This window comes from Pseudomonas sp. GW823-FHT02C05, assembly GCF_058797595.1.
In genome coordinates, this window is sequence record NZ_JBXAJU010000001.1 from 327,895 (window position 1) to 383,857 (window position 55,963).

The following is a 55,963-nucleotide window of genomic DNA, read 5'->3' on the forward strand; positions in this document are numbered from 1 at the left end:
GTCCGAACCCCGGGCCAGGGCCAGGGCGGCGGAAAAACCGCTGACCAGGGTGACGATCTGTCGTTCCAGGCCCAGGGCTTTCAGTGCCTCGTCCATGCGCCCATGAGCATGGCCCTGGTGGGCGGCGAGGATATGTTCGCCAGCCACGTAGGCATCCAGGCTTACCGGCCCCCGGCTCAAGGGGTGGCCGGCGCGCACCACGCCGATAAAGCGATCGCGAAACAGCGCCCGGGTGCGCAACTCGGGGCTGGTGTCGGCGTCGATCACCGCGGTTTCCAGGTCGACGCTGGCATCGCGCAGGGGCTGGCTGTTGCGGTCCAGCTTGGGTACGAAATGCACCCGCACCCCGGGCGCTTCAGCCCGCAGGCGGCTGACCAGCGCCGGGCCGAAATTCTCGACGAAGCCATCACGGCTGCGCAGGGTGAAGGTGTACTGCAGGCGGCCAAGGTCAATCTGCTCGGCCGGGCGCAGGGCGGCCTGGGCGTCTGCCACCAGTTGGCCGATGCGCTGGCGCAGCTCCAGGGCCCGAGGGGTGGGCACCAGGCCGCGCCCGGCGCGCACCAGCAGCGGGTCGCCGGTGGCCTGGCGCAGGCGGGCCAGCGCCCGGCTCATGGCCGAGGGGCTCAGATGCAGGCGCTGGGCAGCCCGCGCCACGCTGCCTTCGGCCAGCAGTACGTCCAGGGTCAGCAGCAGGTTCAGATCGGGAGTCGACATCGGCGCAATGTAGCACGCAGGCAGCTGGCATGGCGTTGAATGCATCAATTAACTGCAAAGGCTGCGCCTTCCGCCTGGTCACGGCTGGCCCTAGGCTGGCGGGCATCACCTTGCCGGAGCCTGTGCGATGCCCATTCCCGAGTCCCAAGCCACCCCCCAGGAAGCCCTGGCGCCCCGTGCGCGCTGGGCCCTGGCCAGCCTGTCGCTGGCGATGCTGATGCCGTCCCTGGACACCAGCATCGCCAATGCCGCGCTGCCGAGCCTGGCCCAGACCCTTGAGGCGTCGTTCCAGCAGGTGCAATGGATTGTCCTGGCCTACCTGCTGGCCATTACCACCCTGATCGCCAGCGCCGGGCGCCTGGGGGACCAGTGGGGCCGGCGCCGGGCGCTGCTGGCGGGGATCGGCCTGTTCACCCTGGCCTCGCTGTGCTGCGGCCTGGCCCCGGGCCTGGGCTGGCTGCTGGCGGCCCGCACGCTGCAAGGCCTGGGGGCGGCGGTAATGCTGGCCCTGAGCATGGCCCTGGTGGGTGACGCGCTGCCCAAGGCCCGCACCGGGGCCGCGATGGGCTGGCTGGGCAGTATGTCGGCCCTGGGCACCACCCTGGGCCCGGCCCTCGGTGGCCTGATACTGGCCAGCGTCGGCTGGCGCTGGATGTTCCTGGTCAATGTGCCCCTGGGGTTGGTGGCGCTGTTACTGGCCTGGCGTTGCCTGCCGCCGGACCGGCCTGTGGCGTCGGCCAGTGCCTTCGATGTGCCGGGCAGCCTGCTGCTGGCCTTGAGCCTGGGCGCCTATGCCCTGGCCCTGACCCTGGGGCACAACTTGCTGGCGCCGTTGAACCTGGGCCTGCTGGTGGCCAGCGTGGTCGGGGTCGCGCTCTTGGTGCGTGTCGAGCGCCGGGCCGCCGCGCCGCTGTTCCAGCCGGCCCTGCTGCGCCGTCCACAACTGCGCAGCAGCCTGTGGCTGAGCCTGCTGGTGTCGACGGTGATCATGACCACCCTGGTGGTGGGGCCGTTCTACCTGGCCCGGGGGCTGGGGCTCGGGAGCCTGGCAGTGGGCCTGAGCCTGTCCCTGGGGCCGCTGGTGGCGACCCTGTGCGGCGCCCCCGCCGGGCGTCTGGTGGACCGTTACGGTGCCCGGCCGCTGTCCCGGCTCGGCCTGCTGGGGTTGTGTGGCGGCCTGGGCCTGCTGGCGCTGCTGCCCCGGAGCCTGGGGCTGGCAGGCTACCTGCTGCCGCTGGCCCTGGCCACCGCCAGCTACGCGCTGTTCCAGGCGGCCAACAACAGCCTGGTGATGCGTGATGTGGCGCCGCAGCAGCGTGGGCTGACGGCGGGGTTGCTGAGCCTGTCGCGCAACCTCGGGCTGATCAGTGGCGCGGCGGCCATGGGCGCACTGTTCGCCTGGGGCTCGGGGCCGCAGGCCAGCGTCGAGGCCGTGTCCCGTGGCATGCACTGGACCTTTGGCGTGGCGGCGCTGCTGATGCTGCTGGCCTTGCTCAGCGCCGGGCGCAACCGGCTGTCCGAGGAGGCCGGCTCGCCCTTCATCAGTCGTCTGCTGGCGCACAAACCCACCTACATGATCCTCGACGACCACGAGATCGAGGACAACTGAACGCAGGACCGCATCGACAAGAACGGTAGCAAGCGCACCCTGTTCAACTGGGCGATGGGCGCCTACATGAGCTACCAGTGGAGCCATGGGCCGCGCTTCGAGGACAGCCATGTGCAGAACCGTGCGATGTCCGGCAACGATCAGTACCTCAAGCACCGTTCGGTCAAGCAGCTGTTCTACGACTTTTCCTGTTCCAACTATCCGTTCTTCGTGCTGGATACCCGTACCCAGCGCTTTGTCGATGATGTGCCCGGCGCCTTGCAGGACAACCACCTGCTGGGCCGACCTTCACTGCACCCGGCCGAACCCGGCCAGTTGGATCGCTTGTGCGCCTGGTGACAGCAAGCAGGACGATAGCGTCAACGACCAGCCGGAGCGGCTGCAACTGATGTCCTGGTAGCGGGGCTGGCCCTGGGCGCACCTGCTCTAGTGGCCTGTCACATGGAGTTGGTGCAGATGGCTCACCCGCCCGAGAAACATCATCTGGCGCATGTACATCGCCACGAGCAGGGCCAGGGCGCTAAAGCCGTTGAACCAGGGATGCTGGACCATGGACAGCGCCCCACAGGCGCTGAAGCCGATTTCGATCAGGGCCAGGGCGATACAGCCGGTCAACAGGTTCTGGCAGAGGCTGACCTCCGCCATCGCCTTGACCAGGGTCCTGCCGGCGCCGTCATCTGCCTGGATGACTTCATCCAGTTGCCTGGTCACCGCCTTCCACCTGGCGAAGCTGGAGGATGCCGGGGCATCTGCCAGGCCTATCAGCGCCGCCAGGAACCTGAAGCGGTTCAGCGTAGCGATGGATAGCCAGTCCCAGAGCGGGGCGAAGCCGGTGAAGACGATACCGGACACGTAGCTGAGGATGATCAACACGAACAACAGGGCGCCGCCGAGAATATCGGGGGTTTGCAGCTGTTCGTGGGGGTACTTGAAGGCCAGGACGATCCAGAACGCCATGCCCGGGCAGATCCGCGCAATCAGATCGTAATAGACGCTGGGAATGAGGTTGAGGATCGAGGTGAGCCCGCTGCCGCCCTCGCTCTTGCCAGGCTCTTTCTTGCCCTTGTCTGCTTCGCACATGGCGCTCTCCCTTGCCCAGGAACTCCTGGCTCCTAACTCTTAGTCCAAGGGGGGAGCGTTGTCCACGGAACGGGCTGGACAAGCACTTTCAGTGCTGCCAGGGCAGGGGGGCGCCTCGAACACGCGGTTGGGCGAACACAGGGCCTGGGTGCCCTGTGTCCCTTTGCCAGTCAGTACCCAGGGGCGGCTTACAGCCCCAGTTCCAGCGCCAGCAGGTCCGCCAGTGGCTGGCGGCGGCGGATCAGTTTCGGCTGGCCGTTCTCGAACAGCACCTCCGGCAGCAGCGGGCGGCTGTTGTAGTTGGAGGACATGCTGGCGCCATAGGCGCCGGTGTCGTGCAGTACCAGCAGGTCGCCGACCCGGGCCTGGGGCAGGGGGCGCGGGGTCAGGCATTCGTCGTCCTGGGTGAAGATGTCGCCGGACTCGCACAGCGGGCCGCCGACCACGGTCAGCTGTTGCGGGCGCTCCACCGGGTGGCCGGCGGCGTCCAGCAGGCTCATGCCGTGGTAGGCGCCGTACATGGCCGGGCGCATCAGGTCGTTGAACCCGGTGTCCACCAGCACGAAATGATGCTGGCCGGCGGTCTTCACCACCCGCACTTCGCTGACCAGGCAGCCGGCCTCGGCCACCAGGAAGCGCCCCGGTTCGATCTCCATGCGCACGCCGTGGCCCAGGTAGGCCTCGATCTCCTGGCGCGCCACTTTCCAGGCATTGGCGTAACGCTGCACGTCCACCGGGGTGTCGCCCTCGCGGTAGGGGGTGGACAGGCCGCCGCCGATGGAGAAGGCCTCGAGGTCGTGGTCCAGGGATTTCACCGCCGCCACCATGGCTGCGCCCACCTGTTCCAGGTGGTCGTAGTCGACCCCGGAGCCGATGTGCATGTGCAGGCCCACCAGGTGCAGGCCATGCTGGCGGATCACCGCCAGGGCTTCGCTCATCTGGTCGTGCCAGATGCCGTGCTTGCTGTTTTCGCCACCGGTGTTGGTCTTGCGGCTGTGGCCGTGGCCGAAGCCCGGGTTGATCCGCAGCCAGACCCGGTGCCCCGGGGATTTCTCCCCCAGTTGGCGGAGCATGTCGATGGAGCCGGCGTTGACTTCCACCTGCAGTTCCACCACCCGGGCCAGGGTGGCCTCGTCGAACAGGTCGCAGGTGAAGACGATGCCGGCATCCACCGGGCTGAAGCCGGCCAGCAGGGCGCGTTCGATTTCCCCCAGGGACACCGCATCGACCCGTACCCCGGCCTCGCGGATCAGGCGCAGCAGGTGCAGGTTGGACGAGGCCTTCTGGGCGTAGCGCACCACGTCGAACGCCTGCAACTGGGCGATGCGCGCCTGGATGGTGGCAGCGTCATAGCACCACAGTGGAGTGCCGTACTGGCGGGCGGCGGCGACAAGTTGAGCGGGGGAAAATGGAATGGCCATGGCGAATGCAATCTGTGATCAGTGGGAATGGAGGCAGCATGCCCGTTGGTGGCTATTCAAGAAAATATCTATTCTTTGCCAAGATATTCATATTTGATATGGGCTGGTTGATTAAGCGAGTTTCCCGCCATGGACATCTCCCTGCGGCACATCGAAGTGTTCCGCGCCATCATGCAGGCCGGCAGCGTCACCGGCGCCGCGCGCCTGCTGTTTACTTCGCAGCCCACCGTGAGTCGCGAGCTGGCCCGGCTGGAAACGCTTTCCGGCTTGCGCCTGTTCGATCGTGAAGGCGGGCGCCTGCTGCCCACGGCCCAGGCCCTGCTGTTGCTGGAGGAAGTCGAGCGGGCCTATGTGGGGCTGGAGCGGATCAACAGCGTGGCCCAGTCGATCCGCCGCTTCGAGCACGGCCAGTTGAGCCTGAGCTGCCTGCCGCTGTTCTCCCAGACCCTGCTGCCGCCGGTGTGCAAGCAGTTCCAGGCGCAGCACCCGGGCATCGGCCTGAGCATCACCGCCCAGGAATCGCCGCTGTTGGAAGAGGCCCTCAGTGCCCAGCGCCATGACCTGGGCCTGACCGAAAGCGAGCACCTGCCCCGGGGCACCCAGGGCGAACTGCTGTTCTGCGCCGACATGGTCTGCATCCTCGCGGACGACCATCCGCTGCTGGCCAGGCCACGGCTGGCGCTTGCGGATTTTCGCGGCCAGGACTTCATCAACCTCTCGGGCCTGGATATCTACCGCCAGACCCTGGATGAGCATTTTCGCCAGGCCGGGGTGGATCGCCGGATAGTGGTGGAAACCACCAACGCAGCTTCGGTGTGCGCCATGGTGCGCCAGCGGCTCGGGGTGGCGATCATCAACCCCTTGAGTGCCATGGAAGAGGCCGGGCGCAGCCTGGCGATCCGACCGTTGCAGCTGTCGGTGCCCTATCGGGTGATGCTGATCCGCCCGGATTACCGGCCCTCGTCGAGTTTTGTCGAGGGTTTCAGTGAAGCCCTGCGCACCCAGGCCAAGGCACTGCAAGAGCAGGTCGGGCGGATAGTGCAGGGAGGGCAAGGGGTGAATCGCTCAGGCTGATGGGGGCGTGGCCCAATGTTCAGCTTGTTGGTGAAGAGGGTGCGTTGGCGCTTCAGGGAAACATGTCCCTCTCGTATGGCGGCAGACAGTTACCGAGGATAGCCCTGCGGTCGGCTGATCTTGTGGCAAGCCTCAGGTGCAGGCCCGGACCGTAGCGACTCAATCCCCTGACCAGTTCTGGAGTCAAATAAAATGCCTATTGCCATTCACGCACGCAACAACACCGCCGCTGCGCAGCAAGTCGCCATCAGGAATACCGCCCAGGGCAACAACCTGGCCAACGTCAACATACCTGCCCAAGTCAACGTGGTTCTTTATGTCCTGCAAGCGGATGCCAGTGCCGACCTGTATCTGATCTGCAATGCCAATGCTGCCCAGGCTGCCCAGTTGAGCGTCGTCTACCGGGGCCATAGCAGTGTGGTTCAAGACAGCGACTGGGCCCGCCAATGGACAGTCGATGGTGCCGTGGATGGCGTACAGCTGGACCTGGCATAGCGGGAAAAACTCGCTGGCAAAGACCATCCTGCGCACGCCTTCCCCGTAGGAGCCAGCTTGCTGGCGAAAGCGCTCTCACGGGCGCCTTCGCTGGCAAGCCAGCTCCTACAAGGAGGGCGGTTTGCGCGGAGGTTAGCGCTCGATCGCCAGGGCCACGCCCTGGCCGCCGCCGATGCACAGGGTGGCCAGGCCCTTTTTGGCATCACGCTTGATCATTTCATGCAGCAGGGTCACCAGCACCCGGCAGCCCGATGCACCAATCGGGTGGCCGATGGCGATCGCACCGCCGTTGACGTTGACCTTGCTGGCGTCCCATTCCAGTTCCTTGGCCACCGACAGCGACTGTGCGGCGAAGGCTTCATTGGCTTCGATCAGGTCCAGTTGGTCCAGGGTCCAGCCGGCCTTGTCCAGGCAGCGGCGGGTGGCCGAGACCGGGCCGATGCCCATGATCGCCGGGTCGACGCCGGCGTTGGCGTAGGCGGCAATTTTTGCCAGCACCGGCAGGCCCAGGGCCCGGGCCTTGCTGGCGCTCATCAGCATCACCGCGGCAGCGCCGTCGTTCAGCGCCGAGGCGTTGCCGGCGGTGACGCTGCCGTCTTTCTTGAACGCCGGCTTGAGCTTGGCCAGGGCCTCGGCGGTGGTGCCGGGGCGCGGCTGTTCGTCGGTGGCGAAGGTCAGCGGCTCGCCCTTGCGTTGGGGAATCTGGATCGGGGTGATCTCGTCGACAAAGCGCCCGGCCTCGATGGCTGCTGCGGCTTTCTGTTGGGAAGCGGCGGCGAAGGCGTCCTGGGCTTCACGGCTGATGCCGTATTTCTCCACCAGGTTCTCGGCGGTGATGCCCATGTGGTAGTCGTTGAAGGCGTCCCACAGGCCGTCGCTGATCATGGAGTCGACCATCTGGCTGTGGCCCATGCGCAGGCCGGTGCGGGCGCCGGGCAGCACGTAGTTGGACAGGCTCATGTTTTCCTGGCCGCCGGCGATGATCACCTCGGCATCGCCGCAGCGGATGGCCTGGGCGCCCAGGTGCAGGGCCTTGAGGCCGGAGCCGCAGACCTTGTTCAGGGTCATGGCGGGCACGGCGTGGGGCAGGCCGGCTTTGATCGCGGCCTGGCGTGCGGGGTTCTGCCCGGCGCCGGCGGTGAGCACCTGGCCCATGAGTACTTCGTCGACCTGGGCCGGGTCGATGCCGGTCTGGGCCAGCAATTGGCGGATGACCGCGGCGCCCAGGTCAACGGCGGGAATGTTCGCCAGGGAGCCCTGGAAACTGCCCACGGCGGTGCGGGTGGCGGCAACGATTACGACGTCTTGCATGATGGGGCTCCTCAGGCGAACTGCATTTCAGGCACGTGGTCCGGCACGATCAGCTTGCCGGCGGTCTTGCTGACGATTTCCTCGACGCTGACCCCGGGGGCGCGCTCCTTGAGGATGAAGGCGCCGTTCTCGATCTCCAGGTACGCAAGGTCGGTGAGCACGCGCTTGATGCACTGGGCGCCGGTCAGCGGCAGGCTGCAACGGCTGAGCAATTTGGATTCGCCGTCTTTCGAGGCGTGGGTCATGGTGACGATGATGTTCTCGGCACCGGCCACCAGGTCCATGGCGCCGCCCATGCCCTTGACCAGCTTGCCGGGGATCATCCAGGAGGCGATGTTGCCCTGCACGTCCACTTCGAAGGCGCCGAGCACGGTCAGGTCGATATGGCCGCCGCGGATCATCGCGAAGGATTCGGCGGACGAGAAGATCGAGGCGCCGATGCGCGCGGTCACCGTCTGTTTGCCGGCGTTGATCATGTCGGCGTCGACTTCGTCCTCGGTGGGGAAGGCGCCCATGCCCAGGAGGCCGTTTTCCGACTGCAGCATGACTTCCATGCCGTCGGGGATGTAGTTGGCCACCAGGGTCGGGATGCCGATGCCAAGGTTGACGTAGAAGCCGTCCTGCAGTTCGCGGGCGACGCGCTGAGCCATTTGTTCGCGGGTAAGAGCCATGTTTGTTGTCCTTTTAGTCGGGCTGGGGAAGGGCGATCACTTGCGCACGGTGCGCTGTTCGATGCGCTTCTCGAAGGTGCCGCAGATGACCCGGTCGACGTAGATGCCGGGGGTGTGGATCTGCGTCGGGTCCAGCTCGCCCGGTTCGACGATTTCTTCCACTTCGACCACGGTGATCTTGCCGGCGGTGGCCGCCAGGGGGTTGAAGTTCTGCGCGGTGTGGCGGTAGACCACGTTGCCGAAGTGGTCGGCCTTCCAGCCCTTGACGATGGCGAAGTCACCGGTGATGGACTCTTCCATCAGGTAGGTGCGGCCCTTGAATTCGCGGGTTTCCTTGCCGTCGGCCACCGGGGTGCCGACGCCGGTGGCGGTGAAGAAGGCCGGGATCCCGGCGCCGCCGGCGCGCATTTTTTCCGCCAGGGTGCCCTGGGGGGTCAGTACCACTTCGATCTCGCCGCTGAGCAACTGCTTCTCGAACAGGGCGTTTTCACCCACGTAGGAAGCGATCACCTTGCTGATCTGGCGGTCTTCCAGGAGCACGCCCAGGCCGAAACCGTCGACCCCGCAGTTGTTGGACACCACGGTCAGGTCGCGGGTACCGCGGCGCTTGATCTCGGCGATCAGGTTTTCGGGGATACCGCACAGGCCGAAGCCGCCGGCGATCACGGTCATGCCGTCTTGCAGACCTTCCAGGGCTTCCTCGTAGGACGCCACGCGCTTGTCGAAACCTGCCATTTGCACCTTCCTCTTTCTTGTTCGTTGGCGGCTGGCCAGCCGTTTGCGGGCCAGTGTTGCGCTGCGGGATTGATTTGTTAAGTTGATTTTTAAGGTTGATTGATTGGAAAAGCAGCATAATCCAGGGCGGCATACACCCAAGAGAATGGCAGATGACGGTTAAACAGATACGGGCATTTCTGGCTGTGGCCCACAGTTTGAGCTTTGCCCTGGCCTGCGAACGGCTGCACCTGTCGCAGTCGGCCCTGAGCCTGACGATCAAGGCGCTGGAGGAAGGTCTGGGTGGGCGCCTGTTCACGCGCAATACGCGCAATGTGGCCCTGACCCCGGAAGGCGAGGCCCTGCTGCCCCTGGCGCGGCGTCTGATCGCCGACTGGGACAACGCCGAGGACGAACTGCGCCAGCGTTTCACCCTGCAGCGAGGCCGGGTGACCCTGGCGGCGATGCCGTCCTTTGCCGGCAACCTGCTGCCGCCGATCCTCAAGCACTTTCGGGCCCGCTATCCCCAGGTCAACGTCACGGTCAACGACGTGGTCAACGAGCAGGTGCTGGAGATGGTCCGTGATCGCGAGGTGGAGCTGGGGGTGGCGTTCGAGCCCCAGGACAGCACCTCGCTGGTGTTCACCCCGCTGTACATCGACCGCTTTGTCGCCGTGGTGCCCCGGGATTCGCCCCTGGCCCGGCGCAGCGAGATCGACTGGCAGGCGCTGTTGCAGGAGCCCTTCATCACCTTGCAGCGGCCGTCCACGGTGCGGGTGATGCTCGAAGATCACCTGCGGGCACGGGGCGTGCAACTGCCGGTGGAGTTTGAAAGCCACCAGTTGGCGACCGTGGGGCGCATGGTCGCCAGCGGCCTGGGGGTGAGTGCGGTGCCGGCGTTGTGCGCCCAGCAGATGCGCGAGCTGGGCGGGCACTGCCTGACCCTGCACGATCCGGTGGTGGAGCGGGCCATTGGTGTACTGACCAAGCCGGGGGACGAGCTGTCCACCGCGGCCCAGGCGCTGTTCGACATCCTGCGCGAGGAAAACCTCGGCCAGCGCCTGGCGCTACTCTGAGGCTCAACGCAGCAGGCGTTCGGCCAACTGGGGCAGCAACAGGTCACAGGGCTCGCCGAGCTTGAGGTCCAGCAGCTCGTCGGCGCGGGTCTTGCCGAAGTTGATGGCCAGCAGCGGCTTGCCTTGCTCGGCCACGGCGCGGCACAGGCGGAACGCCGAATAGGCCATCAGCGACGAACCCACCACCAGCAGGCCTGCGGCTTCGTGCACGGCGCTCAAGGCCCGGGCCGCGGTGGCCGCGGCCACGTTCTCGCCGAAGAACACCACATCGGGTTTCAATCGCGAGCCATTGCAGTAGGGGCAATGGGGCACCTGGAAGCGTTCCTCGAAGGCCGGGTCCAGCAGGGTGTCGCCGTCCGGCGCCTGCACCGCGTCAACGCCGGCCAGGTAAGGGTTGTGCGCCTCCAGTTGCTGCTGGATGGCCTCCCGCTGGCTGCGCTGGGCGCAGTCCAGGCACAAGACCCGCTGCAGGCTGCCGTGGAGCTCGATGACCTCCAGGCTGCCGGCCTCGTCGTGCAGCGCATCGACATTCTGAGTGATCACCCCGGCGATCCGGCCTGCGGCCTGCAATTGCGCCAACGCCTGGTGCGCGGCATTCGGCCGGGCCTGGCGAATGCGCGGCCAGCCGAGCATGGCCCGGGCCCAGTAGCGGCGACGGGCTTCGGGCTGGGCGAGGAATTCCTGGTACATCATCGGCTGGCGGCCACGGCGCACGCCCTCGCTGTCGCGGTAGTCGGGGATCCCCGACGGGGTGCTGATACCGGCGCCGGTGAGGACCATGAACGGCTTGCCGTGCATGGCGGCGGCGAGTTGTTCGAGCGGCGGGGCAGTGGGGCGATCGATCATGGGCTGCGCTCGTCTGTAGAGGGGACGGTTATCAGGAATAAACGCAAAACCCCGGGGATGCCAGGGTTTTGCGTCGATGGCTGGGCGGTCGCCCCGGCGAGGGCACCAGATCTACAGCCTGAACACGTTCACCTGCTGTTCCAGGTTCTGCGCCAGTTGCTGCAGGGAGCGGGCGGTCTCGGTGGTTTCCTCCACGGCCTGGCTGTTCTGCTGGGACATCTGGGCAATGCGCTCGACGTTGCGCGCCACATCCTGGCTGGCGGCGGTCTGTTCCCGCAGGGCCAGGGAGATCTGGTCCACCACCCGCACCACATTGCCGGAGGAGGTGCGGATATTGACGATGGCCTCGCCGGCCTGCTGGGCCTGTTCGACGCCGCTTTTCACCTGATTGACTCCGACGTCCATGCTGCTCACCGCTTCCCGGGTGCCCAGCTGGATCTTGTCGACCATCTCGGTGATCTCCTGGGTCGAATTGGCCGTGCGCTGGGCCAGCAGGCGCACTTCATCGGCGACCACGGCAAAGCCACGGCCTTGCTCGCCGGCCCGGGCGGCCTCGATGGCCGCATTGAGGGCCAGCAGGTTGGTCTGCTCGGCAATGCCCTTGATCACACTGACAATGCTGGAGATCTGTTCGGCATGCTGGCCCAGTTCACCGATCTGGGTGGCCGAAGCCTGCACGGTCTCGGCGATCAGGCGCATGCTGCCCAGGGTGTCCTGGATCACGCTGCCGCCTTCCTCGGACTGGCGCCCGGATTCGCTGGACAGGGCATGAGCGTCCCCGGCGTTGTCCGCCACATGGTTGATGCTCACCGTCAGTTCTTCCACCGTGGCGGCCATGGATGAGGCCGAGTGGGACTGTTCCTGGGCCGATGCCGAGAGCTGCAGCGAGGCACTGGAAATGCTCTGGGAGGCGCTCACCAGTTGCTCGGCTCCCAGCTTGATCTGGCTGATCATCGACCGCAGGCGTTCCTGCATGGCGGCGAAAGCCTGCTGCAGCTCGCTGACTTCATCGCGCCCCTGGGTGCTGATGCGGTTGTCCAGGTGGCCGGCGGCGATGGCCTCGGCCACTTCCACGGACTGGCGGATGCGTCCGACCAGGTTGCTCGACAGCGACCAGGCAACGAGCATGGCCAGCAGTGCCGCCAGCATGCCGCCGCCGAGCAGGATCGCCAGGGCCGAAGCCTTGGCGTTGTCCATGGCCTGGCTGCGGGCGTCCTGCAGGCTTTTTTCCGCTTCGCGCAACTCATTGGTGAGCTGGCGCATGGCGTCCATCTTGGCCTTGTCGCGGCCGGCGCTGATCTGCTCGGCCATGGCGGTGGCCGGCTGAGTCCCGGCATTGATCGCCCGGCGCAGGGCCAGGTTGCCCTGGATGTCCTCGCGCAGCCACTGGTCGTGCAGGGCCTTGAGTCGCTCCAGGCGCGCCTGCTGCTCGGGGTTGTCGGCGGTGCTGCTCTTGATCCGGGCGTAGTAGTCGGTAAAGGCTTTTTCGCCTTGTTCCAGAGGTTCGAGGAAGCTGTCGCGACCGGTCAGGGCATAACCGCGCATGCCGGTCTCGATATTGATCAGGCTGCGCAAGAGGGCGTCGGACTGGTTCAGCACTTCATGGCTGTGGATGGTGCTTTTGACGCTGCTGCTGACTTGATCGAAGCCGCGCAGGGCCGCCAGCACCAGCAGCAGGAGGATCAGCAGGACGACGCCGAAACCGGCATAGAGCTTTTGCGAAATGCTCAGATTGGAAAACATAGGAAGGACCGCTCCTAAACCGTTGACTGAATGCTTCACAGGGGCGTGCCTCGATGAGGCAGCGTGATAGCTCAATGATGTTTAAATGACATCAACGGTCCGACTTTTCCTGTACAAAAAAAGTTTCATGTACAGGAAAGTATTTTTGCGGGGCATGCAGAAGGGCGCGCCGAGCATGGCCCCAAGGGGGGCGGCTCGGCGTGCGGCAGGGGTCAGCTGGAGTGGGCGTTGCTATCTTCTTCGGGGTCGTCGCTTTCGGTCTGCCCCGGCAACTCGGTGATCACGCTGAAGTCGCTGACTTCCACTGCCCCCAGGCCATAGCCCAGCAGGTGGAAGGAGAAGGCCTTGCGGGTTTCCGGGTTGTCGAAGCTGAAGTCCATCTGCAACGGCTGGTCGGGTGTGACCAGCATTTCTTCCGGCAGGCCCAGGGGCACGTCCTGTTCCAGCTCCTTGCCCTTGAGCAGGATGTAGGCGTTTTGCTGCGGGTCGGCGGAGCGCACGGTGAAGCGCACCCGGGTCTGGGAGCCCTTGGGCATTTCCAGGTACTGGGCGCCGATCAGGTTGTCGGCCCAGTCGTCCTTGATCTGTGCCTGCAGCGGGATGATCGCCGGGCTGCCGAACTGGTAGTGCTGGTTCAGCGGCGACTGCAGCAGGCTGCGGTCCAGGTTCGCCGCACGCGCGCTGATCTGCCGGGCCCGCAGGCCGCCGTACTGGCCTTGCAGGCTGGCGCTGTCGGCGATGAAACCGGGGCTGGCGTAGTAGCGGCAGCGCTGTTGGAAGTCGCACTCGGTGAAGGTGCCCTGGCCATCGTGGTAGCGCAGCTTGCCGTTGGTGTAGGACATGATTTCCCGGCCCAGGGCATAGTCGCGCAACAGCGAGCGGCCGCTGAGGCTGGCGGGCACCGGCAGGCCGAAGTAGTCCAGCACCGAGGCGCTGAGGTCGACGTGGCCGTAGGTGCCGGACTTGAGATGGGGCAGCAGGTCCTGGTCCGGGGCGAGCATCAGGTTGAAGCCCCAGGACGAAGCCAGGCGCACGCCGTCGATGCCGTGGGACTCATCGGAGGTAATGATCACCAGGGTGTCCTTGAGCACGCCCTTGCGCTCCAGGCCCGTGAGGAACTGGTCGATGGCATCGTCCAGGTAGCCCACGGCGGCCTGCTTCGGCGTCTCATAGCGCTCCAGGTAGTCCTCGGGCGCCGAGTAGGGCTGGTGGGTGCCGACGGTCAGCAGGGTGAGCATCCACGGCTTCTTGTTCTTCTTCAGCTGGTCGACGTAGCCCAGGGCGCCTTCGAAGAAGGCCTTGTCGTCCTTGCCCCAGGGGAACTCCAGGTAGTTGTCGTTCTTGAACCACTCCAGGCCGTGGGTCGAATCGAAGCCGATGTGCGGCATGATCTTGTCCTTGGCCATGAAGCGCAGGCCGGCGCCCTGCAGGTAGTGGGTGTTGAAACCGAACTTGTGCATCTGCGCCGGCAGGCAGGCCTGGTTGCGCTGGCTCTGGGTGAGCATCTCGACGCCCTTGGGGGTGCCGTTGTCGAGCTTGTCGTAGTCGCCGCAGAGCATGGCGTACAGGCCGCGGATGGTCTGGTGGCTGTGCAGCACGTAGTCCGGGGTGTTCATGCCGCGCTCGGCCCAGGCGCTGAGCTTGGGCATCAGGTCTTCCTGGTAGCGGCTGTTCAGGGCTTCGCGGTTGGTGCGGATATAGGCACCGGGAATGCCTTCGAGGGTGATCAGCAGCACGTTGCGCGCGCGGCCAGCGCTGGGCAGCAGCGGCTGGCCTTCCAGGTCCAGGCGGGTGAGCCCGGCCATGGGCGGTGGGACATCGGCGACGTCGCCTTGCAGCCAGTCCTCCACCTGCATCTGCGCCTGGCCGGTGGCGGTGGCCAGGGCCTGGTGGGGCAGGTTGAACAGTTGCCACTGGTCGGCTTCGCTGGGCTTGAGGTACTGGATGCCGCCGTGGGCCACCAGCAACAGCACCGGCAGGCTCCAGCTATGGCGCGGCAGTGCCGGGGGGCGCACCCCGCGGTGGGCGCGCTGGACCACCAGCCACAGCACCAGCCCCAGCAACAGCGCCAGGCCCAGGTCCGGGTGGGTCAGGCCGCCGCCGGTGGAGTTGCCGACAAACTGCGGATCCACCAGGTAGTGCAGGTCGGCGAGGTTGGGCATGCGCCCCACGGCGCTTACCAGCTCGGCGCTGACCAGGGTCAGCAGGGCCCAGACCAGCAGCACCGGCAGCGCCAGCCACCAGGGCCGGCGGTACAGGAGTACGGTCAGCAGGCTGGCGCTGGCCAGGTCCGACAGATAGCCCAGCGGGTTGGACCAGCCCAGGGCCAGGCGCGCGCCCATGGGCAGCAGCAACAGCAGGCCGAACAGGGCGCACAGGGGTGCAAGAGGGTGTTTTAGGCAACGACGGATCAACTTCACAAATAACCTGCCTGTCATCAAATCTTCACGCAAATGTGCGCGATCTTAACAAGAGCTGACGGCAAGACGTTTCTTAATCGTCAAGGAAAGACCTGGGGACAGGCTTTGCGAATCGCCCCCAAGAGGCGGTGGAATCCGTGCAAAGCCCCAGCCTGGAAGGCTGGCGGCGAACAGGGGCAGGTTTCACACCGCTTGGATTTACTATTTCAGGTTGTTAAAAAAATGTGCCTTGGGTGCTGATGCCGATCAATCAAGGGCAAGCAGTGTAGGGGGGGCAGGGGAGCTTGCTCCGGCACCTATCGCGACCACTTGATGATCAGCCGGGCGAAAAACGCGCCGCTGACAATCACCGCGAACAGGCGCAGGGTCTGCATCGCCAGCACCAGGCCGACATCCGAATGGGTGTCCACCGCGATGATCGCCATGGCGTCCAGGCCGCCGGGGCTGGTGGCCAGGTAGAACGAGAGAAAGTCCTTGCCCATCCACAGGGCCAGCCCCCAGGCAGAGAGGGCACAGAGGGCGATCAGCAGCAGGGCGCCGCCGATCATCGCCGGCAGGTGGCCGAACACATAGCTCAGGGTCGGGCGGTCGAAGCGCAGGCCGATATAGCCGCCTATGGCGCCGTAGGCACAGGCCAGCAGCCAGGACGGCAGGCTGATCTGCAACAGCCCGCTGACCTGCAGCGCGCCGCCCAGCAGCAGCGGCACCAGCAGGGCCCCGGCAGGCACCCGCGAACCCAGGAGCACACCGCAGACAATCGCCACGATGCTCAGGCCAACATTCGGCAGGCTCATGCCGTGCAGGGCCATCTGGCTGGCGTGGGCCTTGCTGCCGCTGGCCGGAGCGCCGATCCAGTGGCTGACGAGGGCCCCGACCATCACCACGCACACCACCCGCACGTACTGCATGGTGGCCACCACCCGTGAGTCGGCGCCGAACTCGTCGGCCATCGACACCATGGCCGAGGCCGCACCGGGCGCCGTGCCCCAGGCCGCGGTGCTGGCGGCAATCGCGCCGAAGCGCACCAGCACCAGGCCCACCAGGGCGCTGAGGCTGACGGTGAGCAGGGTGGCCACCAGCATCACGTGCCAGGACTGGAGCATGGCCGTGAGCACGGCGAGGGTCATGGAGTGGGCGGCGAGCATGCCCACCGAGCCCTGGCCCAGGAGAAACGCCAGGCGCGGCACGCGGATGCTGGCACCGCACACGCCAAACAGGATCGCCGTGAGCATCGGCCCGAGAAACTGCCCGGCGGGAATCTCCAGGTACTTGAGCAACTGGCCGCTGATGCCGGCCAGCAACAGCCAGGCCGGCCATTGCAGTGCCTGGGGCCAGGTATTCAGGGATAGACGAAGCGATGGCGACAAGGGACGACTCTCCAAGACGCTGGCCACTCCTGTTGCGGGAGCGGTAAAACCTGCGCCGGAGCAAATTATTGATAGCGCGATTGATCAAGTCCAGTTTCTAATTGTGATCAACTCATAACTATTGTTGATCGATCATGGACCTGCGCGACCTGACCTATTTCGACACCATCGCCGAGCTCGGCCACCTGGGCCGGGCGGCGCAGAAGCTCAATCGCAGCCAGCCGGCGCTGACCAAGAGCATCCAGCGCCTGGAGGAGTCCTTCGGCACCAAGCTGTTCGAGCGTGAAGGCCGCGGCATCAAGCTCACCGCCGTGGGGGAGTTGCTGCAGCGGCGCAGCCGGCAACTGCAGCAGAACATCGCCGAGACCCACCGCGAGGTGCGGGACTTCGCCAGCGGCGTGCTCGGCAACATCCGCCTGGGCTGTGCTGCCAGCATGGCCGAACACCTGCTGCCGCAGATGACCGCCACTTTGCTGGAGCGGGCCCCGGACATCACCTTGAACCTGGTGATCGGCCAGGACGACCTGTTGCGCGAGTCCCTGCGCTCCGGGCGCCTGGACATGGTCATCTGCCCGATGTTCGAAGGCGACCCGCACCTGAGCCACCACACCCTGTTCGAAGACCGGGCGGTGGTGGTGGCCAGCCGCGACCACCCGATATTCGCCACGCCCATGCGCCTGCGCGACTTGTGCGCCTACCGCTGGGTGCTGCCGGGCACCCGGGTGTCGGCGCGACGCTGGATCGACAACGTGTTCCAGAGCCATGAACTGCCGCTGCCCTCGGTGCAGATAGAGACCAACACCATCTCCCTGTTGCCGCGGCTGATCGCCAAGACCGGGCTGCTGAGTTTTCTGGCCCGGGAAACCCTGGACGACTTCAAGGGCATCGCCCACCTGCGGGAAGTGCCCCTGGCGCAAACCTGCATGCGCCGCAGCATCGTGGTGCTGGTACGCGCCGAAGGCTACCTGTCGCCTGCAGCCCAGGCCCTGCTGGATCTGCTCAAGAGCGATGGGCGGCAATTCTTCACGGCGGGTGACGCCCTGTGAGCCAGGGCGGCGCAGGGCCTGGGGTCATTCGCCGCGGATGTACTGCTCCAGCTGGCGGATCAGGTCGGCCTGTTCGGCGATTGCTTCCTTGACCAGGTCGCCGATGGACAGCAGGCCCAGCAACTGGCCGTTTTCCACCACCGGCAGGTGGCGCAGGTGGCTGTCGGTCATGATGTTCATGCAGGTGTCCACGCTCTGGTGCGAGTCCACGGTGATTACCGGCGAGCTCATGATCGCGCTGACCGGGGTGCCCACCGAGGAGCGCCCGTGGAGTACCAGCTTGCGCGCGTAGTCGCGCTCGCTGATGACCCCGACCACCACGCCATTCTCCAGCACCGGCAAGGCGCCGACGTTTTTCTCGGCCATCACCATCAGCGCCTCCAGGACCATCTGGTGCGGGGCGATGGTGTGCACTTGCTGGTTGTGCTTGGCCTTGAGTTTCAGCAGTTCTGCGACGCTCTTCATGGGGCGCTCCGGTTGTTCTACGTGGGGCGGCGATGCGCCGCCCTGAGGGGTTTCTAAAGAATCGTAGAGACTCGGCCAACCAGCAAGGCTGAAAACGGCAGATAAACGGCGAAAAACGTCACCCCGAGGATTTTTTTTCACCACGGCCCCGATAAAGGGGCCGTTGCCGTCAGTTGAAGCGGTGCAGGGAGAAACTTTCCAGGTCGATTCCGCTGCAGCCGTCCACGTGCTGCTGGGCCAGGGCTTCGCCAATCGCCGCCGAATGCTTGAAGCCATGGCCGGAACAGGCGCTGACCACGGTGACATTGGCCAGGCGCGGGTGGCGGTCGATGATGAACCCCGAATCCGGGGTCACGGTGTAGGCACAGACGCTGGCCTTCACCAACTCGGGGGCCAATCCGGCGATATGGGGTGCGATCAGTTTGTGGAACAGGCGCTGGGCGTCGGCGCTGCTGGGCTGGCGGTCGAGGCTGTCCGGCTGGCTGCTGGCGCTGTACTGCTCGGTGGCGATCTTCACGCTGCCTTCGCCGGAAATCGGCGGGAAGCCGTAGCAGGCGTCCACGTCATCGGCGCTGTGGAGAATGAAGCTCGGGGAGCGGGCCGGGTAGCGCTCGGGCTCATCCAGGCGGAACCAGTACAGCTGCTGGCGGCACACCTGCAACAGCGAATCGAAGGGCGCCCCCAGCAACTGCGCCGACCACATGCCGGCGCTGACGATGACCTGTCGGGCAAACAGCCGCGAGCCGTCGCTGATGATGTGCACCCCGTCATCCTGGGCGTCCAGCTCCAGCACTGTCTGGCCGGTGATCAGGGTTGCCCCCAGTTGCCGGGCCCGGGTCAGTTGCGCATCGATGCAGCGTTCCGGGCGGACAAAGCCGCCGCCGGGTTCGAAGTAGCCCCGGGCGCTGTCATCCAGCGGGGCGAACTGCGGGAAGCGCCGGCGGATCTCGGCGGCGTCCAGCTCCTGGTGCTCGATGCCATAGCGCCGGGCCAGCTCGATGCTGTTGTCGGTGAAGTCCCGGGCCCCTGCCGGGCGCTGCGGGTCGGTGCTGGCGGTCATCACCAGCACCCCGCATTGCTCGAACAACTGCACATCCAGCTCCGCCTCCAGTTCGCGCCAGATCTGCTGCGAGCGGATCGCCAGGGGCACATAGGCCGCCCCTTCGCCCACCGCCTGGCGGGTGATGCGGGTGTCGCCGTGGCTGGAACCCAGGTCGTGGGGCGGGGCGAAGCGGTCGATGCCCGCCACCCTTACCCCGCGCTTGGCCAGTTGATAGAGGGTGGCGGCGCCCATGGCGCCCAGGCCTACGACTACAACATCGAAATCCGGTGTGTGCACGGCAAGATCCTTGGGATGGAAGGCTCAGCAGTTATTGATAGTGGCCAGGGTCATGGGCGCGATGATCCGGTGGAACGGCGCCACCGGCAGCATGTACAGGCGCCCCAGGCGGTTGTGCGGGTGGACCACGGTGGACAGCACCACCGGGCGCCGGCCCTCGGCGTCCAGCGGCAGGCGGTTGAGCGACAGGTGCACGTCCAGGTGCTTGTCGCGGTCCACCACCAGCACCTCGTCGGGGCTCTGGGAAATCAGGGTGAAGATACCCACCCGGTCGCCGGGCTGGTAATCCTCGTCGGGGCGCGACAGGTCGATGTGGGTCAGGCGCCCCAGGTCCTTGAGGCCGAACAGCTGCACCACGCGGTTGCGCAGGCCCATCAGGCGGTCGATCCAGGCCGGGGTCTGGCTCATCAGGCACAGCAGGTGACGCATGGCGCTGCGTTCGGGGTCCTCGGCCAGGGTGCGGCGGCAGTCGATGAAGGTGGCACCCGGGGCCAGGGCCGCGATGCTGGAGTCATGGGGCAACGGGCAAGGGTGTACGGCAGACTTCATCGGTGCAGCTCCCTGAAAGTTGGCGGCCTTGGCTTCATGCCGATCAGTCACGCCAGAAGTCGCAAAAAATACCACTTCCTGAGGCGAGGAGCAGCCTGTGGCAGCGACAGGGGCCGCGGGCCCCTCTGCTGTCTTCAGGATCGCTGCGTTTGCTGCGTCGGTATGCCGCCCAAGCCATTCGCGCCTGCGCCAGCGGCTGCAGGGAACGCAAAAAAGGCGCCCGAAGGCGCCAAGGATTCACCCCAACCGAGGGAGCCGGGTGAAGCCGTTCGCAGGAGTGTCGCGGTGGTAAGGCGCGACGTGAACGGAAAAAGGCGAGCGGTGCCCGCCAGCGGCGGGCAGCTTGAGTCATTTGCCCAGCTTGATCCTGGTCCAGCCGCGGTTCATCACGCGCTGGATGGCGATCGGCTGGTCCGGTACTGCGTAGAGGGTGGCCAGTACGGCCTGGGGCGGGTAGGACGCCGGGTCGTTGCGGATCGCTTCGTCCACCAGCGGCGTGGCCGCCGCGTTGGCGTTGCTGTAGCCCAGGCTGTTGGTGACCTCGGCGATGATGTCCGCGCGCATCAGGAAATTCATGAACAGGTAGGCGTTGTCGACGTTGGTGGCGTCCTTGGGGATGGCCATCATGTCGTAGAAGCTGCCGGCGCCTTCCTTGGGAATGCTGAACGCGACCTTCTCCTTGTTGCCGGCCTCTTCGGCGCGGGAACGGGCCTGCAGCACGTCGCCGGAATAACCCACGGCCACGCAGATGTTGCCGTTGGCCAGGTCCGAGATGTACTTGGAGGAGTGGAAGTAGGTCACCGAAGGACGGATCTTCATGAACAGGGCTTCGGCTTCGAGGATCTGCGCCTTGTCCTTGCTGGTCACCGGGTAGCCCAGGTAGTGCAGGGCGGCGGGGAGCATCTCGGTGGGCGAGTCGAGGAAGCTGATGCCGCAGGCCTTGAGCTTCTCGGCGTTCTCCGGCTTGAACAGCAGGTCCCAGGAGTTGGTCGGGGCGTCGGCGCCCAGGGCCGCCCTGACCTTGTCCGGGTTGTAGCCGATGCCGATCGAACCCCACATGTAGGGGAAGGCATGGGCGTTGTCCGGGTCGCTGGCGGAGGCGTTTTTCAGCAGCACCGGGTTGAGGTTCTTCCAGTTGGGCAAGCGGGACTTGTCCAGTTCCTGGTAGACCCCGGCCTTGATCTGCTTGGCCAGGAAGCTGTTGGACGGCACCACGATGTCGTAGCCGGACTTGCCGGTGAGCAGGCGCGCTTCCAGGGTTTCGTTGCTGTCGAAGACGTCGTAGGTGACGTGGATGCCGGTCTCGGCCTCGAACTTCTTCAGGGTGTCCGGGGCGATGTAGTCCGACCAGTTGTAGACGCGCAGCACTTTGTCGTTGGCTTGAGCGCCGGTAACCATTGCGCCCATCAAGGACAGTGAGAGCAGAGTCCTGCCAAGCATTTTCATCACTACAACTCCATTTCTTATTGTGCAGATTGCTGCGTGTGCAACTCGAGGGTTCGGGGTGAGCCTTTTTCGCCAGCAAGCTGGCTCCTACAGGTTTGGGTCATCCGTAGGAGCCAGCTTGCTGGCGAAGAGGCGGTTAGGCCGTCGCAGGTGTTCGTACCGCAGGTTTTTTCGCTGCCGGTGGCTGCCAGGATTCGTTGGCGGTGAAGTCCATGGCCTCCTGGATCGCCCGCTTGCGGGCGGCCTCGGCGCGGCGGCCAAAGTACCAGACCAGGAAGGTCACCAGGGACACCGCCAGCAGGATCAGGCTGGCCACGGCGTTGATTTCCGGCTTGACCCCCAGGCGCACCGCCGAGAACACTTCCATCGGCAAGGTGGTGGAACCCGGGCCGGAAACGAAGCTGGCCAGTACCAGGTCATCCAGGGACAGGGCGAAGGACATCATGCCGCCGGCCGCCAGTGACGGCGCGATCATCGGAATGGTGATCAGGAAGAACACCTTGAACGGTCGCGCTCCCAGGTCCATGGCCGCTTCTTCGATGGACAGGTCCAGCTCCCGCAGGCGCGCGGAGACTACCACGGCTACATAGGCTGCGCAGAATGTGGTGTGGGCGATCCAGATGGTTACGATGCCGCGCTCCATGGGCCAGCCGATCAATTGCGCCATGGCCACGAACAGCAGCAGCAAGGACAGGCCGGTGATCACTTCCGGCATCACCAGCGGCGCGGTGACCAGGCCGCCGAACAGCGTGCGGCCCTTGAAACGGGTGACCCGGGTCAGCACGAAGGCCGCCAGGGTGCCCAGGGCCACCGCGGCAATGGCGGTGTAGCAGGCGATCTCCAGGGAGCGCATTACCGAGCCCATCAGTTGCTGGTTGTCCAGCAGGCCGACGTACCACTTGATCGACCAGCCGCCCCACACTGTCACCAGCTTGGAGGCGTTGAACGAGTAGATCACCAGGATCAGCATCGGCAGGTAGATGAACAGCAGGCCCAGCACCAGCATCAGTTTGGAAAATTCGAAGCGTTTCATGCCCGTGCCTCCATCTCTTTGGCCTGGCTGCGGTTGAACAGCAAGATCGGGATAATCAGGATCGCCAGCATCACCACCGCCAGGGCGGAGGCCACCGGCCAGTCACGGTTGTTGAAGAACTCTTGCCACAGTACGCGGCCGATCATCAGGGTTTCCGGACCGCCCAAGAGTTCCGGAATCACGAACTCGCCCACCACCGGAATGAACACCAGCATGCAGCCGGCAATGATGCCGTTCTTGGCCAGGGGCACGGTGATTTTCCAGAAGTTGTTGAAGTTGCTCGAACCCAGGTCCGAAGCGGCTTCCAGCAGGCTCTGGTCATGCTTGACCAGGTTGGCGTACAGCGGCAGCACCATGAACGGCAGGTAGGCGTAGACCACGCCTATATAGACGGCGGTGTTGGTGTTGAGGATTTCCAGGGGCTGGCTGATCAGCCCGGTCCACATCAGGAAGCTGTTGAGCAGGCCGTTGTTGCTGAGGATGCCCATCCAGGCGTAGACGCGGATCAGGATCGCGGTCCAGGTCGGCATCATGATCAGCAGCAGCAAGACGTTCTGCGCCTCCTTGCTGGCCTTGGAGATGGCATAGGCCATGGGGAAACCCACCACCAGGCACATCAGGGTGCTCAGCAGGGCTACCTTCAGCGAACCCAGGTAGGCCGAGAAATACAGCTCGTCGCCGGCCAACATGGCGTAGTTGCCGAGGTTCAGCAGCAGCTGGAATTTCTGTTCGGCGTAGCTGTAGATCTCCGAGTAGGGCGGAATCGCCAGGGCCGCTTCCGAGAAGCTGATCTTCATCACCAGGAAGAACGGCAGCATGAAGAACAGGAACAGCCAGAGGAAAGGAATGCCGATCACCAGCTTGCGACCGCTGGGCAGCATACGGAACAGATTCTGATTGAAAGTGCTCATGGTCGATGTACTCATGCTCGCAGTACCACGCCGCTGTCGTCTTCCCACCAGACGTAGACTTCGTCATCCCAGGTTGGCCGCGAGCCGCGACGCTCGGCGTTGGCCATGAACGACTGGACAATCTTGCCGCCAGGCAGCTCGACGTAGAACACCGAGTGGCCGCCCAGGTAGGCGATGTCATGCACCTTGCCCTTGGACCAGTTGTAGCGGGCATCGGGCTTGAGGGTGGTGACCAGCATCTTTTCCGGGCGGATGGCGTAGGTCACCGACTTGTCCTGCACCGAGGTGCTGACCCCGTGGCCGACGTAGATCTGCTGCTCGAGGTCCGCGCAGTCGATGATGGCGTAGCCTTCCAGGTCTTCGGTAACGGTGCCGTCGAAGGCGTTGACGTTGCCGATGAATTCGCACACCAGGCGGCTCACCGGCGCTTCGTAGATGTCCACCGGGCTGCCGGTCTGGGCGATCCAGCCCAGGTGCATGATGGCGATGCGCTGGGCCATGGTCATGGCCTCTTCCTGGTCGTGGGTCACCATCACGCAGGTCACGCCCACGCGCTCGATGATCTCCACCAGTTCCAGTTGCATCTGCGAGCGCAGCTTCTTGTCCAGGGCGCCCATGGGTTCGTCCAGCAAGAGCAGCTTGGGGCGCTTGGCCAGGGAGCGGGCCAGGGCCACGCGCTGGCGCTGGCCACCGGAGAGCTGGTGCGGCTTGCGCTTGGCGTACTGGGTCATGTGCACCAGCTTGAGCATTTCCTCGACCCGGGCGTCGATCTCGCTGGCCGGCAGGCGGTCCTGCTTGAGGCCGAAGGCAATGTTCTGGGCCACGGTCATGTGGGGGAACAGGGCGTAGGACTGGAACATCATGTTGATCGGCCGCTCGTAGGGCGGCATGTCGGTGATGTCCACGCCATCCAGCAGGATGCGGCCTTCGGTGGGGCGTTCGAAGCCGGCGAGCATGCGCAGCAGGGTGGATTTGCCGGAGCCGGAACCGCCCAGCAGGGCAAAGATCTCGCCTTGGTGGATCTCCAGGGACACATCGTCCACGGCCACGGTTTCATCGAACTTCTTGGTCACGCGGTCGATCTTGACCAGGACCTTCTGCGGGCTCGGAGTGCCTTCGAGGGCCTTGCGGTAAGTGCTGGAGGCGTTTGCCATGTGAAACTCCCAACAGGTGTCAGCAGCCCGATCAATTCGGCCGGGCCTAAAGGTTGATTGCCAGCCCGCAGTGAGTGCGGGCTGATTCGGCGCTGCCTCCCTGGCGGCCTGACGCTATTTGTTGTTGTGGTCTTGCCGTGTGTTGCTCACGCTGGACGACGGGCGCGCACAGGCGCGCTCGCCGCGGGGCAGGGCGTGATGAATCGTCTGGGTTGTGGCCGCGGCCGGTGGTTCAGCGCCGTTGTGCGGCCCGTTGCCGGCAGGCGTCGCCAAAGGCCTGGAAGATCCGCAGGTAGGCCGGGTTCGACAGCACCTGCCATTCCGGGTGCCACTGCACGCCGAAGGCGAAGGCCTTGCTGTGTTCCACCGACAGCGCCTCGATCAGGCCGTCCGGGGCCACGGCCTCGACCCGCAGGCCGGGGGCCAGGCGGTCGACGCCCTGGCTGTGGATCGAGTTGACCTGGATCTCGCCGCCCAGGCCCATGGCCTCGAACACACCGCCGGGCTGGATCGCCACCGGGTGCGCCGGGGCGTACTGCACTTCGATGCGCGGATCGTCGGCTTCGCGGTGGTCCATGTAGCCCGGCAGTTCATGCACCTTCTGGTGCAGGCTGCCGCCGAAGGCCACGTTCATTTCCTGGAAGCCGCGGCAGATGCCGAGCACCGGCACGCCGGCGGCAATCGCCGCGCGCAGCAGGGGCAGGGTGGTGGCATCGCGCTGCGGGTCGTGGGCGGTGCCCGGCTCGCTGGGAGTGCCTTGGTAATGGAAGGGTTCGACATTGGAGGGCGAGCCGGTAAACAGCAGCCCATCCACTTGCCGCAGCAGATCGTCGATGTCGATCAGATCCGCCAGGGAAGGAATGATCAGGGGCAGGCCCTCGGCCGCGACGCTGACAGCACGCAAGTACTTGTCGCCGCTGACGTGGTAGGGGTGCAGGCCGATCTCTTTGACGCACGCAGTAACGCCGATCAATGGCTTGAATGCCATTTTTATCACCTCGAAATTCACGCTGGAACGAGTTTTTCCAGAGCTTATCCTCGTTGATTTTAATTAACAACTTCCGTGTAAAAAATTCTAAACATTTTCTGCTTGAAACCCGCAGGCGGCGCGGATTGCGCGGTGTATCAACCTTTAACGAGGCAAAATAATTGACGAATGGTGGGTGCTGTTGGCTATTGACTCCGGTTTTTCTTTCGGGTTGACTGCTGACGTGTCACAGCAGTGAACATAATAATTAACACAATAGGTGCATCATGTCGGTCCCCCCGCGTGCCATTCAACTCAATGAAGCCAATGCCTTCCTGAAAAAACACCCCGAGGTTCTCTACGTCGATCTGCTGATTGCAGACATGAACGGTGTGGTGCGCGGCAAGCGCATCGAACGCACCGCGCTGCACAAGGTCTATGAGAAGGGCATCAACCTGCCCGCCTCGCTGTTTGCCCTGGATATCAACGGTTCCACGGTGGAAAGCACCGGCCTGGGCCTGGACATCGGCGACGCCGACCGCATCTGCTACCCGATCCCCGGCACCCTGAGCGTCGAGCCCTGGCAGAAGCGCCCCACCGCGCAACTGCTGATGACCATGCACGAGATCGAAGGCCAGCCGTTCTTCGCCGACCCCCGCGAAGTGCTGCGCCAGGTGGTGAGCAAGTTCGACGAGATGGGCCTGACCATCTGCGCCGCCTTCGAGCTGGAGTTCTACCTGATCGACCAGGACAACGTGAACGGCCGTCCGCAGTCGCCCCGTTCGCCGATCTCCGGCAAGCGTCCGCAGTCGACCCAGGTCTACCTGATCGACGATCTCGACGAATACGTCGACTGCCTGCAAGACATCCTCGAAGGCGCGAAAGAGCAGGGCATTCCCGCCGACGCCATCGTCAAGGAAAGTGCCCCGGCACAATTCGAAGTCAACCTGCACCACGTCAGCGACCCGATCAAAGCCTGCGATTACGCGGTGCTGCTCAAGCGCCTGGTGAAGAACATCGCCTACGACCATGAAATGGACACCACCTTCATGGCCAAGCCTTACCCGGGCCAGGCGGGCAATGGCTTGCACGTGCACATCTCGATCCTCGACAAGCAGGGCAACAACATCTTCGCCAGCGAAGACCCAGAGACCAACGAGGCCCTGCGCCATGCGATCGGCGGTGTGCTGGACACCCTGCCGCAGCAGATGGCGTTCCTGTGCCCCAACGTCAACTCCTACCGCCGTTTCGGCGCGCAGTTCTATGTACCGAACTCGCCGACCTGGGGCATCGACAACCGCACCGTGGCCGTGCGCGTGCCCACCGGTTCTGCCGACGCGGTGCGGATCGAACACCGGGTGGCCGGCGCCGACGCCAACCCTTACCTGCTGATGGCTTCGGTGCTGGCGGGTATTCACCACGGCCTGACCAACAAGATCGATCCGGGCGCGCCGGTTGAAGGCAATTCCTACGAGCAGAACGAACAAAGCCTGCCCACCAACCTGCGTGACGCCTTGCGCGTACTGGACGACAGCGAAGTGATGGCCAAGTACATCGACCCGATGTACATCGACGTGTTCGTGGCCTGTAAGGAAAGCGAGCTGGCGGAGTTCGAAAACTCCATCTCCGACCTGGAATACAACTGGTACCTGCACACGGTCTGATGACCGTGTCGCCTCCTGTATTGAGTATTTGCCATGACTAAATCCCGCAGCGACTGGGAGCAGCACTTCCAGTCCCTCAGCCTCGAAGGCCGTGCCTTTATCGACGGCCAGTACTGCGCCGCCGCCAGCGGCGCGACCTTTGAATGCCTGAGCCCGGTGGACGGGCGCTTCCTGGCCAACGTTGCCAGCACCGATCAGGCCGATGCCGATCGTGCGGTGGCGGTGGCGCGCCAGGCGTTCAACAGTGGCGTGTGGTCGGGCCTGGCGCCGGCCGAGCGCAAGCGCATCCTGATTCGTTTCGCCGACCTGATCCTGGCGCACCAGGAAGAACTGGCGCTCCTGGAAACCCTGGACATGGGCAAGCCGATTGGCGACTCCATGGCCATCGACATTCCGGCTACGGCCAACGCCATCCGCTGGAACGCCGAAGCCATCGACAAGCTCTACGATGAAGTGGCGGCCACGCCCCACGACCAGTTGGGCCTGGTGACCCGGGAACCGGCAGGCGTGGTGGCGGCCATCGTGCCGTGGAATTTTCCGCTGATCATGGCCAGCTGGAAATTCGCCCCGGCCCTGGCGGCGGGCAACTCGTTCATTCTCAAACCGTCGGAAAAGTCGCCGCTGACCGCGATCCGCATCGCCCAGCTGGCCCTGGACGCCGGCATCCCCAAAGGCGTGTTCAACGTCCTGCCGGGCTACGGCCACACCGTCGGCAAGGCCCTGGCCCTGCACACGGATGTGGACGTGCTGGCCTTCACCGGCTCCACCGCCGTGGGCAAGCAACTGTTGGTGTATGCCGGCGAGAGCAACATGAAGCGGGTGTGGCTGGAAGCCGGTGGCAAGAGCCCCAACGTGGTGTTTGCCGATGCCCCGGACCTGCGCGCCGCAGCCGAAGCAGCGGCTGCGGCCATTGCCTTCAACCAGGGCGAAGTCTGCACCGCCGGTTCGCGCCTGCTGGTGCAGCGCTCGATCCGCGAGCAGTTCATCCCCCTGCTGGTGGAGGCCCTCAAGGGCTGGAAGCCGGGCCACGCCCTCGACCCCGAGACCCGGGTTGGTGCCGTGGTTGACCAGCGCCAGCTGGACAACGTGCTGCGCTACATCGAGATCGGCAAGGAGCAGGGCGGCCAACTGCTGGCCGGTGGTGTCCGCACCCTGGAAAGCAGCGGCGGCCTGTATGTCGAGCCGACGATCTTCGACGGCGTGACCAACGCCATGACCATCGCCCGGGAAGAAATCTTCGGCCCCGTGCTGTCGGTCATCAGTTTCGATACCGAAGAAGAGGCGCTACAGATCGCCAACGACAGCATCTTCGGCCTGGCGGCCGGGGTCTGGACCGCCAACCTCAGCCGCGCCCACCGTTTTGCCCGTGGCCTGCGGGCCGGCAGTGTGTGGGTCAACCAGTACGACGGTGGCGACATGACCGCGCCGTTCGGCGGCTTCAAGCAGTCCGGCAATGGCCGCGACAAGTCGTTGCACGCCTTCGACAAATACACCGAGCTCAAAGCGACCTGGATCAAGCTCTAACTCTTATAACAACAGCGGCGGCGGGCCTGGGCCCGTACCCGCTGGGGAATTTCTCATGCAAACCTACGTGAACAGCTACTACGCGGCGACCCGCAACCAGACCACCGACTACCCGCAACTCGAAGAGTTGGTGGAGTGCGACGTCTGCGTGATCGGCGCCGGCTACACCGGCCTGTCCTCGGCCTTGTTCCTGGCGGAAGCCGGCTACAGCGTCACCGTGCTGGAAGCGGCCAAGGTCGGCTTCGGCGCCAGCGGGCGCAACGGCGGGCAACTGGTCAACTCCTACAGCCGCGACGTGGACGTGATCGAAGAACGCTACGGCGAAAAAAGCGCCGAAGTGCTCGGCAGCATGATCTTCGAAGGCGCCGACATCATCCGCCAGCGCATCCAGCACTACGACATCCAGTGCGACTACCGCCCCGGTGGCATCTTCGCCGCCCTGAACAACAAGCAGCTCAAGGGCCTGGCGGAACAGAAGCGCAACTGGGAGCGCCTGGGCAATAACAACTTGAAGATGCTCGACAAGGCGCAGATCGACCGCGAAGTCGGCACCAAGAACTACATCGGCGGCCTGCTGGACATGCAGGGCGGCCACATCCACCCGCTGAACCTGGCCCTGGGCGAAGCCAGCGCCATCATCGGCCTGGGCGGCAAGATCTTCGAACAGTCGGCGGCGGTGGAAATCACCTACGGCGAACCCAACGTGGTGCGTACCGCCAAAGGCGTGGTGCGGGCCAAGTACCTGCTGATCGCCGGCAACGCCTACCTGCAGCAGGACCTCGACCCCCGCGTCACCCGCAAGAGCATGCCCTGTGGTTCGCAGATCGTGGTTACCGAGCAACTGCCGGAACAACTGGCCCGCAGCCTGATCGCCAACAACTACTGTGTGGAAGACTGCAACTACCTGCTGGACTACTTCCGCCTGACCGGCGACAACCGCCTGCTGTACGGCGGCGGCGTGGTCTACGGCGCCCGGGAGCCGGACGACATCGAGCAACTGATCCGGCCGAAGATCCTCAAGACCTTCCCCCAGCTCAAGGACGTGAAGATCGACTACCGCTGGACCGGCAATTTCCTGCTGACCATGTCGCGCATGCCGCAATTCGGCCGTATTGAAAAGAACGCCTACTACATGCAGGGCTACAGCGGCCACGGTGTTACCTGTTCGCACCTGGCGGGCAAGCTGATTGCCGAAATGATCCGCGGCGACGCCGAACGCTTCAACGCCTTCGCCTCCCTGCCGCACATGCCGATGATCGGCGGGCGCACCTTCCAGGCCCCGTTGACCGCCATGGGCGCCGCGTACTACGCCCTGCGCGACCGCTTCGGCATCTGAATGTGCACCGCGGCTACAGCCTCCACCCTGTAGCCGCTGCCGCAGGCTGCGACGAGGTCCGCAGGACCTCCCGACGCCCCCCCGACAACGCCCACATTTCCCCCGCGGCACCCCTCATCGCCAGTCTTTACAGCTTGCCTGTCAAACATGTTTAAATAGCCGCCTTTTCAGGCTCCAGGGCAGCCAAATCGCGACGTTCGCGACCCAACCGCCGCAAAAATACCCTTAAGTACTTCTCACATAAGGCTGTTATGGACACGGGCACCCGACTCAAACTCGTTCGCGAAAGCTACAAACTCTCCCAGCGCGAGCTGGCCCGTCGTAGCGGCGTAACCAATGCCACCATCTCCCTGATCGAACAGAACCGCGTCAGCCCCTCCGTCAGCTCCCTGAAAAAGCTGCTGGAAGGCATCCCCATGTCCCTGGCCGACTTCTTCACCTTCGACCAACCGCCCCGGGAGCACCAATACGTGTTCCGCGCCAACGAACAGCCCGACCTGGGCCGCGACGGCCTGCGCCTGTTGATGATCGGCGCCCCGGTGGCCAACCGGCAGATGCGCTTTCTGCGCGAGCAATACGCCCCCGGCGCCAGCTCCGGCGAAGAAGCCATCGTGCATGCCGAAGGCGAGGAGTGCGGCCTGGTGACCCGCGGCACCGTGGAGTTGACCGTGGACGGGCAAGTCAGCGTGCTCAACCCCGGGGATGGCTATTACTTCCCCACCACCTTGCCCCACAGCTTCCGCAACATTGGCCAGGATGAGGCGGAAATCATCAGCGCCAACACCCCGGCGAACTTCTAAGCGGCTGGGCGGCTGATCCGGCACTGCCTGCTGCAATCCTATCCAGCCTGCGCCTTGTGTCGCAGGCTTTGTTTTTTCGAGCCCACGCCCCGCGGGCTGGCGTGTGCACAAGGGGCTGCTATCGACTCAAAAGCAGCATTCTTGTGTGGTCGTTGTCGGTCAGGAGCGAGCGTCGCATTGCCTGCGTGGCGTCTGCCTTTCCCGACGTAGATGAGGTGCCTAATGGATAGCCGCTATTGCTCTTCTCTTACGAGAGCAGCCCAGGACTTGCACAATGCACGTTTGCTGGTGGGCAAGCGCCTGAGCGTGCTGATGCATGACCAGTACTATTTCAACGGAGAAAGGAGCCTGGGAGATGTCGGCTCTATTGAATGGCATTTTGGCGGGCAAGAGGTGATATCCATGTACCTCTTGAGTGATGGAGAGAGTGTAGGGGCTGATATATACCCCATCAACACACCTGCTTCCTTCGAGATAGAGCCTGGCGTGACTTGCGCCTGGAAGAGGGAAAACCTCCTGCCAGCGCTTTCAGCGTCCGACCTCGAAGGCGAGAAAGTTCTCGAGGTTAAGGGCATTCTCGATGGCCTCAAGGGCCAGGTATCTCGGCTAGTCGGATTTAGGATCGAGTTTGAGTCCGGAGACTTCCTTATTTTTCTTAACCAGGGCGACGAGGCCGCCATGCTGGTCAATACGCTCCCGCCGGCATGCGTCGACATTGAAACCAGCTTCGTGACCGTCATCCAATGAAAACCATGGGTGAAAAACGTTCTCGGGGAGGGCGGCTTTCGGCCGACTGCTGCCCATCTGCGAAGGGCAGTTATTGGCCGATAGGTCCCTCTCGCAAAGGGCAGCTACCGGCCACAACGAGTCGGTTAATCGCTCCGATGATGGATTGGGCGGAGTCCTTCACCAACACCCCGGCTTTCCGCACTCAGCAGCTATATTCCTTTCGCGTTGTAGCAATTTCTAAGCAAGTTCAAATCACTGCCTGACAAGGGCATTACCGGTACTGTGCTTCTATTTATTTGGGAGGGAGCCGACGCGACGCCTGGTGATTATTCGATGCGCGATGTACTTGAGAGAGAATGTACACCAACCAGCTCGCCTTGGAGGCAGCTTTAATGGAGTTGACACTGCAGCTGGAGCAGCAAGGCTCGCCAGAGGTAGGGAGTATCGTTCGTGGCGCGCTTGAGATGATTGGTGAAAACGCCGATTTCACCAAACAGGTTTTAGCCAAGCTCAAGGCATCGAGTGCCGGCCAGCGCAAACGAGTGGAAGCTATCCACGAGAATATCTGCGTCATGGCCAACGCTAATAGCGTGCCACAGGCGTAGCTTGATCATGCCTATCCGTTGGGTTTACTCGCTGTATCGGGTCGATGAGATTGATAACGTCCGGCCAGATCGACTTGTTGCAGAGACGTTTGACTAGGTGCTATTTTGTGGAGGTTTACTTATTTTACTATAGATGGGCATAAAATTAATCAAGGAGATTGGGTAACAGTATGTCATTTTTTTTGAGATTTAAAAACTACGCAATACTTACAACGCTACTTACGGCCTCCGCTTCAGCGATAGCTGATAACGCGAGCCCCATTGGCGATTGGTGGAGAGTTTTGAGCATAGGCACGGGGAAAAACAACATAGTGTTTGTTGCCGATCTAAATTCCATGACACCAAGGAGTAAAACGGCGGGTGGGTTTCAGTCTGTAGAAGTTAACCAAATTTTCGCTGATTCATCCAAGCCATTGGCAGATGTCTATACAGTTGAAGTCCAGTGCTCCAAGCAAAGAGCCCGCTTTCTTAAAGGAACATCAATCGATCGAACAAACAACGCCCGCCGAGACTTAAAGGTCTCAAATAAATGGCTAACACTCGATTATGATAAAGCGATTCTAAATACGTTTGCGTTTGTGTGCAATCCACAGGATCGACAATTTAACGGATTTATCTCATTGGGCAAATTCAACCAAATGAAAATGCTTGATATCATTACGGATTTGCAAGCACCACCGAAAAGCCCAATGGATGAACTGGACGATATATTAGGCAACCAAAAACCTGCAAAGTCCTTGTAAGAAGTAGCTCATGATAAAAAATTGCTGTGGTTCAGCTTTAAAAGCCAGGGGGAATGTATCCGGGGACGTAAGAGACGTTGGTACACTTACCATGAAGGATACGTCCATCCTCAATTCTAAAGAGTACAATTTTTTTGGCTTTATTCACCGTTGCTTCAAGCTTGCAGTCTGAGCTATGACTAACCGTTTCGTACTTCTCGGTATACACCATGCCATTGCTAGTGTGATTCATTGAAGTTCCTGCTGCTTCAGTATTCGTCCAACTTGAAGACTTATACCAAGTAAGCACAGCTAGAACTTCGCCGTTTGGGCCTGTTTCTTTTTTCATCGAATCGGGTCTGCCAAATAAATTCAGTGCCTCTTGGGCATCTCGCCCTTCCCAACGAGACTGAGCAATAGAACTACACCCATTCAAAAGCAGTACAGATGGGATGATTACTCCCAACAGGAATCCTTTAGCTAACTTATCCATCACAACGCCCTCTATCCCATCTAAGTTAAGAAATTAAGCCTTGAGTCACGGCTTAGAATTTCAAGCATCCGCAGATCCATCCCAATGCTGGCTTATGTTTAGACGCTTGCAGTCCATAAGAAAAGTCTCACTTTACGCGTTGAGCCCTATCCAGGGCAAGGCGTCAGGTTATCAAAGTGTATAGCTGTAACGGCTTGCAAACGAAAACCGCCGCGCTCGCAATTCACTCGACTTTCGGCTCAGATTAACTGTGACTGAACATCCTCAAGACGCTTTTTGTCGACCGCGAACTGTTCCGTCATTACACATAAGAGCCGCGCTCTGCCTGAATCGTCCCTGATTTTGTGTAGCACTGAATGGCTGCTTTTGGCCGATAGCGGTCGGTCATGAGCGGCCGCTATCGGTCAACAACGGTCATCCCGCGTTTACAGAACCAGGGGCGATTCAGCAGTCACATTGGCCTTTACAAGAGAAAACAAGCACCGCATGGAAGATACTTCTGAGTTTACTGAAGCCGAATTCATTTCCCTGGTCAAAAACATACGGGTCGTCAACAAGGGCGGGACGGACGCTGAGCTAGGCGAGTTGCTTGAACAGTTCAGCACGCTCGCAGGCCATCCAGATGGCTACGATCTGATTTTCCACCCTGACCCGGGCGCGGATAACTCCGCCGAAGGTGTTGCCAAGACAGTCAAGGAATGGCGCATGTCCCAGGGATTGCCGGGATTCAAGAAAGACTGATTGAAGCGCCATCCCCATCAAGAGACGCCCTCACGATCAAAGACGATTCGATTCCCCCTGACGTGCTTCAAGTATCGTCGTGGCGCATGAACCGTCTCTTCCATCCGGCTGTTTGACGACGATAAGCAATGGTTTTTCGTGGAGCTTCACTAAAGACCGTACTCATACCAGCAACGGCCTCTCAGGGATCGACTGCACCGGGGTCGGCTTTGCCGTGCATCCCCGGTTGAAAACGGCACTGGGGATTTCCAGTCCCAAAACGCACGGAACTCAGTGCCTGATGTGTTCAGGGGGAGGGCTTTTTCAACAACCGCCTCCTTGCTGTTGTCTCGTAGGCCGGTGCCTTTCGCTCAACGCGCTGCGCATAGAAGCACTGGGCAACGTGGTGCACAGCCAGTTTGGCATTACTCCAGCGGGAGAAACCCACCACCACTGTGCCAAATTCACCCGTTATCGGCTGGGTGCGGGGCTGCTCGCTTTGCAGCGAGCGCGCCCGCCACCTTCGACCCGGGAAACTGCCAGCAGCACCCGTGCTGCTACGACAGCAGGTGCCGCCAGCAACGGGATGGTCCACTCGAGCTTTACATGAAGTACGGTTTGTCGCCGTCAGTGTTCGGCTTGTTCACGCCCAGGTTGGCGCCCACATGCAGATCAGGTGAGGTGATGATCTTGACGATCAGGTCTGCCACGCTCTTGCGCGATACCACGGTGCCCTTGAACGGTTCGCCCCTGGCGGTTATTTCATAGTCCACCTCTTCCTCATCGGTCAGCCAGGCCGGGCGCAGGATGCTGTACTCCAGGCCAGATGCCTCGATGGCGTGCGCAGCGCGGCGGTAGGGTTTGAGATCCTCGCCGATGATGGCGCGGTTCCATTCGCCGAATTTGCCAGGCACTTCGTCATGGATGCCCAGTGACAGCACGAAGACCAGACGACTGACTCCGGCGGTTTGCATGGCGGCGATGATGGCTAGGGCCTGTCTATCCAGGTCTTCGCCAATCAGGTTGGCGTAGACGATGTCCTGCCCGACCATCACCTGGCGCAGCAGCTTTTTGTCGAGTACATCGCCGATCACCACCTGCGCATTGGCTGGTTCCAGCCCGGAGAGTTTTCGTGGGTTGCGCAGCAGAAGGGTCTGCTGCACATCGGTGTGGTTTCCCAGGTCACGGGCTACCCACTTGGCGATTTGCCCAGTGGCGCCGAGGATCAATACCTGTTTCATGATGACTGCCTTCTAAAGATGCTGTTTGAAGAAGGGCACGATCTGCGCCATGGCCAGGGCGACCGGCTCGGGCTGGTCGTACAGGTCGTAGTGCGACCAGCCCTCGGCGACGAATAGCTGCTTGGCCTTCGAGGCGGCGCGACCGTAGACCTCCCAACCATCGCGGTAGGCGCCAAAGCCCCCGGGCTTGTCGCCGATCACCACGAGCAACGGCTGGGTCAGCAGGGTCTCGGCATGGGCGAAGGCGTCCCAGGCCATGGCCGCGCTGTTGAAGGAGAACAGGCCGCTGGTGGCGCCATTGGGTTGCTGGCCACGGGCCGACTTGTAGTAGTCGGTGGCCTCCAGTACGTCGATATCGCTGATACCGACCTGCTTGCCGGCCTCGACAGAGTCCGGCAGGTAGTTGATCACTTGACGAGCCGCGCCTTTGGCCTCTGCCGTGCGTTGGGCCGCCATGGCCTCTAGTGCGCCAACCGGTTCGAACTGGCTGAAGCCTTCGCGCATCAGCCGACCGAGGTTCACCCCGGTGATCGAGGCCAGCGCCTTGATGCGATGGTCGGTACTGGCCGCGTTGACGGTGTAGGCGCCGCCTCCGCACACGCCGATGGCGCCGATGCGCCGAGCATCCACATAGGGCAGGCTCACCAGGTAATCGATGGCGAAGCGGATGTCGGAAACGCGAATCGCCGGGTCTTCCATGAAGCGTGGCTCACCTCCGCTGGCCCCCTGGAAGCTAGCGTCGAAGGCCAGCACCACAAAGCCTTCCTGCGCTAGCTGGCGGCCATAGATATTGCCGGAAGTCTGCTCCTTGCAGCTGCCAATCGGGTGGGTGCTGACAATGGCCGGATACTGCTTGCCTTCGTCAAAGCCTGGCGGCAGGTAGAGGTCGGCGGCTGAATCCCAGCCCAGGTTGCGGTAGGTGACATGCTTGAGGATGGTCATGGTTTGAAGCTCCTGTGAGCCGGCGCGAACCACACCGGCATTATCGGGAAAGTTGGGTTACAGGCGGCTCTGGAAGAACTTGGCCAGTACCGCGACGGCTTCGTTCACGTAGGGCTGCTGGTCGTACAGCGACATATGATTGGCGCCTTCGATCACGTGCATCTGCTTGTCACCGCTGGCGGCGCGGGCGAGCAGGTCGTCGCTCATCCATTTGCTGCCGGCCTGGCTGCCCGCCACGATCTGGATCGGCTGGGTGAGGAAGGCCTCGGCCTTGTGGTAGGCGTCGTAGGTGATGATCTGCGGCAGGCTGCGAGCGGTCATGAAACCTGGGGCGTTGGGGTGCTGGCAGCGTGGGGTGTGGTAATACTCCCAGGCTTCGCGCAGCTCCTCGTTCGGAGCATCTTCCTCGCGCGTCGGAGCCAATGGCAGCGTGGCCAGCTCAGTGCCGTTGGCATCGCTGGTACGGGCCAGAGAGCCATGTTCGATATACGCCAGCGCATCGGCATCCTTGACGGTATTTTCCCAACCGTTGCGGAACATCTGGCCGATATTCACCGCACTTACGGTGCCAACGGCCTTGATGCGTCGGTCGTTGATGGCGGCGTTGGCGGTGTAGCCAGCGCCCGCGCAGATGCCCATGGCGCCGATACGGCTGCTGTCGACATAGGGCAGGGTGGTCAGGTAGTCGACCACGGCACTGATGTCCTCGGTGCGGATATAAGGGTTTTCCAGCTGGCGCGGCTGGCCGGTGCTCTCGCCCTGGAAGGACGCATCGAAAGCGATGGCCAGAAACCCTTGCTCGGCCAGTTTCCGTGCATAGAGGCCAGAAGCCTGCTCCTTCACCCCGCCGCCCGGATGGGCGACGACAATGGCCGGATACTGTTTGCCGGCATCGAAACCAGCAGGCTGGTGGATCACGGCAGCAAGGGTGACACCCTGGCCGTTGAGGGTTTGAATGCGGACGTTTTGCATGAGGGTGGCTCCAGTGCTGAGCGCCGGTGGGTCGCTCGATGGATGCATGCTAGGCCGAGTTTTGTGCTAGAAAAATATGCAAGAATCAACATGACTCGTTCGGATTACTTAACAAAATGTCGATTACCCCCTCCATGCTTCCCGCCCTGGCCTGGTTCGTCCATATCGCCCGCCATCGCAGCTTCACCAAGGCCGCGACCGAAATGGAAATGTCCCGCGCGGCACTCTCCCAGCATCTCAAGAGTCTGGAGCAGCAGCTCAATGTGCGGCTGCTGCACCGCACCACGCGCGATATGTCGCTGACCGAGGAAGGCCAGCGGCTGTTCGACGCTGTGGCTCCGGCGTTGAAGACCATCGATACGGCAGTGGCCGAACTGGGCGAGGTACAGTCCGCACCGAGCGGGTTGATCCGGGTGAACACCTCGCGCATCGCCGCGCGTAACCTGCTGGAGCCCTACCTGGGCGAGTTCCTCGCCCGCTACCCAGGGTTGCGTCTGGAGCTGGTGCTCAATGACGGCTTCGCCAACATCATCGCGGGTGGTGCCGACGTGGGAATACGCCTGGGCGAGAGCCTGGACGAACATATGATGGCTGTGCCCATCACCCCGCGTATCGAGATGGCAGTCGTGGGTTCGCCGACTTACTTTGAGCGCTACGGCATGCCGCAGACTCCGGCTGATCTTGTACAGCACAACTGCCTGGCCTATCGCTTCACCAGCAGCGGCACCATCGATCGCTGGTCGTTCACCTCGCCAGATAGCGAGGCCCACACCCAGGTATTCGAGCCACGCGGCAGCGCCGTGTTTAACGACGACGAGAGCATGTTGAGGGCGGCTATGCAGGGAGTGGGGTTGATCAAGTACCTCGACATCTGTGTGCGCGAGCAGTTGGCGTCGGGCGAGTTAGTCAGGGTGTTGCAGCCGTGGTGCCAGCCTTTCTCTGGTTTCTATCTCTATGCGCCGACCCGCACGCATATGCCCGCCAAGGTGCGGGTGCTGATCGACTTTCTTCTGGAGAAACGGTCGTTACTGGGTTGATGCTACAAAAAGCGCAGTGGCTGGCGCGCCGACTTGTGGCCGGGGGCAGCCACTCACAAGCTCATCACCGTCTGCTTTTTGCAACGATAAACCCCGCAGTCTCTGGTTTGCAGGCGGCCCTCCCGCCGATACCGCGCTACAGCTCGACGCATCACCGCAAGTCAGCGACGGCGCATCGCGGACAAAAAACGCGGGGCATAGGCTCCCTCTCTCTGCGGGATCCATCTGGTCGTTCGACGACGCTGAAGAACTGTTTCCCATGGAACTCGCCAATGCCCCGTACACAGCGGTAACCCCATTGCGCCGACCCGCTACAAGCCCGTCACGCAGGCTGGCGTTGCCGCTCGGCTCCTGACATCGACCTAAGGCTTGGCCTTGTCCCATTGACACTCTGCCAACCGGCGCACATCGGTTCCGCTCTTTTCTTGCCTGTCGATGTCGCCGTCGGCGTTCAGGTAGATATGGGTAGTGGGCCATTGCGGGGTGATGCTGACGCAATGATTGCGCCCGGAACTCTTGCTCCACCACGAAAATTCCATGAAGAACTCGTCGTCCGGGAAGAGCGCGCCATGATCGGTTGCGCCGCCTCCGGGAAGCATTCCTCCTTTATCAATCCGATCCTGGACATTCCAGATGTACCTGAGTTCATCACGGCCGGCTTGGGAGTAGTGAACATTCACCCTTGGCAACGCGAAGTCCCAATGAGTGACCAGCCCAAACAGCAGCGGTATCCAGAGCAGCTTTACGTACCATGGCCGGCGCGTGCCTGCATGGAAGGGCCAGAATTTCATCTCCATCCTTTGGGCGTATTTTTGGCGGGGGGCGTGGGTTGAGAGTGGAGACGGCAGTGTCGCAGCCGGTCGTTATCCACTTCCGACTGCTGTGTGGCTTCTCGTGCTGAATGTCAGCAACCGGACGCTTTGAGCCCGGTGCCGATGGTGACCGCGCTGACCTGCACTTTCTCAAAGGCCTTCTGCGCGGCGGCGTCGTATTTCTGGTCGCAGTTGAAGCGTGTCTCCATCACGTAGTCTTCGCCCTCTGCTTTGCGCATCTGCGATTCCCACTGATCTGCGGCGTTGAGCGCGGCATCCGAGGCCAGCACCACCTCCAGCAGCACTTCCTTGAAATCTACGGCATGAGGGCCTTCCCAGTGGGCATAGACCGAAGGGTCGGCGGCGTTGCCGCACATGCTCAGGCAACTGGCGCTGTAGCTCAGGCCGCCACCGGACGACTGGGTAAAGGCGCCGACGGTGAGGGGGTTGCCTGGCGCCGGGGCGTAGGTGCCGACGAACTGGGTCAGGTCGGCCTGGCATTTGGGCGTCAGCTCCATGCGCAGTTTGCTGACTTTGCCGCCCTCTACCGTGGCGGTGATGTCGCAACCCTGGACTTTGAACTTGTGCTCATCGCCGAAGGATTCCCGAGGGATTCCGGCGATGGATTCAAAGTAACGCTGATTGGTGCCCAGCATGTCACCGGTGAAGACTTCGGCCACGGAAGCGGCATGGGCGACGTCAACAGACAGGACCAGTGTCGAGGCAAAAAGGCTATAGATCAGCTTGTTCATGGCAGAGTCCTTTCAATGGTGCGATCAGTGCCCGTGGTCATCTTCAGGCGGATTCGGGGGCGAGAATAGCTCATTCGATCGAAGGCACGGATGCCTTGCTGCCCAAGCGGATCAGTTCATTGGAGAAACACAGGCCAAGAATGATCAGTGCCGCTCCTGCATACAGGCTGTCGCGCGGAACTTCATTGAGCGCGACAAACGCCAGCAGCGCGGCGAACAGTGGCTCGGTCAGCTCCAGCGCTTGCACTTGGGATGGCTTGAGGTACTCGATGGCCTTGGTGGTGCAGAAGAAGCCCAGGATGGTCGGCAACGTGGCCAGCGCCAGCAGGGTGGCGATCGCCAGTGGCGACAGTTCGCCCATCGTGAAGCCGTCGGCTGCCGCCGGCATCAGCAGGTACAGGCCGCCGAACAACAACAATTGGCGGGTGAAGTGCAGCCCTCCCGATACCCCCATGCGCTTCATGGCAACCGAAAAGGCCCCATAGCCGCAGCCGGCCACGGAGGCAAGCGCAGCACCTTGCAGGCTAAAGCCCTGCTGCAGGTCGCCGCCGAAGATCACCGAGATCCCAGCGATGGCCAAGGCGGCGCCAACGCTGGCGTTCGCGGTGATGGCGTCCTTGAGGAAGATGCGCCCCAGGATGATCGAGGAAATGGACGCACTGGCCATCAGAACCACCACCACGCCGGCCGCCGCGTAGTGTCGATAGGCGGACGTCTCGAAATGGAACAGCACGAAGATGCCGAGAAAAGCGCAGATAGCCGCCTGGATCCATTGGCTCGATGTCGCCGGGCGCTTGAGGAAAAGCAGCAAGATCGATAGCAGTGCACAACCCAGCAGGGTCTTGATGACAGCGACACTGCTCGCGGTGAAGCCAACACTCATGAGAATTTTGCTGAGTACACCGATCGTTGCGTTCAGTGCCGCAGCGCAGAGTGCAAATAGAACGCCTTTGCTGAAAGTGGATGGCATGGATGACGATTCCTGTCGCTGAATTATTGTTCGATAGAATACCGCTCTACATCACTTGCCTGCGCAACGTCCCTCCAATCAGGGCTGAGCGTTGTGTCGCCCTGAAGGGAGCAGTCAGCGGCTAGCGCTTTGCCATGCAATGAGCGTTGACGAAGGTTGCAGTGTGCCGCAGAGACTGGCGTATATCCGGTTTGGCGATTGCATGCCTGTTGGCAAATTGCTCGACGGCCGCGGTATCAAAACGCGTGGTCTGGATAAAGTCCAAGGCTTCGGGTTGGGTATTCATCAATCGCGCGACCGGAGGAATGCTCAGCAGCCACTTCAGCAGCCGGAGCGAAACGTGATGCTTGGGAGACTTCAAGCCCAAGGGTTGGGCCACCTGTACCAACAGTTCTCGCAAGTTGGGTGTTTGCGCATCCAGCGCCAGCAGTTCCTGGCCGGCCATGGCCGGATCAAAGGCACAGGCCGCCATCAGCTCAACCAGGTAATCCACGGTGACCAGTGGCAGCCAGTGCTGGGCAGTCCCGGGCACGGCCGCCAGCTTTCCCTGTACCAGGTTACGTATCAGCGCCACCAGTGGCTGGCCGTCGAGGATATGCCCCGTGCGGCTGTGGCCGCACACCGTCGCCGGGTGGACAACGGTCAGTTCTCCGCCCTTGGCGGACATGGTTTCCAGGGTCGCAAAATGCGCTTCCAGCTTGCTCGTCTCGTAACCACCGACCTGCCGGTAGACCGCAGGCCAATCGGTCCGCTGCGGATGGCGAGGATCAATGCCGATGCGTCGCAGATGTTCATGGTTTTTCAGCATGTAGCCGCCGATCATCACTAACCGGCTGTTTTGCTCAGCCGCCAGCAGTGCCACGCGCTTGGCCCCTGCCACGTTCACCGCACGAGACTGCGCCAGGGAAAGCCCCCAAGCGAAGTGGGCGCCCAGGTGGAATACGATTCTGGCGTGCCTCAGCAGTTCTCGGTCGGCAGGACTCAGCCCGAGGTTGTCCCGTTCCAGATCGCCAGCCACGGCCAATACCCGGGTGCCACACCCGCCCAAATGCTCGACTTGCTCGCGCAGCGCAGCAAGCCGCTCGGGGCGACGCATCAACACTCGAACGGTGTGACCTTTTGCACTCAAGTGCGCCAGCAAATGTTGACCGATGAAGCCGGTACCCCCGGTGACAAAGCACTCCACACTCATTTCCCTGTTCCTTGTTGACGGTGAGAAATCAAGCGTAAACTATCGACCCAACTCTATGGTCAAGCGGTGTTTTCATGAAAATTGGCGAAATCGAGGCCCGTAGCGGCGCCAGCCGCCATACGCTGCGTTACTACGAGCAAATCGGCCTGATCTCATCGCTGCGGCGAACGAACAACTATCGTGTTTACACAGAGCAAACTCTGCAGGACCTGGACTTTATCCAGCGCGCGCAAAGCATGGGGTTTTCCCTGGGGGAAATAGGCGAGATTCTGAATGCGCAGCGCAACAAGCTGATCGACTGTGCCGAGGGCGCCAAGCTCATTGAAAAGAAAATGGCAGAGATCAAACAGAAAATCGCCAACTTCCAGAGCATTTATCGGTATCTGGATGAAGAGCGTGCAAAGCTCGAAGCCAGTGCTGCCGAGCAACTTGAGCTGCAGCGGCTGAACAACGCTTCCATCTGAACGCTCAGCGACTGAAGAAGGGAAACCATCGAGTCCGCGGCCCGCTGTTTGAGGCTGAAGTTCAAAGAGCCAGTGGCGAGCATGAACTCAGAATCAGGCTCGGCAGGGCTTGTTGGCGTTCAGCGCGCATTCAATCAGGTGAGTTGATTGCCTCGCGCAGGCAGTTGCCAGGAGTCGACTGCTATCACTACAGGAAAGCACTTTTACATGTCGTACCGACTTGTCATTTTCGACTTTGACGGCACGCTCGCTGATTCCTTTCCGTTCTTTGTTTCAGTGTTTAACCAGGTTGCTGACAGGCACGCATTCAGTCGGATTCACCCACAAGAGTTGGACTGTCTGCGCAAGCTAGGGGCGCGCGAGATCATGGCCCATCTGGGAATGCCCCGCTGGAAGTTGCCCATGGTGGCGCGAACCTTCATGGGCCTGATGAAGAAGCATCAAAGCGCGATCCCACTGTTTGACAACATTGCCCAGACCCTGAGTCATCTTGATGAGAAGGGACTGATTCTGGCGGTGGTGTCTTCCAACTCGCGAGAGAACATCACGCACATCTTGGGCGCCAGTTGTCGACATATCCGGGCCCTCGAGTGCGGCGTCTCCATTTTCGGCAAGGCGTCTCGCTTGCGCCGTGTCATGCGCCGGTTCGATGTCGAGCGAGAACAGGTTATCTACATCGGCGACCAGCCTATGGATGGTGAAGCCGCGGCGACTGCCGGTATCGCCTTTGGCGCGGTGGCCTGGGGATATGGAGCATACGATGCATTCCACCGTCTTCAGCCCCAAGAGTGGTTCGCCGATGTGAGCGAGTTCGGCGGCTATGTGCGAAATAGGCTGGGAGGCGGCTGTGCGGCGCGTGGTCTATGTCAGCTCCGTCGCCTCGGTTGGGTGCAAGGGTCAGCGCCTGGATGAAAGCAGTTGGAGCCGCGATCAGCAAACCCCGTACTGCCGCTCGAAAATCCTCTCTGAGCGCGCCGCCTGGCGCAACAGCACCTTCGACTAGCGCGCACAACTCATCTAGGCGTGCAAATGCTTTTTCAGGAACGACCGGGTTCGTTCGTGAGTGGGGTTTTGCAGGATCTCTTGTGGCGCGCCTTCCTCGACCACCACGCCACCGTCCATGAAGATGATCCGGTCCGCCACTTCGCCGGCAAAGCGCATTTCATGGGTGACGATCAACATGGTCATGTGTTCGGCGGCGAGTTGCTTCATGACCTGGTTGACCTCTTCCACCAGCTCGGGGTCCAGCGCCGAGGTGGCTTCATCGAACAGCATGACCTTGGGGCGCATCGCCAGGGCCCTGGCAATGGCCACGCGCTGTTTCTGCCCGCCGGACAGGCGAGAAGGGTACTCGTCGAACTTGTTGGCCAGGCCGACCTTCGACAGGTACTCCATGGCCAGCTCGCGAGCGGCTGGCCTGGTCAGCCCTTTGAGCTTGATCGGGCCTAGGGCGATGTTTTCATGCACGGTCAGGTGCGGGAACAGGTTGAAGTGCTGGAACACCATGCCCATCTGCTGGCGCACGCTATTGATGTGCTGTTCAAAGGCTCGACCTTTCAAGGGGCGGTTGACGTGTTCGCCTTCCAGCCAGATCTCCCCCTCGTTCAGCACTTCCAGGTGATTGATGGAGCGCAGCAGGGTGCTTTTACCCGAACCACTGGGGCCGATGATGGCGATGATCTGCCCGCGCGAGACAGACAGATCGATGCCTTTGAGCACTTCAAGCGCGCCATAAGCCTTGCGCGCACCCTTGACTTCAACCATGAGCTTTTCTGTGGTCATCGTGACATCTCTACCTTGGTTTCAAGAAGGTGCAGGCCGGCTTCCAGGACAAGATTGACCGCGTAATAAATCACCGCGACGGCCAGATAGAACTCGAACGGGCTATAGGTCTCGCTCACGGCGCGCTGGGCGCTGTAGACCAGTTCGGCAATGCCGATGATCGACACCAGGGAGGTGTCCTTCAGGAGCACGATCAGGTTGTTGCCCAGGGGCGCCAGGGTACTGCGCAGGGCTTGCGGCACAATCACGTAGCGCTGAGCCTGGCTGCGGCTCAGGCCAATGGAGCGCGCGCCTTCAATCTGCCCCGGATCGACCGACAGGACCCCGGCACGAATGACGTCGGCGTTGTAGACGGCGAAGTGCAGGCTCAGGCCGATGATGCCAGCCATCAATGCCGGGATATCGATCCCCACTTGCACCAGGCCGTAATAGATCAGGTACAGCTGAAGCAGCAGGGGCGTGCCCATCAGCAGCCAGGTCATGAAGCGTATGGGAAGGGATACCAGTTTGGGGGTGTAGAGCACGATAAGGGCGAAGGCTATGCCCGCCATCAGGCTCAATACGCTGGAGCAGAGGAACAAGACGATGGTCCACCAGAGTCCGGTTGCCAGCAGCTCGGAATAGGGGGTGAGGATACTGAGATCGAGGCTTTGCATTGACGCGTCTCACTTTGCCGCGAAGCGTTTGTCGAGGTGGTCAACCAGCAATCTGACCGTGTAGACCATGGCGATATACAAAATGGCCGACACCATGAAGATCTCGAATGGCTTGTAGGTGGAGCTGATAAAGCGCTGCGCTGTATAGGAGAGTTCCACCACCGAGATGGTCGACACCAGGGCCGAGCCCTTGATCAGCGCGACCGCATTGACCCCCAGTGGCCTGATCATCAGCTTGGCGGTTTGCGGCAGGGTGATCAGCCACAGGGTCTGGCCCTTGCCGAAACCGATTGAGCGGGCCGCTTCGACCTGGCCGGGATCGACGTTGCTGATGGCGCCGCGAATGGATTCGGCCATGTAGGCCGCGATGTTCAGGCCCAGGCCGATGACGCCAGCGGAAAACGGCTCCAGCTCAAGGCCGATCTGCGGGCCGCCAAAGTAGAGGAGGAAGAGTTGGACCAGGCAGGGCGTGCCGCGAAAAACGCTGATGTAGACCCTGGCCAGGCAGCGAAGCAGGAAAAAGCCGGACAGCCGGGCCGCCACCAGCACGATGGCGACCAGCAGGCCCAGCAGCAGTGCCAGTAGCGAAACGTGCACCGTGACCCAGGCCGCCTCCAGAAAAAACGGCAGGGTGCGCTGTATGAGTGTCAGATCCATGGGCAGGCTCGAAAAGGTCAGGTTGACTGGCCCGACCCCAGGTCGAGCCAGGCTGAAGAGGAGTCAGCGAATGTCCTTGCCGATCCACTTCATCGAGATCTTTTCGTAGCTGCCATCGGCGAGCATGTCGTTCAGTGCCTGCTGCATCGCCGCCTTGAGCTCGGGGTTGTTCTTGCGCAGCGCAATGCCCATGCCTTCAACCCCACCGTCACTGTCGGGTGGCGTGATGATGCGCACTTTCTGCCCGGTTTCCTTGACGGCCACCAGTACCGGAACGCTGTCCATCACCAGCGCGTCGAGGCGCCCGGCTTCCAGGTCGACCAGCATCTCGGGAAGCCCTTTGTAGGTCTTGACCTTCAGGTTGCCGCGCGCCCTGGCCCATTTGTCGTGGGCATCGCCGAGGGTGACGCCCACCGTCACATCCTTCAGGTCAGCCAGGCTGTTGATCGGCGAGTCTTCCTTCACCACGATGGTGCGGCCGGCGTGGTAGTAGGGGCCGACGAAATCCACGGCCCTCAGGCGTTCAGGGGTGATGGTCATGGAGGCGATGATGGCGTCGTATTTCTTGGCCAGGAGCCCGGCAATGATCCCGTCGAAGGGCGTGGTGACAATGCTGACCTTCACCCCAAGCCGCTGGGCCAGGGCTTCGCTGATGGAGGCGTCGAAGCCGACGATCTGGTTCTGCTCGTTGGCAAAGCTGAAGGGCGAGTATTGCCCGCTCATGGCGATGCGGATTTCTCTGGATTCCCGGATCGATTGCAAGTCATCAGCCTGAGCGGCTGCGGGGCAGAGGAGCGCCGCGGCGGCGACGGTGGATGCGGCAAGCAGACCCTTGAGCGTTCTGGTTAGCATGGGATGGCACCTTTGAAGAATTATTATTTTTTGTTGTGGGCTCTTCACCCTGGCTCGGGAAAAGCTTTGCACAGGTCATTGCGCAAAGCACCCGGCAAGGTGTCCGCGTGCCGGACACATTGCCGGAGTTGGCCGACACTATGTCGGCCAGCCCGGTTTGGAGCACTGTGGCCTCGATCCTGATGCTCTAGCGCAGTGCCGCCTTGAAGCTTTCGTCCAGGACCTCAAGCAGGAAGTCGGCGTTCTTCTGGCTGAAAATCATCGAGGGGCGCATTTTCAGTACGTTGTCGTAGGGGCCTTCGGTGCCGATCAGAATCCCGCGCTCCCGGGCACCATCGGCGACCTTTCTGGCCAGTTGCGTAGCGGGAGCCTTGCTCTTGCGATCGGTGACCAGTTCAATCCCGAGGAACAGCCCCAGGCCGCGTACGTCGCCAATGGCATCGTAGCGCTGCTGCAGCGTGCGAAAGCCATCGAGCAAATAGTTGCCCACCGTCAGTGCGTTGAGTTTCAGGTTGTCGCGTTCAATCACATCGAGAACGCTGAGCCCCACGGCACAGGAAACCGGGTTGCCGGCGAAGGTGTTGAAGTACTCCATGCCATTGTTGAAGCTGTCGGCGATTTCGCGGGTGGTCACCACTGCCGACATCGGGTGCCCGTTGCCAATGGGTTTGCCCATGGACACCGCATCGGGCACCACGCCCTGGGTTTCAAAGGCCCACCAGTGGCTGCCCACTCGACCAAAGCCGACCTGGACTTCATCGGCCAGGCACAGGCCGCCCTCGGCACGCACCATTGCATAGACTTCCTGCAAGTAGTTTTCCGGGAAAAACAGTTGCCCGGCGACGCTGGGAATGGACTCCGCGAGAAAGAACGCCGGGGCCCGGCCCTGCTTGCGCATGCTATCGATCTGCTCGGCGACACTTTGCGCGAAACGCTTGCCCAGCTCCTCGAATGGCCAGTGATCCGCAGCGCGGTAGGCATCCGGCACCGCCGCCTCGAATACGTGTTCTGCACGGCCTTTGCCGGCCTTGCGCTTGTACTTGTAGGGGCTCAGATCGATCAGCTCCTGGGTGGTGCCGTGGTAGGCCCAGTCCAGCACGATGGCATCGTTGCGCCCGGTGTGATTGCGCGCCATGCGCAGCATCAGGCTATTGGCTCCGCTGCCTGAACAGCCGAAGGAGGCCACCGCCAGGCCTTCGGGCAAAGTCGCGGTGAGCCGCTCGGCGTACTCGACGATGTTGTCGTGCAGGTAACGGGTGTTGGTGTTCAGGCGTGAAGCCTGGCGCGCCAGGGCCTGCACCACATCGGGATGGGAGTGGCCCAGATGGCAGACGTTGTTGAAGCAGTCCAGGTAGGCCCGGCCAAAGTTGTCTATCAACCAGACCCCATCACCGCGTACGAACTTGATCGGGTCCGAGTAGGAAATCGACAAATTGGGCAGCAGCAGTTGTTTACGCTTGGCCACGATCTCTGCTTTGCTTCTGCCTTCCTGGCTGTAGGTTTCCGCAGGGATTCCGGCCAGGGTCGATGCATCCGGGAACAGGTCGGCCCACACCTCAAGGTAGGCGCGCTCACCGACGCCGATGAACTCGCTCGCTTGCAACTGGGTGTCGGTGGACATCTGGAAATGCACATGGGGCAGCCAGCCGCCGTTTTCCGTGTCCGCGCCCATGTGGCCCACCAGGGCACCCGCCTCAAGACGGTCCCCGGGCTTGAGGCGGGTCAGCGCTTCGTGGGCCATGTGCCCCCACAGGGTCAGGAACGGCGGGCAGCCCTCAGGCGAATGCTCAAGCATGATCAAGCCGCCATAGCCCAGCGGTTCACGCTCGACCTCGACGCTGCGCACTACGCCGGCAAGCGGTGTGTACAGCGGCGTTCCGGCCGGCATGATCAAGTCGACGCCCAGGTGAATGATCCGACGTTGCCCTGCAATGAAGCGCGATTCAAATGCCGCATCGGTGTAGATGGTCCGTTCTTCGCCCCAGGGGCCGATGCCCAGTGGCACTTGATGTTCAGCCGCGAAATCGTTCCACCATTTCGCCGCCTCTGCCGGACGCTGCTCGGCGGAGGCGACCGTCAGCACATGGGCGGCATCGGCGAACGGCACAATGGCCTTGTTCAGGGTCGCCGCCGCCGGATGCACGATGTCCGCGAAGGCGTGGCGGTTTTCATCCACCCAGCGGCGAACCGCCCCGGCACCTTCTATCGCGTCATAACCGCAGGCCTTGCGCAGGATCGCCGTCGCCAGGCGCGGGTTCATGCGGTCCATTTTTTCCAGCAGGCGCCAGGCCGGGGCTTCGCTGATGGCCAGGTAAGGGTTGTCCTGGGTCTGCTCGTGGCGCGAGGCCGACAAGGTGACGCTGATGACCAGGCGCATGGCGATCAGGTTGAACAGCACGTCCAGTTCTTGCGGCTGAAGCGGGTAGCGCTCGTGGAAGCCGGCGGTGAGGGCGGCGGCCGCGCCGATGGGGTCCTCCATGTCGAGAATGGAGTAGGCGCAGGTGATGGCGACTTCGGCAATCAGCACCGTATGCACGGCATCGCCAAAGTCGATGATGCCCGAGACCTGCTGATGAGTCTGCGGGTCGACGAGGATGTTCCAGTCATTGCCGTCATTGTGAATGACCTGCGTGCGCAACCGCGCAAGCCTGGGTTGCACGGTGTTTTCGAACGCGGAAATGAAGCGCTCCAGAATGGCGCGTCGGCCAGGGTCCTTGACGAAATGCAGGCGCGATCTGGAGCGCGCGGCGTGCCGCAGGTCCCAGTCCAGGTCGCGCACCGCACCGGGATGCATGAAGCCCTGCAACGCACGATCCATGTCGGCGAACGATTGGCCCAGGCTGCGCATGAGGGCGAAGGTGCGCTTGACCTCGGCCAGGGGAGTGCCGTGCAGCCAGCTCACCAGGCGCACCGCATGGGTTTCACCGGAGGGCGCCACGGCCGAGGCGAGGAAGCCACCGGCAAGGCTCTTCTTCAGCTGCGGCACGGCAAGCTCGGGGTTGTAGCTGGCGAGGTGGCTGAGGATGGCCGTCTGCAGCTCGCTTTCAGCACGCGGTTCACTCGAATTGACCACCTTCAGAATCCACCCCGCATCGCTTGCAGTGTTCAACCGGTAGTTGCAGTCGCGCTCGCCATCCAGGGGCGAGGCCGTGGCGACGACATTGAAAAGCTGCTCGGCCAGTTGTTCGGCATCGCGGGGCGAGAACTGCGGGGCGGGATGGGAAAGGTTGGTCATGGTAATGGTTTTCCAAGTTATTGTTTTCAGTTAGCTTGGCATGCGAAATCCTTGACGGCAGTAGGTATGCGGTCGGTGTTGGCCTGCATATTGTCGGAATCGACCGGCACAAATTCGATAGTCAAAGTGAGGAGTCTTGATGCGCGACCTGGACGTGAAAGATCGCGAAATACTGGACATTCTGTCTAAAGAAGCGCGGATTGCCCTGAAGGCCCTGGCCGCGAGAATCGGACTGTCCAGAAGCGCCACCAGCGAGCGTGTCCTCAACCTTGAGCGCAATGGCGTGATCAGGGGCTACCGGGCGGATATTGGCGAAATCGACGCCAACGTGATTCGCGCCATGTTTCTGGTGTGCCTGAAACGCACGCCGGCCATCAGCCTGCTGGACATGCTGGCCCAGCACTCCCAGGTGCGACGCATCTCTTCGGTCAGTGGCCAGCTCGACCTGGTGATCGAGATCGAATCACGCACCATTGATGATCTGAACCGAGTCCGGGATGCAGTGGCCAGTCACGAGTCCGTCGAGGACATCACCACGGCTGTGGTGCTTCGCCGCGATATCGATCGACAGACATCCTGATTCGCCGCTGTACAACTCCCGCACTGAAACAGTAAAATGAGAAGCATTATCATTAATGCGAATCTCCCATGCACAACCACAGCCTCTCTTCGCCCGTCGCCCAGTTGTATGCGAACCATCACGGCTGGCTGCGGGGCTGGCTGCACCGGCGCCTGGGGCACAGTGCCGATGCCGAGGACCTGGCCCATGACACCTTTATCCGGGTGCTGCGCTCCCAGGAGGATGTGCGTGAGTTGCGCCAGCCCATGGCGTTCCTGGCCACCATTGCCAACGGCCTGCTGATCAATCGCTGGCGCCGCCAGGCGATCGAGCGGGCTTATCTGGAAGCCCTGGCGGCGCGGCCGGTGGGGGAGGAGCCTTCGCCGGAGGAGCGGCACCTGATGATCGAGACCCTGTTGCAGTTGGATTCGCTGCTGGTGGGGTTGTCGTCGCGGGTGCGGCAGATCTTCTTTCTGTCCCAGCTCGATGGCCTGACCTATCCGCAGATCGCTGCGCAGTTGGGCCTGACCGTGGCCCAGGTGCAGCGGGCCATGGGCAAGGCGTTCAGTGTCTGTTACGCGAGCCGTTTTGAATGAGTGGCGCTGCGGTCGATCCCCGAGTGCGGGACAACGCCATCGATTGGCTGGTGCGGATGCAGTCCGGGCTGATGAGCGCCGCGGACCATCAGGCCCTGCAGCAGTGGCGGCAAGCAAGCGTCGAGCATGAATACGCGTGGCAGCGGGTCAGCAGCCTGCCGCTGATGTTGCAGCCAGGGGCCAATCTGTTGGCCGATGCCACGGCGCGCCGGGCATTGCAAGCGGCGGGCGCCGATCCGCAGCGACGGCGACAGGTGCTCAAGTGCCTGCTGGCCCTGGGGCTGTTGGGGGGCATTTCCTGGCAGGGGGCGGATTCCACCCTGGTGCGCTCAGCCCTGGCCAGTTATCGCACCGGCGTCGGCGAGCGACGCCATTGGGCCCTGGCCGACGGTGGCTCGCTATGGCTGAACACCGCCAGTGCGGTGAACCTGGACCTGAGCGCCCGGCAGCGCAGCCTGCAATTGATCGAGGGCGAACTGGCCCTGGACACCCCGGCGGGCTCTGCATCCCTGCAACTGTCGACCCCGGATGCGGTGCTCTATAGCCGTGGTGCCAACCTGCTGGTGCGTCACGATCGCCTGGGCACCCAGGTGACGGTGTTGCGCGGGCTGGTGCAGGTGAGCGCACGGCAGCACCCAGCACCGCTGGCGTTGCAGGCCGGCTGGCAAACCCGAGTCGATGGCCGGGGAGCAGGGCGGCCAAGCCCCATCGATACGTTTCTGGCCCAGGCCTGGATGCGCGGCATCCTGCCCGCCGAGCGCATGCGCCTGGATCAGTTGCTGGCGGAGCTGTCGCGCTATCGCCCGGGCTTCTTGCGTTGCAGCGAAGCCGTGGCGGGCCTGCGCGTAACCGGCAGTTTCCAGTTGGACGACACCGATGCCGCCCTGGCCCTGGTAGCCAATACCTTGCCGGTGCGCATTGAGCGAAGAACCCGTTACTGGGTGACCGTGGTGCCGGCCTGAAACTTTTTTTTCACCGGCGCGATAGTTTTTTCGATCTGGCTTGGCCTTCAGGTATTACCCACCGGCACAGGTGGGTTTCGATCCCTAGGAGCCCTGCATGATTTTCCCTGCTCGTGTCTTGCGTACCCATACCTTCGGCCTGCTGTTGCTCGGTTTGCAGCCGCTCTGTAGTGAAGTGGTGTTGGCTGCCGGCGAGCGCCACTACAGCATCGGCGCCGGTCCCCTGGACCAGGTGCTGTCGCGCTTTGGCGCCGAGGCGGGCATCAGCATGGCCGGCAGTGCGCTGCTCACGGCGGGCAAGACCAGCCAGGGCCTGCAAGGGGATTTCAATACCGAAGCGGGCTTGAACCAGCTGCTGGCGGGCACCGGCCTGGGCTACGTGCGCCAGGCCGACGGCGGCTATGCCTTGCGCCTGCGCCTTGATGCGGTGTCGCTGCCGACCCAGAAGGTCAAGGGCGAAAATCCTGACGAGGAAGAGGTGTACCGGGCACCGCGTTCATCGGTGTACATCTCTGCCGACGACATGCAGCGCTTTGGCGTGGTGTCGGTGGGCGACATGCTCAAGGGCCAGCCCGGGGTCCAGGTCGGTGACAGCCGCAATGGCGGCGGCCTGGATGTGAACATCCGCGGCATCCAGGGCCAGAGCCGGGTGGCGGTGACGGTGGACGGTTCGCAGCAGGCGCTGGATGTCTATCGCGGTTATGCCGGGACCCAGCAACGCAGCTACATCGACCCGGACATGATCAGCGACATCGCCATCGACAAGGGCCCGAGCCTGACCTCCAGTGCCATAGGCGGCACGGTGAAGATGCGCACCCTCGGGGTCGGCGACATCCTCAAGGACGGTCAGAATATCGGCCTGCGCCTAAAGGGTGATGTCTGGAACAACGGTGTGGCCCCGGCCTCCCGCGATCCGCACTCCAAGACCCAGGACCTGTACTCCGAGCCGCATCAGAGCCGCGGCGGGCTGTTCGGCTCGGAGGCCGAGGCCGGCAGTGCCGCGTTCGCCTATTCCCATGAATTCTTCGATGTGGTGGCGGCCTATGCCCATCGCAACCAGGGCAACTATTTCGCCGGCAAGAAGGGCCAGGATCGCTACCGCACCTATGACCGTTACGGCGATGAAGAGACCAGCGTCGCCACCACCTACAACGCCGGGGAAGAGGTGCTGAACTCCTCGTCGAAGACCGAATCCTGGCTGCTCAAGACCACCCTGCGCCCGGCGGACGGCCACACCTTCGACCTGGGCTACCGGCGCTACGACGGACGCATCGGCGAGATCATGCCCTCGGACATCTTCCGTTTCGGCACTGGCGGCATCTACCAGTACCCCCTGGGCCACACCCAGATCGACACCTACACCGCGCGCTACAACTACCTGCCTGCAGACAACCCGCTGGTGGACCTGAGCGCCGACCTGTGGATGACCGATGCGCAGACCAGCCAGTTGACCGCCGTCTCGGCGCCGGCATCCCAGGCCTACCGTTCGGACCGCAACTGGAGCCGCCAGGCCGATCGCCGGGTGGGCGGTGGCCTGGCCAATACCTCGCGTTTCGAGACCGGCTACGGCGACTTGAAGCTGGACCTGGGCAGCTCGTTCCAGCTGGAGGAACTGCGCCCGCAGAAAAGCGTGGCCACCACCCAGGACGATATCAACGCCAACCGCATGCTGCGCGAAGGTTCGCGGCAGGAGTTCAGTTTCAACGGCAAGCTGGAGTACAAGCCGGTGGACAGCCTCACCCTGTGGGGCGGCGGGCGCTACACCCACTATCGCAGCAAGGATCACGTGCCCACGGCCACGGCGCGTCGCGAGGAACGTGACCTGCGCTACCTGCGGGTTTCCAACGGCGACAATTCCGGCAACATGATGTGGTTCCCCGACCAGAACGGCCAGTACACCGACGCCACCGACCCGCGCCTGAACAACGGCATCGTCTTCCAGAACACCAACTTCCCCTTCGAGGGCGTGCGCTACAACGACTTTGGCGCCACCGACTCCACGGTCTATCCGTCCCAGGTCGGCGAGGTGGTCACCGGCTACAACTACTCCGGCAAGAACAGCAACAGCGGTGGCGCCTTTGCCCCGGCCTTCGGTATCAATATCGAAGTGCTGCCGGACACCTTCGTGTATGCCTCGTACACCCAGGGCTTTCGCATGCCGTCGCTGTTCGAAACCAGCCAGGGCGTACAGCAGACGATGCCCGGCAAGGGCCTCAAGCCCGAGCGTTCGAGCAACTGGGAGATCGGCGCCAGCACCCTGCAAAAGGGCCTGCTGGTGGATGACGACTCGGCGGCGTTCAAGCTGGCCTACTTCAACAACACCATCAAGAACTACATCACCCGCTACTACGACCCGAGCCCGGGCCTGTGGGGCCTGATGCGCTTCAGCAACACCGACAGCTACAAAACCAGCGGCCTGGAACTGCAGACCCGCTACGATGCCGGGCGGGTGTTTGCCGACCTGTCGTCCACCTACTACCTGAAGACCGAAACCTGCGACGCGGCTTTCGCGGCCACCCTGCGCGCCACCAGCAATCCCTACCAGAAAACCGCCGACACCCCGGACTGCACCCCGGGCAGCTTCATGGGCTCCTACACCAACACCCAGAACCCGCCACGCTTTGCCGGCAACCTGACCACTGGCCTGCGCTTCTTCGACCAGAGCCTGACCCTCGGCACGCGCATCACCTACACCTCCGGCCCCACGGTTACCGCCGACAAGCCCTGGCAGACCGGCGCCACCACACCGCAACTGAACTACCGCGAAGTGGCGCTGTTCGATCTGTTCCTCAACTACAAACTGAAGGAAGACGCCAGCCTCAACGTGTCGCTGCAGAACCTCACCGACCGCTACTACCTGGACCCGCTGGCGCAGAGCTTCATGCCGGCACCGGGGCGCACGCTGCGGGTGGGGATGCAGGCGAAGTTCTAGGATGCGGGCGGCCTTTTCCGGACCAGGCAGCAAGGTGCGGCCTTGCTGCGCCGGCCTTTTACTGCGGCGGGTCGACGCAGTAAAGTAGGCCGCTTTCGCCCCCATTGGCCGGCACTCGCCCCTGACCTGAGCGGTATTGCCAAAGGGATCTGGCCCTCGCTGCGTTACAGATAAGGATATCCAATGAAGACCCTGGTAAAGCGCCTCCGCCCCCTGGCTGTTCTGGTTTCAGTCACGCTCTTGAGCGCCTGTGCCCCGCTGGGCAGTTCCGACCTCAATGGCAGCGCCACGCAGAACCCGACCAACCAGCTCCTGGAAATCATCGATGGCGCGACCCGGGACGGTATGTCCGTGGTGCTGGTGCCGGCGCTCATGCCCAACAAGAGCGTGACCGACCTCTCCAGCTATTCCCATCGCGTGATCTTCAGCAACAAGGACCAGCCGGGCCAGGGCTACATGCAGTCCTTCGCCAATAACGACCTGGAGAAAATCAAGGAAACCGTATTTCTCTGGGACTTCCTTGAAGTGCACATCGTCCCGCCGGGAACCTACCTGATGTCCGGCGGCATTGATTACAGGATCGACAGCAGGCTGGCCCAGGTAGGCGCCGCAAAGGGCCAGCTGGCCAGCAGTGCCCGTGGTTCGGTGGACATGTCTGCGGTGCTGTATCGCCAGTTCGTCAAGGAACAATACTGGCGCGACGCTTCCTACGCGGATACCACCCACACCCAGAATGTCTGCAGTACCGTGCATGTCGCCTCCGGCCAGTGCGTGGCCTGGCAAGAGCAGCAATACAACACGCGCCGGCAGGTGTCGGAAGGCGGCTGGACCGAAGGCACCAAGATCCGTGATGTCCAGTCCGTCAAGTTGAAGGCACAGATCCCCGACGCCTACGCGCCCCTGGCCTTCAGTATCCAGCCCGGCCAGATACTGCTCAGCGACCGCTTCCACCTGAAAACCCCGGCCGTGAGCTACGACAAGAAGACTTGCAAGGCTATCGACCCGCAGAACATCAAATGCGCACTGCGGGATATCCAGGTCTACGTGAGGCCGGCCCCCGTGGAACTGGTCAAGAAGTTCAGCGACAAGGAGCTGGCGAATGTCAACGACACAGGACGCCGGGTGCTGGCGCGTATCGAACCGATGAAAACCCGCCTGCAAGGGGACACCGGCATGGAAGACCTGGTGTGGGGCATCCCGGTTTCCCTGAAGAAAACCGCCAGGTAAGGGGGCTTGCCTTGGGGCGCGGAGAACAGCGCGCAGCGCCACGGGCCATTGCTAGTTGAACGAGCTGCGCAAGCCTTTG

Annotated in this window: 54 protein-coding genes (2 of these 54 running past the window's edge); 22 read left to right on the plus strand and 32 right to left on the minus strand. The window is 62.7% G+C overall.

What is annotated here, in order from left to right; genetic code table 11:
• A protein-coding gene (locus tag AC1RGE_RS01600) for a LysR family transcriptional regulator (RefSeq protein WP_492583090.1) crosses the window boundary here: on the minus strand, positions 1-714 show its 5' portion. Its footprint begins 204 nt before the window's first position; the window shows 714 of its 918 coding nt (coding positions 1-714); it begins with the start codon at positions 712-714; the stop codon falls past the left edge of the window.
• 127 nt (positions 715-841) lie between these two features.
• On the opposite strand from AC1RGE_RS01600, the gene AC1RGE_RS01605 reads away from it, so the two are divergent.
• Positions 842-2,323: an MFS transporter gene (locus AC1RGE_RS01605; RefSeq protein ID WP_492583092.1), complete on the plus strand. Its 1,482-nt coding sequence runs from the start codon at positions 842-844 to the stop codon at positions 2,321-2,323.
• Positions 2,324-2,389: 66 nt separating this feature from the next.
• Positions 2,390-2,662, plus strand: a complete 273-nt coding sequence (locus tag AC1RGE_RS01610; RefSeq protein WP_230493592.1) for a hypothetical protein — start codon at positions 2,390-2,392, stop codon at positions 2,660-2,662.
• 87 nt (positions 2,663-2,749) lie between these two features.
• On the opposite strand, the gene AC1RGE_RS01615 is transcribed toward AC1RGE_RS01610, so the two are convergent.
• Both AC1RGE_RS01615 and lysA read right to left on the minus strand, forming a co-directional pair.
• Complete coding sequence (locus AC1RGE_RS01615; protein ID WP_492583094.1) at positions 2,750-3,403, minus strand: hypothetical protein; 654 nt, start codon at positions 3,401-3,403, stop codon at positions 2,750-2,752.
• A gap of 188 nt (positions 3,404-3,591) precedes the next feature.
• Positions 3,592-4,824: a diaminopimelate decarboxylase gene (gene lysA / locus AC1RGE_RS01620; RefSeq protein ID WP_011060616.1), complete on the minus strand. Its 1,233-nt coding sequence runs from the start codon at positions 4,822-4,824 to the stop codon at positions 3,592-3,594.
• Between the two features lie 129 nt (positions 4,825-4,953).
• Between lysA and AC1RGE_RS01625 the strand changes: the two genes are divergently transcribed.
• Entirely contained in the window at positions 4,954-5,898 is a 945-nt protein-coding gene (locus tag AC1RGE_RS01625) for a LysR family transcriptional regulator (protein ID WP_401260937.1), read from the plus strand.
• A gap of 192 nt (positions 5,899-6,090) precedes the next feature.
• Positions 6,091-6,393, plus strand: a complete 303-nt coding sequence (locus tag AC1RGE_RS01630; RefSeq protein ID WP_492583096.1) for a hypothetical protein — start codon at positions 6,091-6,093, stop codon at positions 6,391-6,393.
• A gap of 132 nt (positions 6,394-6,525) precedes the next feature.
• Here the strand turns inward: AC1RGE_RS01630 and AC1RGE_RS01635 are convergent, their stop codons facing one another.
• Genes AC1RGE_RS01635 through AC1RGE_RS01645 form a run of 3 tightly spaced genes read right to left on the minus strand, consistent with a single transcriptional unit; the run spans position 6,526 to position 9,110 of the window.
• Complete coding sequence (locus AC1RGE_RS01635) at positions 6,526-7,704, minus strand: acetyl-CoA C-acetyltransferase (protein WP_077935048.1); 1,179 nt, start codon at positions 7,702-7,704, stop codon at positions 6,526-6,528.
• Positions 7,705-7,715: 11 nt separating this feature from the next.
• A complete protein-coding gene (locus AC1RGE_RS01640) occupies positions 7,716-8,375 on the minus strand; it encodes a CoA transferase subunit B (RefSeq protein ID WP_011060620.1) in 660 nt (219 codons plus the stop codon).
• A gap of 36 nt (positions 8,376-8,411) precedes the next feature.
• Entirely contained in the window at positions 8,412-9,110 is a 699-nt protein-coding gene (locus tag AC1RGE_RS01645) for a CoA transferase subunit A (protein WP_011060621.1), read from the minus strand.
• Positions 9,111-9,262: 152 nt separating this feature from the next.
• On the opposite strand from AC1RGE_RS01645, the gene AC1RGE_RS01650 reads away from it, so the two are divergent.
• Complete coding sequence (locus tag AC1RGE_RS01650) at positions 9,263-10,165, plus strand: LysR family transcriptional regulator (RefSeq protein WP_015635104.1); 903 nt, start codon at positions 9,263-9,265, stop codon at positions 10,163-10,165.
• A 3-nt stretch (positions 10,166-10,168) separates the two neighbouring features.
• On the opposite strand, the gene AC1RGE_RS01655 is transcribed toward AC1RGE_RS01650, so the two are convergent.
• The 4 genes from AC1RGE_RS01655 to AC1RGE_RS01670 all read right to left on the minus strand — a co-directional run bounded on the left by AC1RGE_RS01655 (position 10,169) and on the right by AC1RGE_RS01670 (position 16,541).
• Positions 10,169-11,011 (minus strand): NAD-dependent protein deacetylase, encoded by an 843-nt coding sequence (locus AC1RGE_RS01655; RefSeq protein WP_011060623.1) that lies wholly within the window; start codon positions 11,009-11,011, stop codon positions 10,169-10,171.
• A gap of 111 nt (positions 11,012-11,122) precedes the next feature.
• The gene (locus tag AC1RGE_RS01660; RefSeq protein WP_011060626.1) at positions 11,123-12,754 is read right to left on the minus strand and encodes a methyl-accepting chemotaxis protein; all 1,632 of its coding nucleotides are present in this window, start codon (positions 12,752-12,754) and stop codon (positions 11,123-11,125) included.
• 212 nt (positions 12,755-12,966) lie between these two features.
• Complete coding sequence (locus tag AC1RGE_RS01665) at positions 12,967-15,192, minus strand: LTA synthase family protein (protein ID WP_492583098.1); 2,226 nt, start codon at positions 15,190-15,192, stop codon at positions 12,967-12,969.
• Between the two features lie 278 nt (positions 15,193-15,470).
• Positions 15,471-16,541, minus strand: coding sequence for an AbrB family transcriptional regulator (locus AC1RGE_RS01670; RefSeq protein WP_492583100.1), 1,071 nt, complete (start codon positions 16,539-16,541; stop codon positions 15,471-15,473).
• Positions 16,542-16,675: 134 nt separating this feature from the next.
• Here AC1RGE_RS01670 and AC1RGE_RS01675 point away from each other — a divergent pair, with 134 nt between their 5' ends.
• Positions 16,676-17,587: a LysR family transcriptional regulator gene (locus AC1RGE_RS01675; protein ID WP_011060629.1), complete on the plus strand. Its 912-nt coding sequence runs from the start codon at positions 16,676-16,678 to the stop codon at positions 17,585-17,587.
• A gap of 24 nt (positions 17,588-17,611) precedes the next feature.
• Here AC1RGE_RS01675 and AC1RGE_RS01680 read toward each other — a convergent pair whose 3' ends face one another.
• From AC1RGE_RS01680 to AC1RGE_RS01715, 8 genes are all read right to left on the minus strand, one after another.
• A complete protein-coding gene (locus tag AC1RGE_RS01680; RefSeq protein WP_011060630.1) occupies positions 17,612-18,052 on the minus strand; it encodes a CBS domain-containing protein in 441 nt (146 codons plus the stop codon).
• A gap of 169 nt (positions 18,053-18,221) precedes the next feature.
• On the minus strand, positions 18,222-19,391 hold the full coding sequence (gene solA / locus AC1RGE_RS01685) for an N-methyl-L-tryptophan oxidase (protein ID WP_492583102.1): 1,170 nt from the start codon (positions 19,389-19,391) through the stop codon (positions 18,222-18,224).
• 24 nt (positions 19,392-19,415) lie between these two features.
• A complete protein-coding gene (locus AC1RGE_RS01690) occupies positions 19,416-19,940 on the minus strand; it encodes a DUF2867 domain-containing protein (protein ID WP_492583104.1) in 525 nt (174 codons plus the stop codon).
• 348 nt (positions 19,941-20,288) lie between these two features.
• Positions 20,289-21,386, minus strand: a complete 1,098-nt coding sequence (locus AC1RGE_RS01695; protein ID WP_072442416.1) for a polyamine ABC transporter substrate-binding protein — start codon at positions 21,384-21,386, stop codon at positions 20,289-20,291.
• Between the two features lie 136 nt (positions 21,387-21,522).
• Positions 21,523-22,419, minus strand: coding sequence for an ABC transporter permease subunit (locus tag AC1RGE_RS01700; protein WP_011060635.1), 897 nt, complete (start codon positions 22,417-22,419; stop codon positions 21,523-21,525).
• Positions 22,416-23,297: an ABC transporter permease subunit gene (locus AC1RGE_RS01705; protein WP_162865010.1), complete on the minus strand. Its 882-nt coding sequence runs from the start codon at positions 23,295-23,297 to the stop codon at positions 22,416-22,418. Before AC1RGE_RS01705 ends, AC1RGE_RS01700 begins: the two co-directional genes overlap by 4 nt.
• Positions 23,298-23,341: 44 nt before the next feature.
• Positions 23,342-24,484, minus strand: coding sequence for an ABC transporter ATP-binding protein (locus tag AC1RGE_RS01710; protein ID WP_011060637.1), 1,143 nt, complete (start codon positions 24,482-24,484; stop codon positions 23,342-23,344).
• Between the two features lie 232 nt (positions 24,485-24,716).
• On the minus strand, positions 24,717-25,472 hold the full coding sequence (locus tag AC1RGE_RS01715) for a gamma-glutamyl-gamma-aminobutyrate hydrolase family protein (RefSeq protein WP_011060638.1): 756 nt from the start codon (positions 25,470-25,472) through the stop codon (positions 24,717-24,719).
• Positions 25,473-25,738: 266 nt separating this feature from the next.
• Between AC1RGE_RS01715 and AC1RGE_RS01720 the strand changes: the two genes are divergently transcribed.
• The 7 genes from AC1RGE_RS01720 (at position 25,739) to AC1RGE_RS01750 (ending at position 32,852) form a co-directional block, all read left to right on the plus strand.
• Entirely contained in the window at positions 25,739-27,115 is a 1,377-nt protein-coding gene (locus tag AC1RGE_RS01720) for a glutamine synthetase family protein (RefSeq protein WP_492583106.1), read from the plus strand.
• Between the two features lie 33 nt (positions 27,116-27,148).
• On the plus strand, positions 27,149-28,639 hold the full coding sequence (locus tag AC1RGE_RS01725) for an aldehyde dehydrogenase (RefSeq protein WP_492583108.1): 1,491 nt from the start codon (positions 27,149-27,151) through the stop codon (positions 28,637-28,639).
• Positions 28,640-28,694: 55 nt separating this feature from the next.
• On the plus strand, positions 28,695-29,975 hold the full coding sequence (locus tag AC1RGE_RS01730; RefSeq protein WP_125063140.1) for an NAD(P)/FAD-dependent oxidoreductase: 1,281 nt from the start codon (positions 28,695-28,697) through the stop codon (positions 29,973-29,975).
• 251 nt (positions 29,976-30,226) lie between these two features.
• On the plus strand, positions 30,227-30,775 hold the full coding sequence (locus AC1RGE_RS01735; RefSeq protein WP_011060642.1) for a cupin domain-containing protein: 549 nt from the start codon (positions 30,227-30,229) through the stop codon (positions 30,773-30,775).
• Positions 30,776-30,997: 222 nt separating this feature from the next.
• The gene (locus AC1RGE_RS01740) at positions 30,998-31,522 is read left to right on the plus strand and encodes a hypothetical protein (protein WP_492583110.1); all 525 of its coding nucleotides are present in this window, start codon (positions 30,998-31,000) and stop codon (positions 31,520-31,522) included.
• A 338-nt stretch (positions 31,523-31,860) separates the two neighbouring features.
• Positions 31,861-32,109 carry a hypothetical protein gene (locus tag AC1RGE_RS01745; protein ID WP_492583112.1) on the plus strand — a complete coding sequence of 83 codons (249 nt, stop codon included), beginning with the start codon at positions 31,861-31,863 and terminating at the stop codon, positions 32,107-32,109.
• A gap of 170 nt (positions 32,110-32,279) precedes the next feature.
• Entirely contained in the window at positions 32,280-32,852 is a 573-nt protein-coding gene (locus AC1RGE_RS01750; protein WP_492583114.1) for a hypothetical protein, read from the plus strand.
• A gap of 37 nt (positions 32,853-32,889) precedes the next feature.
• Here the strand turns inward: AC1RGE_RS01750 and AC1RGE_RS01755 are convergent, their stop codons facing one another.
• Complete coding sequence (locus tag AC1RGE_RS01755; protein WP_308936267.1) at positions 32,890-33,324, minus strand: YfiM family lipoprotein; 435 nt, start codon at positions 33,322-33,324, stop codon at positions 32,890-32,892.
• Between the two features lie 486 nt (positions 33,325-33,810).
• Between AC1RGE_RS01755 and AC1RGE_RS01760 the strand changes: the two genes are divergently transcribed.
• Positions 33,811-34,065, plus strand: coding sequence for a bacteriocin immunity protein (locus tag AC1RGE_RS01760; RefSeq protein WP_492583116.1), 255 nt, complete (start codon positions 33,811-33,813; stop codon positions 34,063-34,065).
• A 581-nt stretch (positions 34,066-34,646) separates the two neighbouring features.
• Here the strand turns inward: AC1RGE_RS01760 and AC1RGE_RS01765 are convergent.
• The 3 genes from AC1RGE_RS01765 to AC1RGE_RS01775 are packed head-to-tail and all read right to left on the minus strand — an operon-like array spanning position 34,647 to position 37,199.
• The gene (locus AC1RGE_RS01765; RefSeq protein ID WP_492583118.1) at positions 34,647-35,285 is read right to left on the minus strand and encodes an SDR family oxidoreductase; all 639 of its coding nucleotides are present in this window, start codon (positions 35,283-35,285) and stop codon (positions 34,647-34,649) included.
• Between the two features lie 12 nt (positions 35,286-35,297).
• Positions 35,298-36,227, minus strand: a complete 930-nt coding sequence (locus AC1RGE_RS01770; protein WP_492583120.1) for an alpha/beta hydrolase — start codon at positions 36,225-36,227, stop codon at positions 35,298-35,300.
• Positions 36,228-36,284: 57 nt separating this feature from the next.
• Positions 36,285-37,199, minus strand: coding sequence for an alpha/beta hydrolase (locus tag AC1RGE_RS01775; protein ID WP_492583122.1), 915 nt, complete (start codon positions 37,197-37,199; stop codon positions 36,285-36,287).
• A gap of 116 nt (positions 37,200-37,315) precedes the next feature.
• Here AC1RGE_RS01775 and AC1RGE_RS01780 point away from each other — a divergent pair, with 116 nt between their 5' ends.
• Positions 37,316-38,236 carry a LysR family transcriptional regulator gene (locus tag AC1RGE_RS01780; protein ID WP_492583124.1) on the plus strand — a complete coding sequence of 307 codons (921 nt, stop codon included), beginning with the start codon at positions 37,316-37,318 and terminating at the stop codon, positions 38,234-38,236.
• Positions 38,237-38,598: 362 nt separating this feature from the next.
• Here the strand turns inward: AC1RGE_RS01780 and AC1RGE_RS01785 are convergent, their stop codons facing one another.
• The 4 genes from AC1RGE_RS01785 to AC1RGE_RS01800 all read right to left on the minus strand — a co-directional run bounded on the left by AC1RGE_RS01785 (position 38,599) and on the right by AC1RGE_RS01800 (position 41,962).
• Positions 38,599-39,027 (minus strand): hypothetical protein, encoded by a 429-nt coding sequence (locus tag AC1RGE_RS01785; RefSeq protein WP_492583126.1) that lies wholly within the window; start codon positions 39,025-39,027, stop codon positions 38,599-38,601.
• Positions 39,028-39,140: 113 nt separating this feature from the next.
• Positions 39,141-39,800 (minus strand): hypothetical protein, encoded by a 660-nt coding sequence (locus tag AC1RGE_RS01790; protein WP_492583128.1) that lies wholly within the window; start codon positions 39,798-39,800, stop codon positions 39,141-39,143.
• A 70-nt stretch (positions 39,801-39,870) separates the two neighbouring features.
• Positions 39,871-40,770 carry a DMT family transporter gene (locus AC1RGE_RS01795; RefSeq protein ID WP_011060652.1) on the minus strand — a complete coding sequence of 300 codons (900 nt, stop codon included), beginning with the start codon at positions 40,768-40,770 and terminating at the stop codon, positions 39,871-39,873.
• Positions 40,771-40,891: 121 nt separating this feature from the next.
• Positions 40,892-41,962, minus strand: coding sequence for an SDR family oxidoreductase (locus AC1RGE_RS01800; protein WP_169893640.1), 1,071 nt, complete (start codon positions 41,960-41,962; stop codon positions 40,892-40,894).
• 74 nt (positions 41,963-42,036) lie between these two features.
• Between AC1RGE_RS01800 and AC1RGE_RS01805 the strand changes: the two genes are divergently transcribed.
• Both AC1RGE_RS01805 and AC1RGE_RS01810 read left to right on the plus strand, forming a co-directional pair.
• On the plus strand, positions 42,037-42,426 hold the full coding sequence (locus AC1RGE_RS01805; RefSeq protein WP_011060654.1) for a MerR family transcriptional regulator: 390 nt from the start codon (positions 42,037-42,039) through the stop codon (positions 42,424-42,426).
• 207 nt (positions 42,427-42,633) lie between these two features.
• Positions 42,634-43,338, plus strand: a complete 705-nt coding sequence (locus AC1RGE_RS01810) for an HAD hydrolase-like protein (RefSeq protein ID WP_492583130.1) — start codon at positions 42,634-42,636, stop codon at positions 43,336-43,338.
• 105 nt (positions 43,339-43,443) lie between these two features.
• On the opposite strand, the gene AC1RGE_RS01815 is transcribed toward AC1RGE_RS01810, so the two are convergent.
• The 5 genes from AC1RGE_RS01815 to AC1RGE_RS01835 all read right to left on the minus strand — a co-directional run bounded on the left by AC1RGE_RS01815 (position 43,444) and on the right by AC1RGE_RS01835 (position 49,608).
• Positions 43,444-44,208 (minus strand): amino acid ABC transporter ATP-binding protein, encoded by a 765-nt coding sequence (locus AC1RGE_RS01815; protein ID WP_047285775.1) that lies wholly within the window; start codon positions 44,206-44,208, stop codon positions 43,444-43,446.
• Positions 44,205-44,864, minus strand: coding sequence for an amino acid ABC transporter permease (locus tag AC1RGE_RS01820; RefSeq protein ID WP_011060658.1), 660 nt, complete (start codon positions 44,862-44,864; stop codon positions 44,205-44,207). Before AC1RGE_RS01820 ends, AC1RGE_RS01815 begins: the two co-directional genes overlap by 4 nt.
• Positions 44,865-44,873: 9 nt before the next feature.
• Positions 44,874-45,521: an amino acid ABC transporter permease gene (locus tag AC1RGE_RS01825; protein ID WP_011060659.1), complete on the minus strand. Its 648-nt coding sequence runs from the start codon at positions 45,519-45,521 to the stop codon at positions 44,874-44,876.
• 63 nt (positions 45,522-45,584) lie between these two features.
• Complete coding sequence (locus tag AC1RGE_RS01830; RefSeq protein WP_011060660.1) at positions 45,585-46,373, minus strand: ABC transporter substrate-binding protein; 789 nt, start codon at positions 46,371-46,373, stop codon at positions 45,585-45,587.
• Between the two features lie 187 nt (positions 46,374-46,560).
• Positions 46,561-49,608, minus strand: coding sequence for an aminotransferase class III-fold pyridoxal phosphate-dependent enzyme (locus AC1RGE_RS01835; protein ID WP_492583132.1), 3,048 nt, complete (start codon positions 49,606-49,608; stop codon positions 46,561-46,563).
• 139 nt (positions 49,609-49,747) lie between these two features.
• On the opposite strand from AC1RGE_RS01835, the gene AC1RGE_RS01840 reads away from it, so the two are divergent.
• From AC1RGE_RS01840 to AC1RGE_RS01860, 5 genes are all read left to right on the plus strand, one after another.
• Complete coding sequence (locus tag AC1RGE_RS01840; RefSeq protein WP_011060662.1) at positions 49,748-50,188, plus strand: Lrp/AsnC family transcriptional regulator; 441 nt, start codon at positions 49,748-49,750, stop codon at positions 50,186-50,188.
• Positions 50,189-50,256: 68 nt separating this feature from the next.
• The gene (locus AC1RGE_RS01845) at positions 50,257-50,763 is read left to right on the plus strand and encodes a sigma-70 family RNA polymerase sigma factor (RefSeq protein WP_011060663.1); all 507 of its coding nucleotides are present in this window, start codon (positions 50,257-50,259) and stop codon (positions 50,761-50,763) included.
• Positions 50,760-51,725, plus strand: a complete 966-nt coding sequence (locus AC1RGE_RS01850; protein ID WP_053157719.1) for a FecR domain-containing protein — start codon at positions 50,760-50,762, stop codon at positions 51,723-51,725. Before AC1RGE_RS01845 ends, AC1RGE_RS01850 begins: the two co-directional genes overlap by 4 nt.
• Before the next feature lie 97 nt (positions 51,726-51,822).
• Positions 51,823-54,657 carry a TonB-dependent receptor gene (locus AC1RGE_RS01855; RefSeq protein ID WP_492583134.1) on the plus strand — a complete coding sequence of 945 codons (2,835 nt, stop codon included), beginning with the start codon at positions 51,823-51,825 and terminating at the stop codon, positions 54,655-54,657.
• Between the two features lie 183 nt (positions 54,658-54,840).
• Positions 54,841-55,884 carry a hypothetical protein gene (locus AC1RGE_RS01860; protein WP_492583136.1) on the plus strand — a complete coding sequence of 348 codons (1,044 nt, stop codon included), beginning with the start codon at positions 54,841-54,843 and terminating at the stop codon, positions 55,882-55,884.
• A gap of 51 nt (positions 55,885-55,935) precedes the next feature.
• On the opposite strand, the gene AC1RGE_RS01865 is transcribed toward AC1RGE_RS01860, so the two are convergent.
• On the minus strand, positions 55,936-55,963 hold the 3' end of the coding sequence (locus AC1RGE_RS01865) for an HIT family protein (protein ID WP_077935005.1). It continues 455 nt past the right edge of the window; only the last 28 of its 483 coding nucleotides appear in the window; its start codon lies off the right edge, out of view; the stop codon is at positions 55,936-55,938.

Coding starts and splice junctions, on each gene's coding strand:
- AC1RGE_RS01690 (WP_492583104.1), bottom strand. CDS start 19,940: ATGAAGTCTGCCGTACACCCTTGCCCGTTGCCCCATGACTCCAGCATC.
- AC1RGE_RS01695 (WP_072442416.1), bottom strand. CDS start 21,386: ATGAAAATGCTTGGCAGGACTCTGCTCTCACTGTCCTTGATGGGCGCA.
- AC1RGE_RS01650 (WP_015635104.1), top strand. CDS start 9,263: ATGACGGTTAAACAGATACGGGCATTTCTGGCTGTGGCCCACAGTTTG.
- AC1RGE_RS01610 (WP_230493592.1), top strand. CDS start 2,390: ATGAGCTACCAGTGGAGCCATGGGCCGCGCTTCGAGGACAGCCATGTG.
- AC1RGE_RS01700 (WP_011060635.1), bottom strand. CDS start 22,419: ATGAAACGCTTCGAATTTTCCAAACTGATGCTGGTGCTGGGCCTGCTG.
- lysA (WP_011060616.1), bottom strand. CDS start 4,824: ATGGCCATTCCATTTTCCCCCGCTCAACTTGTCGCCGCCGCCCGCCAG.
- AC1RGE_RS01640 (WP_011060620.1), bottom strand. CDS start 8,375: ATGGCTCTTACCCGCGAACAAATGGCTCAGCGCGTCGCCCGCGAACTG.
- AC1RGE_RS01855 (WP_492583134.1), top strand. CDS start 51,823: ATGATTTTCCCTGCTCGTGTCTTGCGTACCCATACCTTCGGCCTGCTG.
- AC1RGE_RS01860 (WP_492583136.1), top strand. CDS start 54,841: ATGAAGACCCTGGTAAAGCGCCTCCGCCCCCTGGCTGTTCTGGTTTCA.
- AC1RGE_RS01725 (WP_492583108.1), top strand. CDS start 27,149: ATGACTAAATCCCGCAGCGACTGGGAGCAGCACTTCCAGTCCCTCAGC.
- AC1RGE_RS01630 (WP_492583096.1), top strand. CDS start 6,091: ATGCCTATTGCCATTCACGCACGCAACAACACCGCCGCTGCGCAGCAA.
- AC1RGE_RS01660 (WP_011060626.1), bottom strand. CDS start 12,754: ATGTTTTCCAATCTGAGCATTTCGCAAAAGCTCTATGCCGGTTTCGGC.
- AC1RGE_RS01835 (WP_492583132.1), bottom strand. CDS start 49,608: ATGACCAACCTTTCCCATCCCGCCCCGCAGTTCTCGCCCCGCGATGCC.
- AC1RGE_RS01770 (WP_492583120.1), bottom strand. CDS start 36,227: ATGACCATCCTCAAGCATGTCACCTACCGCAACCTGGGCTGGGATTCA.
- AC1RGE_RS01645 (WP_011060621.1), bottom strand. CDS start 9,110: ATGGCAGGTTTCGACAAGCGCGTGGCGTCCTACGAGGAAGCCCTGGAA.
- AC1RGE_RS01710 (WP_011060637.1), bottom strand. CDS start 24,484: ATGGCAAACGCCTCCAGCACTTACCGCAAGGCCCTCGAAGGCACTCCG.
- AC1RGE_RS01655 (WP_011060623.1), bottom strand. CDS start 11,011: ATGATCGATCGCCCCACTGCCCCGCCGCTCGAACAACTCGCCGCCGCC.
- AC1RGE_RS01825 (WP_011060659.1), bottom strand. CDS start 45,521: ATGGATCTGACACTCATACAGCGCACCCTGCCGTTTTTTCTGGAGGCG.
- AC1RGE_RS01840 (WP_011060662.1), top strand. CDS start 49,748: ATGCGCGACCTGGACGTGAAAGATCGCGAAATACTGGACATTCTGTCT.
- AC1RGE_RS01740 (WP_492583110.1), top strand. CDS start 30,998: ATGGATAGCCGCTATTGCTCTTCTCTTACGAGAGCAGCCCAGGACTTG.
- AC1RGE_RS01665 (WP_492583098.1), bottom strand. CDS start 15,192: ATGACAGGCAGGTTATTTGTGAAGTTGATCCGTCGTTGCCTAAAACAC.
- AC1RGE_RS01750 (WP_492583114.1), top strand. CDS start 32,280: ATGTCATTTTTTTTGAGATTTAAAAACTACGCAATACTTACAACGCTA.
- AC1RGE_RS01675 (WP_011060629.1), top strand. CDS start 16,676: ATGGACCTGCGCGACCTGACCTATTTCGACACCATCGCCGAGCTCGGC.
- AC1RGE_RS01845 (WP_011060663.1), top strand. CDS start 50,257: ATGCACAACCACAGCCTCTCTTCGCCCGTCGCCCAGTTGTATGCGAAC.
- AC1RGE_RS01605 (WP_492583092.1), top strand. CDS start 842: ATGCCCATTCCCGAGTCCCAAGCCACCCCCCAGGAAGCCCTGGCGCCC.
- AC1RGE_RS01680 (WP_011060630.1), bottom strand. CDS start 18,052: ATGAAGAGCGTCGCAGAACTGCTGAAACTCAAGGCCAAGCACAACCAG.
- AC1RGE_RS01720 (WP_492583106.1), top strand. CDS start 25,739: ATGTCGGTCCCCCCGCGTGCCATTCAACTCAATGAAGCCAATGCCTTC.
- AC1RGE_RS01780 (WP_492583124.1), top strand. CDS start 37,316: ATGTCGATTACCCCCTCCATGCTTCCCGCCCTGGCCTGGTTCGTCCAT.
- AC1RGE_RS01755 (WP_308936267.1), bottom strand. CDS start 33,324: ATGGATAAGTTAGCTAAAGGATTCCTGTTGGGAGTAATCATCCCATCT.
- AC1RGE_RS01850 (WP_053157719.1), top strand. CDS start 50,760: ATGAGTGGCGCTGCGGTCGATCCCCGAGTGCGGGACAACGCCATCGAT.
- AC1RGE_RS01830 (WP_011060660.1), bottom strand. CDS start 46,373: ATGCTAACCAGAACGCTCAAGGGTCTGCTTGCCGCATCCACCGTCGCC.
- AC1RGE_RS01815 (WP_047285775.1), bottom strand. CDS start 44,208: ATGACCACAGAAAAGCTCATGGTTGAAGTCAAGGGTGCGCGCAAGGCT.
- AC1RGE_RS01800 (WP_169893640.1), bottom strand. CDS start 41,962: ATGAGTGTGGAGTGCTTTGTCACCGGGGGTACCGGCTTCATCGGTCAA.
- AC1RGE_RS01785 (WP_492583126.1), bottom strand. CDS start 39,027: ATGAAATTCTGGCCCTTCCATGCAGGCACGCGCCGGCCATGGTACGTA.
- AC1RGE_RS01635 (WP_077935048.1), bottom strand. CDS start 7,704: ATGCAAGACGTCGTAATCGTTGCCGCCACCCGCACCGCCGTGGGCAGT.
- AC1RGE_RS01775 (WP_492583122.1), bottom strand. CDS start 37,199: ATGCAAAACGTCCGCATTCAAACCCTCAACGGCCAGGGTGTCACCCTT.
- AC1RGE_RS01820 (WP_011060658.1), bottom strand. CDS start 44,864: ATGCAAAGCCTCGATCTCAGTATCCTCACCCCCTATTCCGAGCTGCTG.
- AC1RGE_RS01790 (WP_492583128.1), bottom strand. CDS start 39,800: ATGAACAAGCTGATCTATAGCCTTTTTGCCTCGACACTGGTCCTGTCT.
- AC1RGE_RS01760 (WP_492583116.1), top strand. CDS start 33,811: ATGGAAGATACTTCTGAGTTTACTGAAGCCGAATTCATTTCCCTGGTC.
- AC1RGE_RS01615 (WP_492583094.1), bottom strand. CDS start 3,403: ATGTGCGAAGCAGACAAGGGCAAGAAAGAGCCTGGCAAGAGCGAGGGC.
- AC1RGE_RS01735 (WP_011060642.1), top strand. CDS start 30,227: ATGGACACGGGCACCCGACTCAAACTCGTTCGCGAAAGCTACAAACTC.
- AC1RGE_RS01745 (WP_492583112.1), top strand. CDS start 31,861: ATGTACACCAACCAGCTCGCCTTGGAGGCAGCTTTAATGGAGTTGACA.
- AC1RGE_RS01805 (WP_011060654.1), top strand. CDS start 42,037: ATGAAAATTGGCGAAATCGAGGCCCGTAGCGGCGCCAGCCGCCATACG.
- AC1RGE_RS01810 (WP_492583130.1), top strand. CDS start 42,634: ATGTCGTACCGACTTGTCATTTTCGACTTTGACGGCACGCTCGCTGAT.
- AC1RGE_RS01730 (WP_125063140.1), top strand. CDS start 28,695: ATGCAAACCTACGTGAACAGCTACTACGCGGCGACCCGCAACCAGACC.
- AC1RGE_RS01795 (WP_011060652.1), bottom strand. CDS start 40,770: ATGCCATCCACTTTCAGCAAAGGCGTTCTATTTGCACTCTGCGCTGCG.
- AC1RGE_RS01625 (WP_401260937.1), top strand. CDS start 4,954: ATGGACATCTCCCTGCGGCACATCGAAGTGTTCCGCGCCATCATGCAG.
- AC1RGE_RS01715 (WP_011060638.1), bottom strand. CDS start 25,472: ATGGCATTCAAGCCATTGATCGGCGTTACTGCGTGCGTCAAAGAGATC.
- AC1RGE_RS01765 (WP_492583118.1), bottom strand. CDS start 35,285: ATGAAACAGGTATTGATCCTCGGCGCCACTGGGCAAATCGCCAAGTGG.